The 57,671-nt window shown below is 45.7% G+C and carries 49 protein-coding genes and 2 pseudogenes (2 of these 51 running past the window's edge); 40 read left to right on the top strand and 11 right to left on the bottom strand.

Translation table 11 applies throughout. From position 1 onward, the window contains the following. The 3 genes and pseudogenes from GJB61_RS08865 to GJB61_RS31165 form a co-directional block, all read left to right on the top strand. Positions 1-5,485: the 3' portion of a pullulanase gene (locus GJB61_RS08865; protein WP_154118077.1), read on the top strand. It extends 2,138 nt beyond the left edge of the window; only the last 5,485 of its 7,623 coding nucleotides appear in the window; its start codon lies beyond the left edge, outside the window; the stop codon is at positions 5,483-5,485. Between the two features lie 652 nt (positions 5,486-6,137). After that, entirely contained in the window at positions 6,138-6,452 is a 315-nt protein-coding gene (locus GJB61_RS08860; RefSeq protein ID WP_154118076.1) for a hypothetical protein, read from the top strand. A gap of 212 nt (positions 6,453-6,664) precedes the next feature. Beyond that, a pseudogene (locus tag GJB61_RS31165) lies at positions 6,665-6,880 on the top strand (RNA polymerase subunit sigma-70); the annotation flags it as partial. 221 nt (positions 6,881-7,101) lie between these two features. Here GJB61_RS31165 and GJB61_RS08855 read toward each other — a convergent pair. Together GJB61_RS08855 and GJB61_RS08850 are read right to left on the bottom strand one after the other, a co-directional pair. Further along, entirely contained in the window at positions 7,102-7,893 is a 792-nt protein-coding gene (locus GJB61_RS08855; protein ID WP_154118075.1) for a stalk domain-containing protein, read from the bottom strand. Positions 7,894-8,012: 119 nt separating this feature from the next. Continuing rightward, entirely contained in the window at positions 8,013-9,113 is a 1,101-nt protein-coding gene (locus GJB61_RS08850; protein WP_154118074.1) for a hypothetical protein, read from the bottom strand. A 667-nt stretch (positions 9,114-9,780) separates the two neighbouring features. On the opposite strand from GJB61_RS08850, the gene GJB61_RS08845 reads away from it, so the two are divergent. The 4 genes from GJB61_RS08845 (at position 9,781) to GJB61_RS31595 (ending at position 11,563) form a co-directional block, all read left to right on the top strand. Beyond that, positions 9,781-10,515: a reverse transcriptase domain-containing protein gene (locus GJB61_RS08845; RefSeq protein WP_229521543.1), complete on the top strand. Its 735-nt coding sequence runs from the start codon at positions 9,781-9,783 to the stop codon at positions 10,513-10,515. A 50-nt stretch (positions 10,516-10,565) separates the two neighbouring features. Beyond that, entirely contained in the window at positions 10,566-10,823 is a 258-nt protein-coding gene (locus GJB61_RS08840; RefSeq protein ID WP_195724285.1) for a hypothetical protein, read from the top strand. Positions 10,824-10,840: 17 nt separating this feature from the next. After that, the gene (locus GJB61_RS31600) at positions 10,841-10,993 is read left to right on the top strand and encodes a hypothetical protein (protein WP_229521542.1); all 153 of its coding nucleotides are present in this window, start codon (positions 10,841-10,843) and stop codon (positions 10,991-10,993) included. 201 nt (positions 10,994-11,194) lie between these two features. Beyond that, a complete protein-coding gene (locus GJB61_RS31595) occupies positions 11,195-11,563 on the top strand; it encodes a transposase (protein WP_154118072.1) in 369 nt (122 codons plus the stop codon). A 148-nt stretch (positions 11,564-11,711) separates the two neighbouring features. Here GJB61_RS31595 and GJB61_RS08830 read toward each other — a convergent pair whose 3' ends face one another. Beyond that, positions 11,712-13,457, bottom strand: coding sequence for a glycoside hydrolase family 13 protein (locus GJB61_RS08830; protein WP_154118071.1), 1,746 nt, complete (start codon positions 13,455-13,457; stop codon positions 11,712-11,714). Between the two features lie 758 nt (positions 13,458-14,215). Here GJB61_RS08830 and GJB61_RS08825 point away from each other — a divergent pair. From GJB61_RS08825 to melA, 6 genes are all read left to right on the top strand, one after another. After that, on the top strand, positions 14,216-15,559 hold the full coding sequence (locus tag GJB61_RS08825) for a sugar ABC transporter substrate-binding protein (protein ID WP_154118070.1): 1,344 nt from the start codon (positions 14,216-14,218) through the stop codon (positions 15,557-15,559). A 110-nt stretch (positions 15,560-15,669) separates the two neighbouring features. Further along, positions 15,670-16,983 (top strand): carbohydrate ABC transporter permease, encoded by a 1,314-nt coding sequence (locus GJB61_RS08820; RefSeq protein WP_154118069.1) that lies wholly within the window; start codon positions 15,670-15,672, stop codon positions 16,981-16,983. Further along, positions 16,980-17,825 (top strand): sugar ABC transporter permease, encoded by an 846-nt coding sequence (locus GJB61_RS08815; RefSeq protein ID WP_154118068.1) that lies wholly within the window; start codon positions 16,980-16,982, stop codon positions 17,823-17,825. The genes GJB61_RS08820 and GJB61_RS08815 overlap by 4 nt, the downstream gene beginning before the upstream one ends. 92 nt (positions 17,826-17,917) lie before the next feature. Further along, positions 17,918-19,972 (top strand): methyl-accepting chemotaxis protein, encoded by a 2,055-nt coding sequence (locus GJB61_RS08810; RefSeq protein ID WP_154118067.1) that lies wholly within the window; start codon positions 17,918-17,920, stop codon positions 19,970-19,972. A gap of 159 nt (positions 19,973-20,131) precedes the next feature. Continuing rightward, the gene (locus GJB61_RS08805; protein ID WP_338115729.1) at positions 20,132-21,061 is read left to right on the top strand and encodes an AraC family transcriptional regulator; all 930 of its coding nucleotides are present in this window, start codon (positions 20,132-20,134) and stop codon (positions 21,059-21,061) included. 100 nt (positions 21,062-21,161) lie between these two features. Beyond that, positions 21,162-22,667 carry an alpha-glucosidase/alpha-galactosidase gene (gene melA, locus GJB61_RS08800; RefSeq protein ID WP_154118065.1) on the top strand — a complete coding sequence of 502 codons (1,506 nt, stop codon included), beginning with the start codon at positions 21,162-21,164 and terminating at the stop codon, positions 22,665-22,667. Positions 22,668-22,743: 76 nt separating this feature from the next. Here the strand turns inward: melA and yhbH are convergent, their stop codons facing one another. Further along, positions 22,744-23,904, bottom strand: coding sequence for a sporulation protein YhbH (gene yhbH / locus GJB61_RS08795; protein WP_154118204.1), 1,161 nt, complete (start codon positions 23,902-23,904; stop codon positions 22,744-22,746). A gap of 210 nt (positions 23,905-24,114) precedes the next feature. Here yhbH and GJB61_RS08790 point away from each other — a divergent pair, with 210 nt between their 5' ends. After that, positions 24,115-24,579: a hypothetical protein gene (locus GJB61_RS08790; RefSeq protein WP_154118064.1), complete on the top strand. Its 465-nt coding sequence runs from the start codon at positions 24,115-24,117 to the stop codon at positions 24,577-24,579. An 89-nt stretch (positions 24,580-24,668) separates the two neighbouring features. Here GJB61_RS08790 and GJB61_RS08785 read toward each other — a convergent pair whose 3' ends face one another. Continuing rightward, on the bottom strand, positions 24,669-25,082 hold the full coding sequence (locus tag GJB61_RS08785) for a hypothetical protein (RefSeq protein ID WP_154118063.1): 414 nt from the start codon (positions 25,080-25,082) through the stop codon (positions 24,669-24,671). Positions 25,083-25,252: 170 nt separating this feature from the next. Between GJB61_RS08785 and GJB61_RS08780 the strand changes: the two genes are divergently transcribed. Next, positions 25,253-25,636 carry a DUF423 domain-containing protein gene (locus GJB61_RS08780; protein WP_154118062.1) on the top strand — a complete coding sequence of 128 codons (384 nt, stop codon included), beginning with the start codon at positions 25,253-25,255 and terminating at the stop codon, positions 25,634-25,636. Positions 25,637-25,728: 92 nt separating this feature from the next. Here GJB61_RS08780 and GJB61_RS08775 read toward each other — a convergent pair whose 3' ends face one another. Continuing rightward, positions 25,729-26,232 (bottom strand): hypothetical protein, encoded by a 504-nt coding sequence (locus tag GJB61_RS08775; protein WP_154118061.1) that lies wholly within the window; start codon positions 26,230-26,232, stop codon positions 25,729-25,731. 211 nt (positions 26,233-26,443) lie between these two features. On the opposite strand from GJB61_RS08775, the gene GJB61_RS08770 reads away from it, so the two are divergent. From GJB61_RS08770 to GJB61_RS08725, 10 genes are all read left to right on the top strand, one after another. After that, positions 26,444-26,746: a YunC family protein gene (locus tag GJB61_RS08770; RefSeq protein ID WP_154118060.1), complete on the top strand. Its 303-nt coding sequence runs from the start codon at positions 26,444-26,446 to the stop codon at positions 26,744-26,746. A 250-nt stretch (positions 26,747-26,996) separates the two neighbouring features. Then, on the top strand, positions 26,997-27,458 hold the full coding sequence (locus GJB61_RS08765; protein ID WP_154118059.1) for a Dps family protein: 462 nt from the start codon (positions 26,997-26,999) through the stop codon (positions 27,456-27,458). 163 nt (positions 27,459-27,621) lie between these two features. Beyond that, positions 27,622-28,194 carry a DUF1802 family protein gene (locus GJB61_RS08760; RefSeq protein WP_338115717.1) on the top strand — a complete coding sequence of 191 codons (573 nt, stop codon included), beginning with the start codon at positions 27,622-27,624 and terminating at the stop codon, positions 28,192-28,194. A gap of 230 nt (positions 28,195-28,424) precedes the next feature. Then, positions 28,425-29,207, top strand: a complete 783-nt coding sequence (sufC, locus tag GJB61_RS08755; protein ID WP_154118058.1) for a Fe-S cluster assembly ATPase SufC — start codon at positions 28,425-28,427, stop codon at positions 29,205-29,207. Between the two features lie 27 nt (positions 29,208-29,234). Next, positions 29,235-30,536, top strand: a complete 1,302-nt coding sequence (gene sufD, locus GJB61_RS08750) for a Fe-S cluster assembly protein SufD (RefSeq protein ID WP_154118057.1) — start codon at positions 29,235-29,237, stop codon at positions 30,534-30,536. Then, positions 30,533-31,759 carry a cysteine desulfurase gene (locus GJB61_RS08745; protein ID WP_154118056.1) on the top strand — a complete coding sequence of 409 codons (1,227 nt, stop codon included), beginning with the start codon at positions 30,533-30,535 and terminating at the stop codon, positions 31,757-31,759. Before sufD ends, GJB61_RS08745 begins: the two co-directional genes overlap by 4 nt. Beyond that, the gene (gene sufU / locus GJB61_RS08740; protein WP_154118055.1) at positions 31,746-32,177 is read left to right on the top strand and encodes a Fe-S cluster assembly sulfur transfer protein SufU; all 432 of its coding nucleotides are present in this window, start codon (positions 31,746-31,748) and stop codon (positions 32,175-32,177) included. The genes GJB61_RS08745 and sufU overlap by 14 nt, the downstream gene beginning before the upstream one ends. A 25-nt stretch (positions 32,178-32,202) precedes the next feature. Continuing rightward, positions 32,203-33,600 carry a Fe-S cluster assembly protein SufB gene (gene sufB, locus GJB61_RS08735; RefSeq protein ID WP_154118054.1) on the top strand — a complete coding sequence of 466 codons (1,398 nt, stop codon included), beginning with the start codon at positions 32,203-32,205 and terminating at the stop codon, positions 33,598-33,600. 502 nt (positions 33,601-34,102) lie between these two features. Beyond that, complete coding sequence (locus tag GJB61_RS08730; protein ID WP_154118053.1) at positions 34,103-35,863, top strand: ABC transporter ATP-binding protein; 1,761 nt, start codon at positions 34,103-34,105, stop codon at positions 35,861-35,863. A gap of 6 nt (positions 35,864-35,869) precedes the next feature. Continuing rightward, on the top strand, positions 35,870-37,729 hold the full coding sequence (locus GJB61_RS08725; protein ID WP_154118052.1) for an ABC transporter ATP-binding protein: 1,860 nt from the start codon (positions 35,870-35,872) through the stop codon (positions 37,727-37,729). Positions 37,730-37,826: 97 nt separating this feature from the next. On the opposite strand, the gene GJB61_RS08720 is transcribed toward GJB61_RS08725, so the two are convergent. Continuing rightward, the gene (locus GJB61_RS08720) at positions 37,827-38,075 is read right to left on the bottom strand and encodes a DUF7667 family protein (protein WP_154118051.1); all 249 of its coding nucleotides are present in this window, start codon (positions 38,073-38,075) and stop codon (positions 37,827-37,829) included. A 304-nt stretch (positions 38,076-38,379) separates the two neighbouring features. On the opposite strand from GJB61_RS08720, the gene licT reads away from it, so the two are divergent. The 3 genes from licT (at position 38,380) to GJB61_RS08705 (ending at position 42,805) form a co-directional block, all read left to right on the top strand. Next, positions 38,380-39,222, top strand: a complete 843-nt coding sequence (licT, locus tag GJB61_RS08715; RefSeq protein ID WP_154118050.1) for a BglG family transcription antiterminator LicT — start codon at positions 38,380-38,382, stop codon at positions 39,220-39,222. 207 nt (positions 39,223-39,429) lie between these two features. Further along, positions 39,430-41,289 carry a beta-glucoside-specific PTS transporter subunit IIABC gene (locus GJB61_RS08710; RefSeq protein ID WP_154118049.1) on the top strand — a complete coding sequence of 620 codons (1,860 nt, stop codon included), beginning with the start codon at positions 39,430-39,432 and terminating at the stop codon, positions 41,287-41,289. A 58-nt stretch (positions 41,290-41,347) separates the two neighbouring features. Beyond that, complete coding sequence (locus GJB61_RS08705) at positions 41,348-42,805, top strand: glycoside hydrolase family 1 protein (RefSeq protein ID WP_154118203.1); 1,458 nt, start codon at positions 41,348-41,350, stop codon at positions 42,803-42,805. 263 nt (positions 42,806-43,068) lie between these two features. Here GJB61_RS08705 and GJB61_RS08700 read toward each other — a convergent pair whose 3' ends face one another. Both GJB61_RS08700 and GJB61_RS08695 read right to left on the bottom strand, forming a co-directional pair. Then, positions 43,069-44,109: an HD-GYP domain-containing protein gene (locus GJB61_RS08700; RefSeq protein WP_154118048.1), complete on the bottom strand. Its 1,041-nt coding sequence runs from the start codon at positions 44,107-44,109 to the stop codon at positions 43,069-43,071. Between the two features lie 64 nt (positions 44,110-44,173). After that, the gene (locus GJB61_RS08695; RefSeq protein WP_154118047.1) at positions 44,174-44,902 is read right to left on the bottom strand and encodes a molybdenum cofactor biosynthesis protein; all 729 of its coding nucleotides are present in this window, start codon (positions 44,900-44,902) and stop codon (positions 44,174-44,176) included. Between the two features lie 140 nt (positions 44,903-45,042). Here GJB61_RS08695 and GJB61_RS08690 point away from each other — a divergent pair, with 140 nt between their 5' ends. The 10 genes from GJB61_RS08690 to GJB61_RS08645 all read left to right on the top strand — a co-directional run bounded on the left by GJB61_RS08690 (position 45,043) and on the right by GJB61_RS08645 (position 54,084). After that, positions 45,043-46,479 (top strand): bifunctional metallophosphatase/5'-nucleotidase, encoded by a 1,437-nt coding sequence (locus tag GJB61_RS08690; RefSeq protein ID WP_154118202.1) that lies wholly within the window; start codon positions 45,043-45,045, stop codon positions 46,477-46,479. Positions 46,480-46,555: 76 nt separating this feature from the next. Next, on the top strand, positions 46,556-47,383 hold the full coding sequence (locus tag GJB61_RS08685; protein WP_154118046.1) for an undecaprenyl-diphosphate phosphatase: 828 nt from the start codon (positions 46,556-46,558) through the stop codon (positions 47,381-47,383). Positions 47,384-47,530: 147 nt separating this feature from the next. After that, positions 47,531-48,634 carry an HD-GYP domain-containing protein gene (locus GJB61_RS08680; protein WP_338115716.1) on the top strand — a complete coding sequence of 368 codons (1,104 nt, stop codon included), beginning with the start codon at positions 47,531-47,533 and terminating at the stop codon, positions 48,632-48,634. A 248-nt stretch (positions 48,635-48,882) separates the two neighbouring features. After that, positions 48,883-50,013 (top strand): radical SAM/CxCxxxxC motif protein YfkAB, encoded by a 1,131-nt coding sequence (gene yfkAB, locus GJB61_RS08675; RefSeq protein WP_154118045.1) that lies wholly within the window; start codon positions 48,883-48,885, stop codon positions 50,011-50,013. 18 nt (positions 50,014-50,031) lie between these two features. Continuing rightward, a complete protein-coding gene (locus GJB61_RS08670; RefSeq protein WP_420819732.1) occupies positions 50,032-51,384 on the top strand; it encodes a hemolysin family protein in 1,353 nt (450 codons plus the stop codon). Positions 51,385-51,571: 187 nt separating this feature from the next. Further along, positions 51,572-51,787, top strand: a complete 216-nt coding sequence (locus GJB61_RS08665; RefSeq protein WP_154118044.1) for a spore coat associated protein CotJA — start codon at positions 51,572-51,574, stop codon at positions 51,785-51,787. Positions 51,788-51,790: 3 nt separating this feature from the next. Next, positions 51,791-52,057, top strand: a complete 267-nt coding sequence (locus GJB61_RS08660) for a spore coat protein CotJB (RefSeq protein WP_154118043.1) — start codon at positions 51,791-51,793, stop codon at positions 52,055-52,057. Positions 52,058-52,137: 80 nt separating this feature from the next. Further along, on the top strand, positions 52,138-52,707 hold the full coding sequence (locus GJB61_RS08655; protein ID WP_154118042.1) for a manganese catalase family protein: 570 nt from the start codon (positions 52,138-52,140) through the stop codon (positions 52,705-52,707). 460 nt (positions 52,708-53,167) lie between these two features. Continuing rightward, positions 53,168-53,548 carry a transposase gene (locus tag GJB61_RS08650; protein ID WP_154118041.1) on the top strand — a complete coding sequence of 127 codons (381 nt, stop codon included), beginning with the start codon at positions 53,168-53,170 and terminating at the stop codon, positions 53,546-53,548. 62 nt (positions 53,549-53,610) lie between these two features. Then, the gene (locus GJB61_RS08645; RefSeq protein ID WP_229521541.1) at positions 53,611-54,084 is read left to right on the top strand and encodes a hypothetical protein; all 474 of its coding nucleotides are present in this window, start codon (positions 53,611-53,613) and stop codon (positions 54,082-54,084) included. Between the two features lie 210 nt (positions 54,085-54,294). On the opposite strand, the gene GJB61_RS08640 is transcribed toward GJB61_RS08645, so the two are convergent. After that, a complete protein-coding gene (locus tag GJB61_RS08640) occupies positions 54,295-54,897 on the bottom strand; it encodes a TetR/AcrR family transcriptional regulator (protein ID WP_154118039.1) in 603 nt (200 codons plus the stop codon). Between the two features lie 122 nt (positions 54,898-55,019). Between GJB61_RS08640 and GJB61_RS08635 the strand changes: the two genes are divergently transcribed. Both GJB61_RS08635 and GJB61_RS08630 read left to right on the top strand, forming a co-directional pair. Continuing rightward, a complete protein-coding gene (locus GJB61_RS08635; RefSeq protein WP_154118038.1) occupies positions 55,020-56,225 on the top strand; it encodes an MFS transporter in 1,206 nt (401 codons plus the stop codon). A 64-nt stretch (positions 56,226-56,289) separates the two neighbouring features. Further along, a pseudogene (locus GJB61_RS08630) lies at positions 56,290-56,674 on the top strand (manganese catalase family protein); the annotation flags it as partial. Positions 56,675-56,896: 222 nt separating this feature from the next. Here the strand turns inward: GJB61_RS08630 and GJB61_RS08625 are convergent. Continuing rightward, on the bottom strand, positions 56,897-57,671 hold the 3' portion of the coding sequence (locus GJB61_RS08625; RefSeq protein ID WP_154118037.1) for an alpha/beta hydrolase. The gene runs 143 nt beyond the window's last position; 775 of the gene's 918 nt are visible here — the last part of the coding sequence; the start codon falls outside the window, past its right edge; it ends in the stop codon at positions 56,897-56,899.

Raw genomic sequence — 57,671 nt, 5'->3', positions numbered from 1 at the left:
TGCGGCCGATATAGCAGGTTACGAGAAGCGGGAAGATGCAATCGTTTATGAAGTCCACATCAGAGACTTTACATCAGACCCTACGATCGAGAGCAGTTTGGACGGCGAAAGATGGGGTTCTTATGAGGCTTTTGAGAAAAAACTCGATTATATCAAATCCTTAGGAGTGACCCATATTCAACTGCTGCCTGTGATGGCTTGGTATTATGGGGATGAAACAAAGATGGATGTCAGAGAGATGGATTATTCCGCTAAAGGCAATGAATACAATTGGGGTTATGATCCCCACAGTTATTTCTCGCCGGATGGTGCCTATTCGCAGAAACCTGCTGATCCAGAGCAGCGGATCAAAGAATTAAAAGGCTTAATCGATGCGGTGCATGAAGCTGGTATGGGTGTCATTCTGGACGTCGTCTATACTCATATGGCGAAGAAAGAATTTTTGAATGATATTGTACCGAATTATTATGCTTTCCAGGATGCAAACGGCAACTTTATTGGTGGTTTCGGTAACAATCTGGCTACTAACCACAAGATGGCTGAGAAACTGATGGTAGACTCCGTCAAATACTGGTTCAAGGAATACAAAATAGACGGAATGCGCTGGGACATGATGGGTGATGCGACAGCGGATGCGGTGCAAGCTGCTTATGATGCGGCAGCAGAAATTAATCCACAGGTGCTTTTTATCGGTGAAGGCTGGAAAACGTTCGGTGGAGCAGCAGCTGATCCCTCTCTTGCTGGTCAGGGAGCAGATCAGGACTGGATGGATCAAACGGACAGCGTCGGTGTCTTCTCCGATGAGTTCCGCAATGAATTAAAGTCCGGCTTCGGCTCAGAAGGGGAGCCCAGATTTATTACAGGCGGGGCACGTTCCCTTTCAACGATTCTGAATAACATCAAAGGTCAGCCTTCGAATATTCCGACGGATGATCCAGGGGATATTGTGCCGTATATTGAAGCGCATGACAATATGACTCTGCACGACGTAATTGCCCAATCGATTAAGAAAGATCCGGCTATAGCAGAGAACGAACTCGAAATACAGCAGCGGATCAGACTCGGCAACATGCTGGTGCTTACCTCACAGGGGACGTCTTTCCTGCAAGCAGGACAGGAATATGGGCGCACGAAGCAGTGGAAGGCAGCCGGTGTACCTGAGGAGAAGTATACGCAATTGACAGATAAGGACGGAAATCCGTTTGGCTATTTTATCAACGATTCGTATGATTCTTCGGATGCTATTAATATGTTTGATTGGACTCGAGCAACCGATGAAACGGCGTTCCCCGTACAGAACACGACCAGAAAGTATACATCGGGATTAATAGAACTGAGAAAGTTTACGAACGCGTTCCGTTTGGGTGATAAGAATCTGGTAGACACCAATATTAACCTTATTGCAGCACCGGAGATGAAGGCCAGTGATCTTGTGATCAGCTACAAGAATAAGGCAACGGATGGAACGGGTATCTACTACGTCTTCATCAATGGAGACAGTACCTCAAGAACGCTTACGCTAGCAGAGGATTTGACGGGTGGAAAAGTAATTGTCGACAATGATGAAGCTGGAATTACAGCTATTCCCGTCGAGAAACAGACAGGTTTTAGTTTGACCGCCACTTCCATTACGCTGGAACCGCTGAGTGCTGTAATTATCCAGAAGGATGCCGCCGCTGTTGTTCTGGATGCTTTGGAAACGGATAGTGCAAGCTACTCGCTTCAGGTAAACGGTACGCATCAAACGACAGTGTACGCAAAATACGATGATGGCAGCAAAAGTAATGTTACGAACACTACAGCGTATGTTTCCGATAAACCGGAGGTAGCATCGGTTACGAATAAAGGCCAGGTAAAAGCGCTTAGCGCAGGTACCGCCATCATTACCATCTCCTACGGAGGTAAAATAACTAAGGTTACCGTCAAGGTTACGACCGAACCTGTAGATAACAAGCGGTATGTCCAGTTCAACTATTCCCGGGAAGACCAGAATTATACGGACTGGAATATCTGGGTGTGGAACACTGGGGCAACGAATGATCAAATCAATTTCACGACATTTAAGAATGGTACAGCGAGTGTGCTTATTGAGGTGGCACCAAATGCAACGAGTGTTGGATTCGTGTTGCGTAAAGGAACGGATTGGAACACGGGGAAACAGGATTACCCGGATGACCGCGTTATTCCGTTGAACCCAGGTGAAGCTTTCACCAAGGTCAATGTGACCAGTATGGTCAAGGAGCTTGATATCAAGCCGAGTATTAACGGTCCTATCATGAAAGATGGAACGATCACATTCATGTACCGTGATGAAGCGCTATTCCGCAGTGGGGATATGGCAGCCATAACGGATGCAAAAGTAAAGGTGAACGGCATTGAGTACGCTATGGCATATGATTCAGTTAAGGAATGGTTTAGCTACAAGCTGACCGATGTAGTAGAAGGGACGTATAACTATACTTTCCTGATCACTAAAGAGGGCACGACAAGCGAGATCGTCGATCCAAGCAACAACGTTGACGGTTCGTCATCTGTTGTATATCACATTCCAGCGGTCACGATTACAACCACAGTCCGTCCAGAAGCGATTACCTCCAATCAAAATGCGATTGTAACGGTCAAGGCAACCTCCACAGAGGCTGTAATTTACAGTGATGCTTATATGGATCTGACCGCTCTCGGGGGACCTGCCAAAGTTCAGCTCGATACGGAGCTTATGAAACAAACGATTGCTGTGAAGGATACGGTGACGGCAGGGATAAAGAATATTCCAATTATCCTTGTGGATCAGTTCGGTAACACGCACAAGCAATCAGCCGCAATCGAAGTAAAGGCAAGAACGTATACGGGGGCAAAGCTGGATTTCGATTGGGATGAAGCACGGATTTATTTCGCGCTGACTGACCGATTCAAAGACGGGGATGCAACCAATAACGAGAACGTTGATAAAACTCATCTGGAAGCGTACCACGGCGGAGATTTCAGAGGGATGATCGACAATCTGGACTATTTGCAGGAGCTTGGCATCAACACGCTCTGGATCTCACCGATTGTAGATAATATTGATTTCAACAAAGGTTTAGATTTCAACGGTGAGCAGTATGCTTACCATGGCTACTGGGCCAAGGATTTCACTAAGCTTGACGAACATCTTGGTGATATGGTGACCTTCAAGGAACTTATCGAGAAGGCGCATGACAAGGGCATTAAGATTATGGTGGACGTTGTGCTGAATCATGCCGGTTACGGCTTGAAGCCGGACGATAATAGTCCGACAATTACAGCGGAGGACAAAGACCGTTTTGCCGATATGCTGCGTACGGACGGAGTGTCGGCGGATACAGATCCTATTCGCGGCGAACTTAGCGGTCTGCCAGATTTCAAAACAGAAGATCCTGCTGTGCGGGAGAAAATAATCGCCTGGCAGTCAGGCTGGTTGGACAACGCCAGAAGTGATCGTGGGGATACGATCGACTATTTCCGAGTGGACACCGTTAAGCATGTGGAAGGAACAACGTGGAAAGCCTTTAAGAATGCACTAACAACCATCGATCCAAACTTCAAAATGGTTGGGGAATACTATGGCGGTACCATCGATAATAACGGTGGAATGCTGCAATCCAGCCAGATGGATGGATTGCTTGATTTCGGCTTTAAGGGAGCTGCCCTGAACTTCACAAATGGTAAGATCAATGAGGTGGATTCTTATCTGCAGGAGCGTGAAGCGAAGATTGATAACACCCAGATGATGGCTCAATTCTTAAGCAGCCATGATGAGGACGGCTTCCTGTCACAGTATGTAGGCGGTGATCAAGGCAAGCTGAAGATTGCAGCTGCGTTGCAAATTACAGCTAAAGGACAACCCGTGATTTATTATGGGGAGGAGCTTGGTCGTTCAGGAAGAAATGCAGTGGATATATCCAATGGGCAATTCAGCGAGAATCGCGCGGATATGCCTTGGGATCAGCTGACAGTAGAGCAGGGTCTTCACGATCACTACGAGAAGCTATTGAACATTCGTGCCAAGTATTCCAAAGTGTATTCGAAGGGTACACGCACGAAGCTTGCAGGCTCGGATGAACTGGGATATTTGGCTTTTGACAAGCATTACGGTAACGATGATGTTGTGACAGTTATCAACACGAAGACGGACGGAATCTCCGCTACCCTAACCGTGCCGTTTGCTGCTCATGCTGTTGTAGTAGACGAGTACAGTGGCAAAACCTATACGGTAGCGAATGATCAGTTGGTGACCATTGATCTACCGGGCAGAGACGAGGGTGGAACGGTTATTTTGGCAGCAGTGCCTGAAGTAGCGACACCAACGCCAACTCCAGCACCGATAGCAACACCAACGCCTACAGCTGGCACAATATCGGCTGAGACACAGGTTGTTAGTGTTAACAGCCTGAACAATGCTAGAGATGGTAAGGTTGAGGTCGAGTTGGATCAAGGCAAGACATCATTGCTGTTGCCTATACTGGCTGCCAAGACGCTCGGAACCAACGATCTGGTGGTCAAATCAGGCGATCTGTCGATAACCTTCACCAATGAAGAATTGACTGTAATTCAAGGGATGGTAACCGCAGCTGAAGCGGAAGGCTCCCAAATCCTGTTCGAAGTAAGTCCACTTGAAGAGACAGGAGTGAATGCACTAGTAGCGGGATTAGGTAAGGTGGATACTCAAGTAACCTCTGTATCCAAAGTGTATGAATTCAAACTGCAGATCGTCAAAAAAGACGGCACTCTAATCCCGGTCACTACGTTCAAGGAGCCGCTAGTGATTACCTTTAAGCTTAATGGTAATCCGAACAAGGATTGGACTGGTGTCTACTATCTCGGTGATAACAACGAGATGGGATATGTAGGCGGAACTCTTCAGGGAGGTAGCATGACTGCCCAAATCAGGCATTTTAGTAAATATGCAGTTCTGGAGATCAATAAATCGTTTAAGGATGTACCCGCTGCTTACTGGGCGTCTACGGCGATTAAATCGCTTGCCGCCAAGCAAATCGTAACTGGAGTTACCGATTCTGAGTTTGCTCCGAAGAGCAATGTCAGTCGAGCGGAGTTTACGGCAATGCTGGTTCGCGCACTGGGCATAACGGCGGATGGGCAAGCTGCGTTCACAGATATTAAATCCGAGGTCTGGTATTCCTCTTACGTAGCTACAGCTGCTAAGTTGGGTATTATTAATGGACGAAGCGAGGAAGTGTTTGCTCCGAACGCTACGATCAGCCGCGAGGAAATGGCTGTCATGGTCATCCGGGCGCTGGAGTTTAAGCAAGGGGGCAAGATCGATTTAACAGCTGCAACTATTGCATTCGCAGATGCTTCCCGCATCAGTGCGTGGGCGGGCACCTATGTCAATGCCGCAGCAGCACTGGGCCTGATTCAGGGCAGGGAGAATAAGCAATTTGCTCCAACTGGACAGATGACCCGCGCCGAAAGCGCTCAGGTAATCTACAGGCTGCTGGGCAAGTAAGCATATAACAATAGAAACGGCACTCTTCGCGATGAAGAGTGCCGTTTTTTCTTGGCCTCACAGTTGCACCATCTAGGTGGTGCAAATCCACCCGGTAACTTTACTCTTTAAAGTGCCGTAGCCGAAGGAGACAAATGGCAACCCCAAAAATTGTCGGTGTGGCAGGATGTCTCTCGCGAGGGAGAATCCGTAAGGCTTGCAGGCAAAGTCCAGCACGGAATACAGTGAACTAGAGGTGGCGGCGATTTCGGGTGACTCCTATGAAAACAGGGGAATCTATACGGAATCGTATAGATTACAGGAATACAAACAAAGAAATATGACCTGTAAGCCTCATTGACGTGATTAGGGTCAGTATGGATGGAATAGAAGATGCAGATGTGCTTCGTCAAAGACTGTGAGTATTCGTGAGTGGAGATCGTAAACGTCTTAAACCAGCGAGCGTTTGACCGAGAGGGAGTGGTCCCGCCGAGAGCGAAAGAACGCTTGGGGAGGAGGCGAAATGGCGGCCTGAGTACATCCAAGGCAGCAGGAGCGATTGAATTTTTTTTCTAACACGCAGCTGTTCGGATGGATCAAGTAAGGAATCGATCCTCTGTAGCAAAAACAAGACCAGCTTGGTGAGTAGCATTAAAGGTGGTGAAACACCAACATGAAATCGAAACGACGACAATACTATTCCCTCATCGATAAAGTGTACGAGATGAATAACCTGCAAGAAGCTTGGCTGTCCATCAAGAAGGATCAGGGAAGCGGCAGTGTGGATGGCGTAAGCATCGGGATGTACGAGAAGAAGGTGAGCACGAACGTAAGGGAACTCCAAAGGTTATTGCAACAGGGACGGACAAACCCGATCCGGTACGGAGGCATTACATCGAGAAGGAGAATGGAAAGCTCAGACCACTCGGCATTCCCACGATCCGAGATCGAGTATGTCGGCAAGTCATACGGCAAATCATCGAGCTGATCTTCGAGCAGGACTTCTACTCTTACAGCTTTGGTTTTCGACGATGCGGTCATCCGGAGAAAACGAAGGGTGTCCACTTTAACGAAGGATTCCGATTTTTAGGATTCGACCACAGGAAGGATTATTTGCTCCTGTGCGGGAAATCCGCATGCACGATTTGACGGTAAGACCGAGGGAGTAATCCCCCGGTCTTACCCTATTGTGTCGCCAAGTTGTCAGGAATCATAAGCACGATTGCGCTGTTGATCAAAGAACTGATACTGTTGGTATCTTACGTAAGGGATAATGCTTTTCCACAGCCGCTCACGGAGCAGGAGGAGAGTAAATACTCAGGGATAATGACTGAGGCTAAGGCGCGGAATTTGCTGGTTGAACATAACTTGAGATTATTCGCCCATAACCTCAAGAAGTTGTGGACAAACTCCGGCGTGAAATCTTTATTTTCGGAGTAGGTTTTGCTAAAAAGCAGGTAAACAGAACCATTAGTAATGTCCGGTAATACATAGCTTATTATAGGGAAAAGGAGCACTGATAGTTTCATTTTATTTGCACAAAAATAGACCACCTCTTTGTATGAGACGGTCTATTTTTGCCGGAGGGACTTAATACAGTATTAGCCAAATAAGTGTACAGTTTTTTCTTTGGGAATTTATTGAATGGTTCTTCCTTCAATTAAAATATACTGAAGGCTTTGATTCATTGTTCTTTCCCATTGACGTGTGAATATTTCATCTTTTTTAATTGCAGGACGTTTTCGGTCAAGGGTTTCCAAAGTAACACCGCTACTAATGAAATAGGTAGGATGGAGATCTTCCTGTCCTTCAGGAATAGCGTGTCCAGATATGTTTTTGGCTTTAACAGACAGTTTCATTTTATTATGACCATTGGAAGCGCCCGTTTCTAAAGTGAAGGAGAGAGGTAGGAAGGTATCCTCTGAAATAATTGATACCTTATCAAATTCGGAAGCTAATTGAAATAACTCTAGGTTCTTCACACTTTCCTCTTGGATATTTAATATTTTTGTTTGCTGATCCCACTTACCATTGAGACCTAATCCTTCAATCAATATCTGTACAGGCACATAAATGCTCTGTTGCCGGATTTGGGGTTTTAGCTCAGTGTCAATGACCTTTCCGTTGTATGCTATTTTTTGTGTTAGCATATTAATAACAAGCTTATTTAGTTTAAATGAAATATCTGCCGTTTTGGAGTCAGAGACATAACCAACCTGTGCGCCCAACAATTCGCTCACCGAACGGAGAGGTAAATATAAGCGACCATTGTCAATATAGGGAGATGTAGGCGTTGTATAAAGGACATAATACTGATTCAATCTAATATTAATTGATGCAGTCGTCGTCTTTGCCGCTGCGTTACTGACAAATGGGAAAGCGAATATAAAAATGCATAAGAGCAGTATAGATTTATTTAAAATTTTCACATTTATTTTCCTTTCTATGGATGTTTTTCTTTTATTTTAATTATAACTTAAATTAAAAGCAGGAACAAACAACCTTCATTTTTAATGTTGTTTGAATTTTAAATATTGAGATTGGGAGTTTAAGATCCTGGCAAAATACTAACTGTTTCATTACTGGCATTGGTTTTATTCAACCCTATTCTATTACCGTAACTTTGGAATTGCCAGGTATCAGAATCGGCCCAAACATGATAACTGGAAGTACTTGCTCCGATTCTGGCATTCGACCATACTGCACCTCTTAAATAGGTTTTTGTGGTCAGATACTCTGTCTTTTGCCCCATAGTAGTCATACGCTTCATAATATTGGCACCATTTTGTTTAAAGCCAGGAGCGTAAACACTAACATTTATACTTCTTGAAACGCCAGTTGTATCCTTATATTCTGCATGCATAATGAAATTACCATTTGTTCCGACATAGGTCTCTAAATAAGCTGTCTGGCCTGAAGCAACTCGTGGTGTAAAGCCATAAGGAGTACCATCAATTTGCATCATAGGGCTATAAGTATTATCAAGTGAATTATGTTTAAAACCTGCATCTACTGCATTAGATGCTTCTCCCCAACCACCCATATAAAGATAACCAGTGTCATAGTAGGGAGCTGTTGAATCATTGTCACTTACGTCATTGGTCAGGTAAATATTTGCTGATGCCCAAGAGTAACTGTTATATGATTCCACTCTTCTATAGGGCCCACTACCACCGGTGGCGGGTACTTGTGAAACTAATGGTTGTATTAATTCAGCATTTCCCTCAATTGCTAGTGTGTTAGATGATTGTTGTCCCTTTTCGTCAACTTTAACTTCTGTACTAAAACTATTTAGAGGACTTTGAAGTTGAATCTGTTCAGGTCGATCTTGTTTAGGTGGAAAGATTTTATTACCATCTGAATCCTCAAAAACACCTTCCTTATTTTTGGTATATTCTATAACTTCTTTCTTTAACTCAGGCTTGTTGGTATAGATTTGACCATCAGATGCAATAACAATAAGATCTCCACGCTGTGATTCAGGAATATCCTGTAACACCGAGGTAACGATACTTCTTTCTTTACCCACAATATTTGAATCAACAAATGCATCTAGATTTGATTGAGCATGTACAACTCCACCACTAAGTGAACTTACTGTTACAAACGATAAACTTAATAATGTTTTAAAGAGAGTAATACTTTTCATGCCTTACAACATCTCCGGATTTGTAATATGTAACATATTGGAACAATTCAATTATATATATTATTTAACAAATATAGCAAATGAAAGACAGCATAGATTTCGAGAGTTATATGATCATTATCTCGGAATAATGGGTGATTATGTAATATGTTGATTGATTGTATCTTATTTATTAACTCAACTTTCGGTGCGACCAAGCTTAGGTTGTGAAGTTTAGCAGGTGGAAATCCTGCTTGGAAAGGCTAAAGCCAAGCCAGCAATAGCGAGTCTTGGACGAGTGATTTCAGACGTTAAGCGTAGACAGCCAGATAGCAGGCCTGAATGTGATTGAGCCTCGAAATGAGTAAATCGGAGAGGTCGACGTTTTCGAAAGTACGGAAGACTATATTCATTCATACGTTAAAGGCAAGTATGAATGAACTCTCCCTGGGTCGAAGAGCCAGGCATGTTATACAATGACCTCACAGCAACTTGGGAGAACCTATTCATTCTCCCTCATGAGAGTATGACAAACAACCGATCACAAGGAAGAATGTCAAATATTGAACAGGGAGTCGGATCACTGCGTATTACCAGAGAAATCGTGTAATGTCGATTGAGGGAAGGCAGTGACATATCATCGGTCTTGTTAAGGAAACATTTTCTGCACACTGGGGTAGATTACAAAATGCAAACAAAACTAGCAAGAATAGCAGAGATTGCAAAAGAAAATTCAGAAGAGCAATTCACATCCCTGTATCACCTCCTGAACGAGGAACTGCTGACACAATGCTATCGGGATTTGGATGGCAATAAAGCAACAGGTGTCGACCAAATAACCAAGGTGATTTATGAAGGGGATCTGGAATCAAACTTCAAGGACCTGGTAGAGCGGCTAAAGAGGAAGAGTTACCGACCACAGCCCGTAAGGAAAACGTATATACCCAAAGATGAAAAGAGCAAAAGACCGCTGGGTATTCCTTCTTACGAGGACAAAATTGTGCAGTTGGGACTAAACAAGATATTACAGGCCATCTATGAGCAGGATTTTCTAAAACCATCCTACGGATTTCGACCGGGAAGAAGTTGTCACGACGCGCTGAAAGCACTGAATTGCAGCATCGAATATGGTAGAACGAGCTACATCGTGGATGCTGACATTCGCAGTTTCTTCACAAATGTCAACCATGAATGGCTTATGAAGTTCCTTGGAACGAGAGTAGCAGACCCTAATATTCAAAGACTATTGAAGAAGTTCCTGAAAGCTGGGACCATGGAATTGGGCACATGGGAACTTACTGAATCCGGGACTCCTCAAGGTTATCACCGTGAAGATCTTCTCAAGATCTACCTTTACTGCTACATGAACGGCATCCGTTCCTCCTGCAAGATAGAACCGAAACGAAAAGAAACATTGAACTGATGTGGTTAATTGGCAAGCTTCAGCGGGACCACGGCACGCTATCTGCTTTCATGAAAAATAACCAATCAGCCATAAAGAAGCTGTGTAGAGAGTTCACCTTAATGTTAAGAGGTTTCGGATTGACTGATGGTCAACTTGTCGCCATCGATGGCACAAAAATAAAGGCGAATTGTTCTAAAAAGAAACACTTTAATGCCACTATTATCGATAAGAAACTAGAGCATATCAATGAAAAAATAGATGCATATTTGCATGAATTTTTAACGGAGGACAATCGCCAAAAAAGCAGGAAATCACTGAAAGGTTAGAGGTCTATCAGAAGAGAATGCATGAGTTGCAGGTAATTAAAGAAGAACTTAAGGAAATAGGTGAAAACCAGCTTTGTGTTACTGATCCGGATGCCAAATCAATGAAAAACAACGGAAAGATGAAATTTATTTCAATGTTCAAACTGCAGTGGACAGCAAATATAAACTAATCGTGGACTGCGATACGGTCAATGATGTCAATGACCAAGGGCAGTTGGCTAATATGGCGCATAAAACAAAGCAGGTTTTTTTGTGATCAAAAAACTATAATTGTGGCCGATCCAGGCTATTATAGTTACCTTGAAATCATCAACGTTATTGACGAAAGCACAGAACTCTTAATCAAGCCGCAATAGGGAAAGCAAAACAAGGTGGAAAGTGGATTTGATAAAGCGAACTTTAAATATGATTCCATAACCGATAGATATATTTGCCCGTTGGGCTATGAATTACCTTTCAATTGGAATGGAAAACATAGTGACGAAGAAGTGATCGAACAGATTACCGAAAACATGCGTAAACAAAGTAATATTTATAAGCAAAGAGGACACATTGTTGAGCACCCTTTCGGGACGATAAAACGTCACTGGGGCTATACATATTTTTTAACACGAGGGTTGGCATCAGTAGGTACTGAGACCAATTTGATTTGTCTTGTCTTTAATTTAAAGAGAATGATCAAAATAATAGGTGTGAAGGAGCTCATACGTCTCTTAAGAGGCCGAACTCCTTTAATATAGGGATAACCTTTATTTGAGCAAAATAGCATGAATCCACGTTTTAAAGAGTATTTATCTATCAGTTGTTAGACAGTCTGACTGACGTACGGTGGTGTGAGAGGTCGGGGGCTTACCGCCCCCTCCTACTCGATTGGAATCATGTTATTTTTTAAATGATTGCCTTAAGTACGGCAGATCCGTAACCCGGAAGTTTAACGGCCAGTTTACCGCGCTCCGTACGCAAAGAGTCGCCTGTGAACACATTTTCCCAGTGTACTTCTTCGACGTCAATGCGGAACGTTTGGGCTGTTTCTTCAGTGTTGATGAGCACCACTACAACATCATCGCCCAGGCGACGTTCGTAAGCCAGCTTGCTGCCTTGCTGTCCTGCTTCTAGGAAGTTGAATGTGCCAGTGCGTAGCGCCGGGTGACTGTTGCGGATAGCGATCAGCCTGCGGTAGTAGCTGAAGAGGTCACGATCCTGCTTCTCTGGGTCCCACTCCATGCATTTGCGGCAGCCAGGGTCTCCGTCTCCATCCATGCCGATTTCATCGCCATAATAGATGCAGGGTGTGCCCATGAAAGTGAACTGGAATAACGCAGCCAGCTTCAGCTTATTCTTATCCCCTTTGGCCAGAGTTAATAAACGCGGAGTATCATGGCTATCAAGCAGATTGAAGGCAACTTCACTCGCTTGCAGCGGATAGCGTGATAGCTGCTTGCCAATGGAATTCGCAAACCCTTCAGCGTCGATTGTGCCATAGACAAAGAAGTCGAGCACTGCGTCAGTAAACGGATAGTTCATCACCGCATCGAACTTGTCTCCCTCCAGCCAAGGAGCTGAATCATGCCAGATTTCACCCAGAATATAAGCTTCTGGATTCACACGTTTCACCACTCTGCGGAATTCCCGCCAGAACTCATGATCCACTTCATTGGCCACGTCCAGACGCCAGCCATCAATGCCGATTTCCTTAATCCAGTACTCGGCTACTTCCAGCAAATATTGTTTGACCTCTGGGCGTTCCGTGTTCAGCTTTGGCATTAGCGGTTCAAAAGCAAAGGCATCGTAAGTCGGGATGCCGTCTATAACCTCTAGTGGGAGCTTGCGGATATGGAACCAGTCCTTATAGAGTGAAGCATCGCCCTTTTCCTGAACATCCACAAATGGTGCAAAGGTTTTGCCGGAATGGTTGAATACAGCGTCCAGCAGCACGCGGATACCACGTTCGTGGCAGGCGTCGACAAGCCTTTTTAACGTTTTTGCATCACCGAAGTGTGGGTCTACGGCCATGTAGTCTTCCGTATCATATTTGTGATTAGTCGTAGCAGTAAACACGGGTGTGAAATAGATACCTGTGATGCCTAGCTCGCTAAGGTGATCCAAATGGTCAATGACTCCCTGCAGGTCGCCACCAAAGAAATTGTCTGGCGTAGGCGTCCCACCCCAAGGAAGCACATTTTCGGGGTTGAGGCTCGGATCGCCATTTGCAAAGCGTTCAGGGAAAATTTGATAAAAAATAGCATCCTTTACCCATGCCGGTGGAGTGAATACATCCCCGCGGTTAATATAAGGGAACTCAAACAGCCGATACGGATTCTCCGGACGGTTGGGCTGGAAGTCACTTTCGGTCATCCAGATGCGTTCGTTGTCCTTTTGCAGCAGGAAACCATATTTCAGGCGACGGTGTAAAGGGACCGACTCACATTCCCAATAGTCAAACATCGCATCTGAGGTAAAGAGGGTCATAGGAATCAGCTCTTTAGTAGCATCCCAGGCGTATTTGTCTCCAGCCCAGGCGAATACTTCGGTCAAATCTCCCTTTTTAGCACGCAGGCGCAGATGAATCGTACTTTCATTGTAAGCATAAGACCAATTTAAGCGTGGGCGATGATATACAGCTTCTAGTAACATGGCAATTCCTCCTGTTTTGTGAGCATACATTTGAGCTTTCAGTGCGCTATTTTCGATCATGCACCGAATTTTATGCTCTGTTGCACAAAATACGATGCAACGGTTACAATCAAATCTTTGAATAAATGAGGCAGTGAAATCTTTAACTCAATATCTACCCACAGCAAAAAGGCACAACTGCAGCTATGAAGCGGGCCGAGGTTGTACCTGTCATAAGTAACATTGCCTTTTAGTTGTATGAAGCAGAGGCTGAGTTGTCAGTGTGCTGTATAGGTGTAAACCTTGACGATTTGGATTATAGCATGGAATATTAGCAGGTTCAATAGTTTTGTACAAACAGTTGCGCAAATTTGGACATAGTCTAAGGTGCGAATTGTGTATCCGAAAGGCGAGTAATTCCATTACTTAGCGCTTTTTGGACTAAAAAGAGACTTATAAAGCGCTTACTTTTGGCGGCGATCATGAAAAGTACGCGTAAATTAGAAATATCCTGTGAAATAACGAGATAATGGACTATATTGACGATATATTTAGGTAATATGACCGAATACACTATGTGCAAACGTTTTTACAATCAAAGAGTACTGTTGTATGATGTATTCATGAATGAAGCGCTTTCTAGAACTTGTTGAAGCGATTATGGAAGTGAACAAAGGTGAAATGAATATTTTTTTGATCTCTCCTGAAATCGTTTGCGCAAGTCTCTGTATGGCAGTGCTACATAATATTTGTTTGTCAAATTAGGAGGGGTTAAATTAATGAAGTTGAAAAAACTCATGGTTCTCACCGCAGCGTTCTCTATGGCTCTGTCCATTACGGCATGCGGCTCCAACAACAATGCGAATAACAACGGGGGTAACGCAGCAAACGCAACTAATGCACCTGCAGACAATGCAACAACAGACAATGCAGGCACCAACAACGTTAGTTCCACAGCAGCGGATGAAATTGTACCAGAAGACGGCGCAACGCTGACCATCTGGGAAAGTAAAGAGGAAAGACCTTTTGCTGAAGAAATCTCCAAGCAATTTACCGCAAAATATAACGTTCCAGTAAAGATCGAAGAAGTAGCACCACCGGATCAAGTGACTAAGCTTTCTCAGGATGGTCCTTCGGGCTTGGCTGCAGACGTTGTTCTTATTCCGCATGATAACTTGGGTAAAGCTGCAAGTGCAAGCTTGCTTCTTCCAAATGATATCTTCGGTGAAGAGACGAAAGCTGACAACACTGAAGCCTCTATCGTAGGTTCTTCTTATGATGGTGAATTATACGGTTACCCTAGAGCGGCCGAAACTTATGCCCTGTACTACAATAAATCTTTAGTAAAAGAAGCTCCGAAATCCTTCGATGACGTTATTGCTTTCAGCAAAACGTTCACTGATAAATCCAAGAATAGATACGGAATTATGTGGGAAGTCGGCAACATGTACTACGACTATCCTTTCATCGCTACTGGTGGCGGATATCTCTTCGGGGACAACGGCACGAACAAGGATGATATCGGTTTGACATCGGATGGTGCTATTCAAGGATTGAAAACTTTTGTCAAGTTGAAAGAAGTATTGCCGATCAAGAGCGGTGATATCAATGCTGATATCAAACGTAGTTTGTTCAACACTGGTGATGTAGCCATGGATATTACAGGTCCTTGGGAGTTGGCAGGATACAAAGAAGCACTGGGCGACAATCTCGGTATTGCTCCAATCCCAACAATTGACGGTAAAACGGCAATTACTTTCTCGGGTATCAAAATCTTTGGTGTTAATGCTTATTCTCAATACCCGAATGCAGCTAAATTATATGCACATTTTGCTTCCAGCAAAGATGCTCAGCTTGTGTTAAACAAATTGATCGGATCGGTTCCAACCAATAACGAAGCCCTTCAAGATGCACAAATTACAGGTGATCCGTTCGTATCGGCTTTTGCAGAGCAAGCGAAGAACTCTCAGCCGATGCCATCCATTCCTGAAATGGGCAATGTTTGGAGTCCTGTAAATGCAGCACTTCCAGAAATTTGGGATAACAATGCTGACCCTAAAGCCGCAATGGAAAAAGCGGTTGAACAAATCAAGGATTTGAATAACGGAGCAGCGGCTCAATAACAGTGTTCGATCAATGCACTAACAGCATAAAGTGAGATCACAATCGCCCGCCGCATGGTTAGCGGCAGGCGGTTTTTATGGTTTCGCGTGGAGAGGAGAACGGAAGGGAAATGCAACAACACCGTACGAGAGCCGCAATACTGTCAACGTTGTTTATGGGATTGGGACAAATATATAACCGCCAATTCATCAAAGGTTTAATTTTTCTAGCCGTAGAAGCTATAGCGCTTTTTTATTTTATCGAAAATCTAGGTAGAGCAGTATGGGGAACGCTATCTCTTGGAGATACACCCAGCCGTCTGAAGAAAGTAAATGGTATCGCCAAAATGGTTACCGGTGATCACTCCATTTACATACTGATTCAAAGCTTGATCACCATTCTTATTCTTATTCTAGTCCTGATCGCTTGGTATATGAACATTAAAGATGCTTACAAGATTGGTGCAGAACGCGAAGCCGGTCTTCAAGCGAATTCGTTCCCCAAAACGGTTCGTTATATTCTGGATTATAAATTCGCCCAAACCTTCTTGATCCTGCCGGGTATCGGAATATTGTTCTTTACCGTGATGCCGATCATTTTCATGATCATGCTGGCATTTACGAACTATTCTGCGCCGGATCATATGCCTCCAGCTAAGCTGGTGGATTGGGTCGGGTTTGAGACCTTCCGCAATTTACTTGTGCTCAAGACGTGGAGTCACACCTTCTATGGAGTACTAACCTGGACCATCGTCTGGGCCGTTTTATCTACGATTACTACTTATTTTGGTGGTTTACTTGTTGCACTACTGATCAGCCAGAAGGGGATTCGGTTCAAAGGTGTATGGAGAGCGATTCTGATTGTGCCTTATGCCATACCCCAACTGATCTCCCTTCTGCTCATGCGCAATTTGTTTAACGGTCAATTCGGACCGATTAACCAGTATCTGGGGTATTTCGGACTGGGAGGGCTGCCTTGGCTGACTGATCCGATGTGGGCAAAGGTTACGGTTATTGTCGTCAACATGTGGGTAGGGATTCCGGTCTCTATGCTACTTATTATGGGTGTGCTCACTACAATTCCCCGGGATATGTATGAGGCAGCCGAGGTGGATGGAGCTACTGCTTACCAAAAGTTCAAAATTGTAACCTTGCCGCTGGTGCTATTCTCAACGGCCCCAACCCTAATCACTCAGTTTGCCGGCAATATTAACAATTTTAACGCCATCTTCCTCTTGACCGCAGGTAATCCGGTAAATGGTGATTACCAATATGCAGGTTCAACGGACCTGTTGGTAACCTGGCTGTATAAATTGACACTGGATCAGAATAAATACAGTATGGCTTCGGCCATAGGGATCATTATTTTCGTGATCATCGCTTCATTCTCCCTGTACAATTACCGCCGGACCAAATCATTTAAAGAGGAGGACATGATCCAATGAGTGGACGCAAAATCGCTAACCTGCTTCGTTTATCGGTCAGTTATATTGTATTAATAGGACTGGCAATAACAGCGCTGTACCCGGCTTTATGGATCCTTTTGGCGTCCTTCCGGCCTGGTAAATCCTTGTACAGTAAGACCCTGATTCCTGAACATTTCACCTTCGCTCATTACACAGAACTGTTTACCTCGCCGGTCTATATGTTTGGAACCTGGTATGCCAATACACTGAAGATCGCCATCTGCTCGATGCTTATCGGTGTGGTGCTGACACTGCTGACAAGTTATGCAGTATCCAGATTCCGCTTTAAGGCACGTAAAACGGCGCTCTCAACCGTCCTGATTCTCGGGATGTTCCCGGGCTTTATGAGCATGATTGCGATATATTTACTGCTAAAAGAATTTCATCTGCTGGATACGCATTTGGCCCTGATCATCGTATATGCAGCGGGTGCGCCGCTGGGGGGGACCTTTATCGCTAAAGGCTTTCTCGATACGATTCCCCGTTCGCTGGATGAGGCTGCCCGGATAGATGGAGCGAGTAATTTTGGCATATTCATGCGTATTATACTTCCTTTGTCACGTCCGATGATCACCTATATGGCACTGACCCAGTTTGTCGGCCCATGGGTAGACTTCATCTTTGCCCGACTCATTTTGCGTTCCAAAGAAAATTGGACCGTCGCTGTTGGCATGTGGGATATGGTTAATGGTAATCAGAACACCAACTTTACACTCTTTGCGGCAGGTGCCGTACTGATTGCCGTGCCGATTATGATTCTGTTCATTTTCCTGCAACGTCTCCTCGTAGACGGCTTGACTGCAGGTGCCAGCAAAGGGTAATTTTCACCTACACGCTAGACAGCTTAAACTGGGTACAGCCTTACGCATTATGGGAGGGGCTGTACCCTTATTTTGTATGAGGAGATAGAATAATGAGACGGTTACGGAATTACCATTTCAGATCAGTTGGTGTAAAGCTGTTCGTTATTTTGTTCTGTACCATAGTGCTGCTAACCTCCGTATTGGGTTTGACTTCATATTATGCAGCCAAAGGAATTATTACGGATGAGGTAGCCACTGCATCCTCACAATCTGCGCTGCAGGCGGCAGATAAACTTGATTTTCTACTTGCTGAATATGAGGCACTTTCCAGGCAATTTGCAGTAGATCCCGTATTGAAGGCCGATATGGAGGCTGTTAATAGTTCTGGAGCTACTACGGTGGCGAAGACAGCGGCCGAAGATCGGATACGCAGAAAGCTGGATTCGGTAAAAGGTTCGGATGAGCGCCTGTTCGGCATCCGGCTGGTAGCCAAGAGTCTGGTCGATGCCGAGTCTTATAAATCAACAGGCACGAGTTCGGTGCGCAGTGATGAGGGCGTTCTCGATAGAATGAAGCAAATTACAGCTGCCAAGGGGAATCCGGTTTGGTTCCCGGTCCGCCCCAAGGGCTTCTTTGATGCGTATAGCGAATCCTCGCTCACCATGGGCAGACTGTTGCGGAATATCCAGCATCCTGATGCGGAGTATTATATGCTGATCGAGATCAAAGGGAAGGCGCTGACCGATGTGCTGTCCAATTTGCATATTGGACTTGCGGGTGAGATTCGTATTCTTTCTCCCGACGGAGATATCGTCTATGGAGATGATGATGCTCTGCTCGGCCAGTCCTCATTTATCCAGATTGGAGCAGAGCAGTCCAAGCAGGAGAATCATTCCTTCACAGCCACTGATGAGCATGGCGACTCTCAGCTCGTAGTGTATCAGCCGCTGTCAATTGCGAAATGGACATTGATGGGTTATGCTCCGGTCAGTGATTTCACTGCAGCTGCAGGGAAACTTCTGTACATAACGTTATCGGTGGTGCTTGCGGCAGCCGTAATAGCGGTATTTATCGGGTACATGCTGGTGCGCTTAATCGGCCGTCCGCTCGGCAAGTTGGCTGAATTGATGGAAGAGGGAGAGAAGGGCAATCTTCAGGTACGTACCCGCTTCAAAAGCCAGGATGAGATCGGGCGGCTCGGCCAGAGCTTTAACAATATGATGGAGCAGATCTCACGGCTTGCTGCACAGAGCAACAGTTCAGCGGAAGAGGTGCTGGCTACTTCAGAGCAATTGGTTGCTGCCTCGGGGACAACCTCACTGCATGCCAGAGAGGTTGCAATGGCCACTGGCGAGATTGCCCAGGGAGCAGTCACTTTGGCAGCAGAGGCAGAGAATAGCAACCGTAATGTGGAAATTATGGGTGGCAAGATGAATGAAGTTGCCGAAATGAATACAGTGCTGGATTCCTCGGCAGAGTCGGTCATAACTGTCAGTAATCAAGGCACTGAGTTAATGAAGCTATTGGTGAAGCAAAGTGAGTCTACGATGGATATGATGAACCTTATTCAAGAGAATTCCACCAAGCTGCGAGAAAGTACGCATCTAATTCGCAGCATTCTGCACCCGATGATTGCCGTGAACAAGCAGACAAACATCCTAGCGCTTAATGCTTCAATCGAAGCGGTTAGAGCAGGTGTGGCCGGCAGAGGGTTTATTGTGATTGCTGATGAAATCCGCCAGCTTGCCAACCAATCCAATCAGTCCATCGAGTCCGTTTCCAAGATTACAGAGGAGATCGGCCGGAATATTGAAGATACAGCCAAGGTTGTTAATGAGGCAGCACCGCTGTTCCGCGAGCAAATCTCCTCCGTACGGGAGTCTTCAACGATATTTGAAAGTGTCAAAAAGGAGATGGAGCTTTTCATCGGACACATTGGACACTCCTCTGCTTCGATACTTGAACTGATAGAGTTCCAGCAGCGTTTGGGTGAATCGATGGCCAGCGTCAGTTCAGTTGTGCAACAAACCAATGCTTCAACGCAGGAAGTAGCCTCTATGTCCTCACAGCAATTTATTGTCAGCGAGGAACTGGTAGTCCTATCCGCTAAGTTGGAAGGTTTGGCTGAAGACCTGAAGCAATCTCTCATATCTTTTCATGTGTAAAATACAGTTAACTGCTGGGCCTTCGCACTCCGTAGGGAAATCACGGAATGCGGAGGCCTGTTTGTGCTTTTTACAATCATGTTCCCTTGTCTGGCTCTCTCTTGAAGGCTACACTTGAGTTAATACAAGCTAGGAAAGGGGGAGAGGAGCTTGCCAAACATTAGCGGAAGCCTCTTTCAGCAGGCATTGCTGGATGCAGATTACAGTCCGCATTTTTTTGCCTACTACTATAAGCAATGGAATAATTACACGATGTCTTACCATCAGCACAACTCGACGGAAATTATGTATCTCATCTCAGGGAGCTGCGTCGTTGAAGTCAGATCAAACGTAGGGCATGAGCAGAACTACCGGCTGAAGCGAGGTGAGCTGATCATTCTGGATGCTAATGTCCCGCATAGGCTAATCGTGGAAGAGGGGATTCCCTGCCGGATGCTCAATGTGGAATTTGGATTTACGAAATATAAAGGGGTCGCTCCGTCCATCGGCAAGTTGGCCCAAGAAGAAAGAATGCTAGCCGAACTGCTGCAGACTCCCTTTACCAGTCTGGTGTTGACTGATCCAGAGGAGATCTATCACGTTCTGAAGGGACTGGTGCTTGAACTAGATCAGCGCGGGACTGACGGGGGAAGTATGGTTCATCTGTTGTTCTGTGAGCTACTGTTGCGGTTATCCAGACAGCGCTCGGAACAGCTGCATATGAGCCAACAGCCAACGCAGCTCTATGTGCGGCGAAGCATCGAATTTCTGCATCAGAATTATGATCAAAATATTCAGGTGAAGGATATCGCTGCAGCAGTCAACCTGCATTCCGGGTACTTGCACCGAATTTTCAAGACACATACCGGACGGACCCTGACCGATTATTTAACAATGCTGCGGATGGAGAAGGCTAAGATGCTGTTGGGCCAAAGTGATATCCCGATTGCCGAGATTGCTGATTATGTGGGCATTAATAGCCGACAATATTTCCATCTTCTTTTTAAAAAGTACACCGATTGCACTCCTGTAGAATACCGTCATTCCATCGAACGCCATTCCTGGAGTTACAGCCAGCAGGATATTCAAAAAGATAGTGAGGATATTTGACACGATTAATCCAAACTGGTCATGATATTGGTTACGCTTCCCCAAGCTCCCTTGCTACAATGGATGAGTACAATCCATTCATGACCGGAGGATGATATCGATGTCTTTTAAAGTAGTTTTTATCGGGGCGGGCAGCATTGGCTTTACGCGTGGATTGCTGCGTGACCTGCTGACAGTAAAGGAATTCCAAGAGATTGAAGTCTCGTTTATGGACATTAACAGCCATAATCTGGAGATGGTCACTGAGCTATGCCAGCGGGATATTCAAGAGAATGGCCTAAATATAAAGATTCAGCCGACAACTAACCGCAGAGAAGCGCTGAAGGATGCCAAGTACGTATTTTGTACCATCCGTCTGGGCGGACTTGAGGCTTTCGCTACTGATGTGGACATTCCGCTGAAGTATGGTGTGGATCAGTGTGTAGGCGACACCCTTTGTGCCGGAGGCATTATGTACGGGCAGCGCGGAATTGCCGAGATGCTGGACATTTGTCGTGACATTAGAGAGATGGCTTCGCCTGATGTATTGCTGCTTAATTATTCGAATCCGATGGCTATGCTGACCTGGGCTTGCAATAAATATGGCGGTGTGCGGACGATTGGACTCTGTCATGGAGTCCAGCATGGGCATCAGCAGATTGCCGATGTCTATGGATTGAACAAAGCCGAAGTGGATATTATCTGTGCGGGGATTAATCATCAGACCTGGTATATTTCAGCGAAGCATCAGGGCAAGGATCTGACGGCAGGCTTGCTCGAAGCTTTTGAGAAGCACCCCGAATTCAGTCGTACGGAAAAGGTGCGCATCGATATGCTGCGTCGTTTTGGGTATTACAGCACAGAATCGAACGGTCATCTAAGCGAATATGTACCATGGTACCGCAAACGCAGCGCCGAGATTATGGACTGGATTGACCTGGGAAGCTGGATTAACGGAGAAACGGGTGGGTATTTACGGGTTTGTACAGAAGGCCGTAATTGGTTCGAGACCGATTTTCCGAACTGGATGCAAGACCCGGCGCTGGAGTATACTGCGGAGAATCGTGGTGAAGAACACGGCTCTTTTATTATAGAAGGTTTAGAAACAGGCAGAGTCTACAGAGGCCATTTTAACGTGGTGAACAATGGTGTAATTGCCAACCTGCCGGATGATGCGATTATTGAAGCTCCGGGTTATGTGGACCATAATGGGATTTCCATGGCACTCGTGGGAGAACTGCCGCTTGGGCTGGCCGCTGTGTGCAACGTTAGCATTTCTGTACAGCGCTTAGCCGTCGAGGCTGCTGTACATGGAGATGACTTACTGCTGCGCCAGGCCTTTATGATGGATCCACTCGTGGGTGCGGTATGTAATCCTAAGGAAATTTGGCAGATGGTTGACGAGATGCTCGTTGCCGGAGAGCATTGGCTGCCTCAATACGGGAAGGCAATTGCAGCAGCGAAAGTGCGGCTGGCCTCAGGGGAGCTTGTTCCGACCCTGACTAATAACGAAGGTGCAGCCCGTCTGAAGGTCAAGACGGTTGATGAAATGAAGCAGGACCGTGATGCAGCGAATAAAAATGCCGGAGAATCCGACAAGGGCAAGGACCGCGAAAAGGTTCAATAGGTATTGAATGTGCATTTGTCACAAAGTTTTATCGCAAAGAACCTCCACACCCTGCTGGGATGTGGAGGTTTTGCGTTTACGCTGTACCACTTTTTGCCGCGAAGAAGGTTTTGAGCGCCTGATATACTTCCTTTTTATCCTTGATGACATAATGCATGAACTGTTCATGCTTCAGATGGCGGTAGGCGGACATCAGAGTGCTGCTGCGGTTGTATTGGTTCACTTCGCCATAGCCGAACATGTTGCTTACTTTCAGCAGTTCTCCAATCAACTTGACGCAGCGTTCGTTGTCAGAAGTTAGGTTATCGCCATCGGAGAAGTGGAAAGGGTAGATGTTATACTGGGCAGGCGGATAGCGAGCGTCGATAATGTCCAATGCTTTCTGGTACGCCGAGGAGCAGATGGTGCCGCCGCTCTCGCCGCGGGTGAAGAAATCATGCTCACTGACCTCCTTGGCCTCCGTATGATGGGCAAGAAAAACAATCTCTACCTTCTCATACTGGCGGCGCAGAAAGCGGGTCATCCAGAAAAAGAAGCTGCGGGCGCAGTATTTTTCAAAAGATCCCATGGAGCCTGAAGTATCCATCATCGCAATAATAACGGCGTTGGAATGAGGAATGGTAATGTCATCCCATGTTTTGTAGCGCAAATCGTCGGGGCTGATGCTGTGAATGCCAGGCGTACCTTTACTAGAATTGCGCCGTAGATTTTCCAGCAAGGTACGCTTTTTGTCGATGTTGGACATCATGCCTTTTTTGCGAATATCGTTGAAGGTAATGGATTTGACCTCAATTTGTTCTTTATCCTTGGGTTTTAGATGAGGCAACTCCATATCCTGAAACAGAATGTCTTCCAGATCTTCCAGGTCAACTTCTGCTTCGACTGTATCCTGTCCGGGTTGATCACCGGCCTTATCTCCTTTGCCCGGTTGTGCTGATTGCGAATCCCGCCCGAGCACATCGCCAACCTGGCTGTCACCGTCTCCCTGACCCACATGCTTTTGTTTACGGTAGTTGTAAATGATCCGGTACTCATCCAGACTGCGAATCGGCACCTTGACGATTTGTTTGCCGTCAGACATGATAATGTTCTCTTCAGTAACCAAGTCAGGCAAATTATCCTTGATGGCTTCTCTGACCTTCTGCTGATGACGTTCCTGATCCTGATGGCCTTTGCGGTGAAGGGACCAGTCTTCTTTTGATACGACGAAGGAAAAAGGACCGGATGATTGCGACAGGATGACCACCTCCTATGGAATATAAATCGGTAGTTGTAACTAAAGTATATTCATGGGGAGGGGGGATATGTGAGAATGGAAGAAAGTATAAACTCCCTGAATGAATGTCCCCAAGTAATTCTTTTGCAACCTCATGCGTGGTTTAAACGTTTATAAGGATAAGCCAGTACGTTCTGAAAGTACCGTACCCCATTGGAGGAGGCAGTCAACATGAAACACCAACGTTCTTTATCTGCAATAGCAGCAGTCGCTGTATTTGGGCTGGTTTTGACCGCTTGCGGCGGGAACACTCCGGCAGCAGCACCCATAACAGCCACTGCTTCAGCTACTGCTACTAGTTCTCCGGCCCCTACAGAGAGTGCTATTATTGTATCTCCTTCTCCTGTAGCTACGGAGCCCCCTATTTCCGTCACGGCAGCGCCAAGCCTGTCCCCGAAAGACGAAGAGAAGGTAATAAAAGGTACAGGCAATTACGTGGGCCAAATTGATAATCATTCCGTCGAAATCAAAACTGCCGAAGGTGCAACTACCTTTGAGCTGGGAGCAGGTACTGAGAGCGCACTGGATTCCTTGAATACGGATGACCCCGTAACTTTTGAATATGTGGAAAAATCCGTGCCAGGCGATGCAACTGTCAAGCAACGGGTGCTCTCGAAGCTTATTCTTAACCGATAATAGTACAACATAAATAACCTCTCACTTTGTAAAATGGCAGCAGTATCAACCATTTATCAAAGGAGAGGTTATTTGTGGATTAGATTGTCTTAAACTGCCCCGGCGTTCACCAATACTGCAGCAACAAGCAGCATAAAGAGTAAAATAATAAGCCCGTTGATGATTGTGCCGATAATTCCAAATACTTTGCGACGCTTCCGCAGGGAAATACCGATAATACCGATGACTACCCCGATTACATTAAGGGCAGCAAGGACCAGAACGGATAGTCCCAAGAACATAAGACTTTGCGATGAATCGGTTGATAAATTACCTGCCTCATTCATGATGGAAGATGCCATTCCGCCTACAAGTAAGAAGGAAACAGCGTAGCCAAGAATCGTTACTACGCTGATGACGAAAGAAGCAATGCCTGGTCCTGAATGTTTAAAGTTCTGCTTCATCTCTTCATAGACGTAGGGTGGTTCGGGTGAATCTGATTTCGACAAAGAATCGTAGTCCATAAGCAGCACTCCTTGAGAGTAGAATGAATAGTTAATATTCACTTTTTCATATTGAGACTGTAAATGCAAGCTTTAGCCGGAAGAATTTGCAATTTATTACCCGGTCTGCTGGAAATAAGACCTGCCGATACGTTAAGATAGGAAAAGTCCAACATGAGGAGCTGTATAACATGCAACGAACATTTATGGCTTGGGGAGCATTACTGGCTATGCTGGGTGTAGCTATTGGTGCCTTTGGTGCACATATGCTGAAATCGATCATCAGTGAGGATTACATGCAGGTGTATGAGACTGGCGTGCATTATCAGATGATCCATGCGCTGGGACTGATTCTGATTGCACTTGTGGTGGGGCAGTGGGGAGAAAGCACACGATTGCGCTGGGCGGGTTGGCTTCTGTGCAGTGGTATCGTACTATTTTCTGGAAGCTTATATGTTCTGAGCATTACTGGTGTTAAGGTACTGGGAGCGATCACGCCGCTTGGGGGAGTATGCTTTATTGCCGGCTGGATTTTTCTGGTCGTGGAGGCATTCTCACGCAGAGCCGAGACCTAAGCCGGATATTGCACTTGTGAATAACTGCCCGAAAAAGAACAAGCACCCTATCCTTGGAATAAAAAGGAGGGTGCTTGTTTGCTTGTGTTCGCTTACAGAAATTCGTCGATCTCATTCAAGTTGAAGGTATAGACCTGTTTCTCATCCACATGATAAACACTCAGCGAGTTGGCAGCTTCATCAAAATTCAAAATACGGCAGGGCATGGACACTTGCTTGCCATGACGATTTGTTCTGAGGCGAACTAGTTGTTTATTTTGAATATATTCACGGATCTTACCATAGGCATCGGCTGGTGTTTCTATTACGCGCTGTGTTGGAGGTTGTTCTGCTTGCTGTTTGGAGTCTTTCATTGGTATTTTTAATGGATGGGCAGAAGCGGCTTCTTGCTTAATGACCAATTTGGCAGAGCGTAGAAGATTATCAATGGTTCTACCCAATTCAATACCTGAATTAATGTTGAAATCAGTTGTTTTGTCATTGCTGTTCAACATTTCAAGCAAATATTGCAATGCAAGCGGGTTGGTACGGGCATTAATCAGGATGTCGACGTTAAAGAGATAGTTGCCGTCTATGTTTTGTAGTTTTTTGTCCATAAATCCCCCAGCTTTTCGTTATAAACGACATTACAGATGTAAGAAAGTAGATAAACTATATCATTAAATTGGAAATAATCATATACCTGTAAATAAGCTATTAGTACTTGGGAACCATTTATCCTCGTAGGTATAGGTTTATAGTCCACACATTACCAGGAGGAGACGCATACACATACATCGAGAATCACGAAATTGGGAGGTGCTGGTATTGGTTACCATAGAACCTATTAAGGTAGGTGATCATACTCTGGTCGGTGTTGAGGTTAAGTTGCCGAAAACAACGCTGCTTACCATAAGCACAAGCCGCGGGTATATTATGTGTGGTGCATTGGATGTAGGACTGCTTAATGAGCAGCTCAGTGACCGACATATCATAGCTGCACGTGCTGTGGGGGTGCGTACATTGTCGCAGCTGCTGGCTGCCCCGATGGAGTCTGTTACTATAGAAGCGGAATGTCTTGGAATTGTCCCGGGTATGAGCGGCGTAGACGCGCTGCTTCGAATGCTGTAATTAGAAAAATTCAATATTTTGTAAAATGTAAGAGGCCTAAGGGCCTCTTTTTCATGAATATAAGAAAGCATAGGTGTAACAATATAATTTTTTGAACAGAGCATAATGCAGGGTATCTTAGTAGAAACTAGGATTGCCAACTTTTTGTTTCGTCTTAGTTCATGGAGGGTAAAATGAGTATAGACAACTCTAAGGCCGAACTGATAATAATACAGCCGGCTAAATTAAGGATAAGGAAGGGATAATTATTATGACTAAGGCATCTAACAAAGTAAATACTGCTTCTCTGGAGCAAGTTCTGAATCGTCAGGTCGCAAACTTGAATGTATTGTATGTTAAGATTCATAATTTCCACTGGTACGTTAAAGGTGAGCAATTCTTCTCCCTTCACGTAAAATTCGAAAATTTGTATGATGAAGTTACAGTCAAAATGGACGAGGTAGCCGAACGGCTGTTAAGCATCAAAGGCAGCCCCGCAGCCACTATGAAAGAATATTTGGAACTTTCCACGATTCAAGAAGCTACTGGTAAAGAAGACGCAAGGGGAATGGTTCAGAGTCTTATTGAAGACTTTGCAACGATCTCCGAGGAGTTGACCGAAGGCATTGAGCTTGCGGAACAAGTAACGGATCAGCCTACAGCAGATCTGTTCATCAAGACCCGTAGCGATTTCGAGAAACATCAATGGATGCTGCGTTCATTCTTGGGCTGAATAAATATTTTTCATGCAATAGCACTATATGTAGTCAATAAAGCCTCCCTAATACGGAGGCTTTATTTTTCTTTTTTCGTAAATTTCGCGTAAGATTGCCGCAGGAGATATAATCCTAATTAATTATCTTAATACGATATGCAATGGAGAGGAGTGCTTCCCTGTGATTACTAATCCTGTAGCTTTAAAAGAGTGGGCATCGGCCATAGATGCACTTATAGAAGGAAAACAAATTATGGTGCTTCGTAAAGGCGGAATTGAGGAGGAGACACGGCGGTTTGAGCTTAAGAGCCATTCTTTCTACTTATATCCAACCTTTGAGCATCAGCGCTCTGATCTGGTGAAGGAACAAGACCGCCACTATGTCGAACAATCTCTCGTCGCTTACCAACCCAATGCAGCAAAGATCAGACTGAACGCTTATGCCGAGGCTGTTGCAGATTTGGAAGTCCGTACTTTGGAGCAATTGGAGCTGCTCTACCCTTATCATATGTGGAGTCAAGGCTTGGCTAGCGAAAGATTACGCTGGAAAGCCACAGAACCATTGCATGTTCTGCTGCTTAGGGTCTATATATTGGAAGAGCCGCTGGAGATTAAGGTGCTTCCAGAATATTCTGGCTGCCGCTCATGGATAGAATTAACCTCTCTACCTGATGCTGGGGGATTTCGTCCGGTTCTCAGTGATGAAGAGTTCGAACGGCAAACTAATATTATAAAGTCTGCATTAGCAGAATAATCAGCCTGATAAAAGGATTTTATCGCTCTTGAAGTATTGAAATCTGCAAATAGATGTTTGTAAAAAAACATTGTTTGTTATAAAATTAGTGAGAATCATTGATAATCAACGAGTTTCAATTTATAATAATTACAATGTGATATAGAATCTAATTATGCTGGCATCAGGGACACCCTGTTAAAATACAGCTTTCTGATTTCGCAAATCGATCAATGGAGGGAATATTAATTATGGCCGCAGAATTTATCATTGAGGGACTGAAAGCATCGATTGAAGGAAAAGAAATTTTGAAGGGGATTAACCTTCAAATGAAAGGTGGCGAAGTTCACGCCATCATGGGACCAAACGGTACAGGTAAGAGTACTTTGGCTTCTGCCCTAATGGGCCATCCGAAGTATGAAGTTACGGAAGGTACAGCTACGCTGGAAGGCGAAAATCTACTGGAGATGGCTGTTGACGAACGTGCACGTGCGGGTCTTTTTCTGGCGATGCAATATCCAAGTGAAATTTCCGGGGTCACGAACTCCGACTTCCTGCGCAGTGCTATTAATTCCCGCCGTGAAGAGGGAAGCGAAATTTCGCTGATCCGCTTTATCCGACAGATGGAAGCCAAGATGAAGGAACTTGATATGAACCCTGAGTTCCTGCACCGTTACTTAAATGAAGGTTTCTCCGGCGGAGAGAAGAAGCGTAATGAGATTCTACAAATGATGATGCTGGACCCCAAAATCGTTATTTTGGACGAGATTGACTCCGGCCTTGATATTGATGCATTAAAGATTGTTGCTGAGGGTGTCAACTCTATGCGTAGTGAAGGTCGCGGTTTCTTGGTGATTACCCATTACCAACGCCTTTTGAACTATGTTACCCCTGATTTTGTACATGTCATGATGCAGGGCAGAATCGTGAAATCCGGTGGTCCAGAGCTTGCACAGCGTCTGGAAGCAGATGGCTACGAGTGGATTAAAGAGGAACTCGGAATCGAAGACGAAACTGTAGGACAGGAAGCATAGAGACGCCAGGGAAGGAGGAGACCACTTATGACGACACAAACCATTCTTCCAGTGGACGCTGAGCACTTAAGCGAATTATCGCAGAGAAGCGGCGAACCGGGCTGGCTGAAAGAAAGTCGCTTGAAAGCACTGGAATTGGCAGCTAGCCTTACACTGCCTCGACTAGAAAAGACGAAACTTGATCGTTGGAATTTAAATACCTATGGAACCTACAAGGCAAGTCAGGCCTTCACAGCACTGAATGAAGCACCTGCTTCCATTGCTGCTCTAATTAAGGATCAAGAGGCAGGAAGCTTAATTATTCAACGTAACTCGGAAGTTGTATATACAAGATTAGCCCCTGAGCTTGCAGAGCAAGGCGTTATTTTCACGGATTTGCAGACTGCGGTTAAAAAGCATGGTGATCTGGTGCGGCGTTATTTGCATAAGGCTGTACAGCCGGATGAGCATTCTATTGCAGCACTTCATGCTGCATTGTGGAGTGGGGGAGTCTTCCTCTACGTTCCGAAGAATGTCATTGTCAGCACACCAATACAGGCAGTTCTGTTAACAGACGATGCAGAAGCCGTATTTGTTCCACATATTCTAATTGTTGCAGAAGCGAATAGCTCTGTAACTTATGTTGACAACTATGTATCCGACAAAACAGAAGCCGGGCTGCACAATGGTGCGGTAGAAGTTTTTGTAGGGGCTGGTGCCAAAGTTCAATTCGCTTCCGTACATCAGCTGGGTGAGGACACGACAGACGTGACTTACCGCCGTGCAGTTGTGGAGAACGATGGAATGATCGACTGGATTGTCGGTGAGATGAACTACGGCAATACAGCGAGTGATACGAAGTCAGTGCTTAAAGGCAACGGTTCTTCTTCCAATGCCAAAGTAATCGCAGTTGGTTCTGGAGCACAGAAGCTTAATTACACTACACAGGCGCAGCATTTTGGCAGAAATACACCAAGTAATATGATCACACGTGCGGTTATGCGTGATTCCGCTACTTCCATTATCAACGGCATCACCAAAATCGAGAAAGGCGCAACCCGTGCAGACGGCCAGCAGACTGAAAAAGTACTCATGCTGAGTCCAAAAGCTCGCGGAGATGCTAATCCGATTCTGCTTATTGACGAAGATGATGTTACAGCAGGCCACGCTGCTTCCGTAGGGCAGGTCAATCCTGAGCAAGTCTATTACTTGATGTCACGAGGAATTTCCAAGCATGATGCGGAAACACTTGTCATTTACGGCTTCCTGGCTCCCGTTGTGTCACAAATTCCACTTGAGGGACTGCGCAAACAGCTCCAATCTCTGGTGGAAAGGAAGTTAGGCCAATGATCAGCAGTTCTATCCGGGAGCAATTTCCCATATTGAATCAGAATATCAACGGACATCCGCTGGTCTATCTGGATAATGCCGCTACTTCGCAGAAGCCGCGGCAGGTGATTGAGGCTGTTAAGTCGTATTACGAGTGGGATAACGCTAATGTACACCGTGGTGTTCATACGCTGGGCAGCCGGGCAACGGATGCTTATGAGGGAGCACGGGAGAAGCTGGCTAAGTTCATAAACGCCCGCAGTACTCAGGAAATCATTTTTACGCGTGGGACAACAACCGCTTTGAATATTGTAGCTTCTTCTTACGGCCCTTCAGTGGTCGGTGAGGGCGACGAGATCGTCATTACACAGATGGAGCATCACAGCAATCTTATTCCGTGGCAGCAGCTAGCCAAGAAGACTGGCGCGACCTTGAAATATATACCTCTTCAACCGGACGGAACGATCCTACTAGTGGATGCCGAGAAGACGATTACGGATCAAACCAAAATCGTGGCTATTGCTTATGTATCGAATGTAATGGGAGTCACTCATCCAGTTAAGGAACTTGCTGCTATTGCTCATCGTCATGGGGCAATCATCGTTGTGGATGGCGCACAAAGCACCCCACATATGAAGGTGGATGTGCAGGACCTTGATTGTGACTTCTATGCACTATCGGGACATAAGATGCTCGCTCCAACCGGTATTGGCGCTCTCTACGGCAAGAAGGCGTTGCTTGAGGCTATGGAACCTGTAGAGTTCGGCGGAGAGATGATTGACGATGTCGGTCTCTATGAGTCTACCTGGAAAGAGCTTCCCTGGAAATTCGAGGGAGGTACACCCATTATTGCTGGTGCTGTCGGACTCGGAGCAGCTATTGATTTCCTGCAGGAGATTGGATTGGATGAAATTCATCGTCACGAGACCAAACTTGCAGCATACGCTGAGCACCGACTATCTGAAATCAGTGGACTGAGCCTTTATGGTCCACGTAACCGTGAAGTTGGCGTAATAACCTTCAATTTGGGTGATGTTCATCCCCATGATGTGGCTACGGTATTGGATGCTGAAGGCATTGCGATCCGTGCCGGTCATCATTGCTGTCAGCCACTGATGCGCTGGCTGGAAGTAAGCTCAACGGCGCGGGCCAGCTTTTATCTGTATAACAACGAGAGTGAAATAGATCTGCTGGTCGCTGCCTTAATCAAGACAAAGGAGTATTTCGCTTATGAACTTGGATGATTTGTATAGACGCGTAATTATGGATCATTATAAAAATCCCCGGAATCGTGGTTCATTCGACGATGATGCCCTGAAGATCGAACTGAATAACCCGACCTGTGGCGATCGCATTACGCTGCAGCTCAAAGTAGAGGATGGAATCGTCAAGGATGCCCGTTATAGCGGTGAAGGCTGCTCGATCAGCATGTCGTCGGCTTCCATGATGACAGAAGCAGTCAAAGGCAAAACCGTAAAGGAAGCACTTGACTTTGCTGAGCATTTCTCTTCTATGATGAAGGGTGAGACTGTAGACTTCGGAGATTATGAGGATATTGAGGCTCTTTCCGGTGTTAATAAATTTCCGGCGCGGATCAAATGTGCCACACTGGCATGGAACGCGCTTCGTAAAGGAATAGATATAGAACAGCAACACAAATAACATCAGAAACAAGGAGGCTGACACCATGGCTAAGAAAGCGCCTGAAATGGAGGAATACCAATACGGGTTCCGTGATGAGCACAAGTCGATATTCCAGTCTGGTAAAGGATTGACGGCCGAAATTGTTAGAGAAATTTCTGCAATCAAGAACGAACCTCAGTGGATGCTGGATTTCCGTCTGAAATCCCTGGAGCAGTTCCGGAAGATGCCGATGCCTAATTGGGGCGGCAACATGGACGATCTGGATTTCGAGGACATTCAGTATTATGTGCGAGCATCCGAGAAACAAGGAAAAACTTGGGAAGAAGTACCTTCCGAGATCAAGGAAACGTTTGATAAACTGGGTATCCCTGAGGCGGAACAGAAGTTCCTAGCTGGCGTCTCGGCTCAATATGAGTCCGAGGTTGTATACCACAGCATGCAAAAGTCTCTGGAAGATCAAGGGGTTATCTTCACGGATACAGATACTGCACTGCGTGAATATCCGGAATTGTTCCGCAAATATTTTGCAACCATCATCCCTCCGGCTGATAATAAATTTGCTGCATTGAACAGCGCGGTCTGGTCAGGCGGAAGCTTCATATACGTTCCTAAGGGTGTTAAATGTGAGGTGCCTTTGCAGGCTTACTTCCGTATCAACTCCGAGAACATGGGCCAATTCGAGCGTACCCTGATTCTTGCTGACGAAGATAGCTTCGTACATTATGTAGAGGGCTGTACAGCTCCAATCTACAGCACGAATTCCCTGCATAGTGCAGTTGTTGAGATCCTGTGTATGAAGAACGCGCGTGTACGTTATACTACGATTCAGAACTGGGCACCAAACATCTACAACCTCGTTACCAAACGTGCAGTTGCCGAAGAGAACGCAACGATGGAATGGGTCGATGGCAACATTGGCTCCAAGCTGACCATGAAGTACCCGGCAGTTGTGCTTAAGGGCCGTGGAGCTAAGGGATCAGTGCTTTCCATCGCGGTAGCAGGTAAAGGCCAGCATCAGGATGCGGGTGCTAAGATGATTCATCTGGCTCCTGATACCACTTCTACAATTGTGTCGAAGTCGATCAGCAAACATGGTGGTAAAGTTACTTACCGTGGACTTGCTTCCTTTGGCCGCAATGCGGATGGTGCCAAGTCGAATATTAAATGCGATACGCTCATTATGGATAATCTATCCACTTCGGATACGATCCCTTACAATGAGATCATGAACGATAACATTACGCTTGAGCATGAAGCAACGGTCTCCAAGGTTTCTGAAGAGCAGTTGTTTTATCTGATGAGCCGTGGCCTGACAGATGCCGAAGCAACGCAAATGATCGTAATGGGCTTCATTGAACCCTTCACCAAAGAGCTGCCGATGGAATACGCAGTAGAAATGAATCGTCTGATCAAGATGGAGATGGAAGGTAGTATCGGTTAATCATATACAAATAATACCTATAAAAGCGTGTCCGAATTCTGGATACGCTTTTTGTTTTGCTATTTTCCAAAATAAAAAGATCGTTAAATAGAATATTATAGGAATAAATCCGTAAAAAGGGCAGATTTAGCTTGGGGAGATATCAGCAAATTAGTACCTAAGTATAATTCATCAGCATTTACGAGTAATAAGGAGCAATTAAAGATATATACGTCTATTTCCCCTGCCTTAAGTGGGCTTTTTCCGATAAACCGATGAAAATGGTCCATTCTCCGCTTTGCCGCATTAAATTATGGATGATAAACTGCTTAAAGTCACTAAAATGAAAGCGCTAAAAAGGATAGCTTACGATGTAAGCTATGCTGTATCAGACGAGATCAATGCTTGCGAAGCTAGCCCTTCGTAAAGCTTAAGTCAATGCTTACGAAGCGAGTCCTTCGTAAAGCTTAAGTCAATGCTTACGAAGTGAGCTTTACTTCGTAAAGCTTATAGGAGGAGAGATATGGAAGTTCTCAGGCAACTGCGGGGCTTTTACCGGGAAAAGCTGCATTTTTTGATTCTTTCAATTGTATGCTTGGCCGCGGCAACTGCAGTGGGGCTGATTACCCCGAACTTGTTAAGAAGGTTGATCGATGATGTGATTGTACCCATGAAGTTCACAGAGGTGCCAGTATTGGCACTCAGTGTACTGGCTGTAGTATTCGTAAAAGCGTGTCTGCAATTTGCACACGGATTTTTTGGCGGGCGGCTAGGCAACTTTCTCGCCTACCGGTTGCGCAATGCCTGCTATGAGAAGTTGCAGTTTCTGTCTTTCCGTTATTATGATACGGCCAAGACAGGTGACTTGATGTCCCGGCTGACCGGGGATCTGGAAGCGATTCGTTTATTTATTGGTTTTGGCTTTGCCCAGCTACTGAACGTATTTTTTATGGTGTTCTTTGGTTCTATCATGATGTTCACGATCAATTGGAAGCTAACACTGGTGACTTTGATAACCATGCCATTTTTGGCGGCTGTAGCTTTTCGATTCGAGTCCAAGATTCATCCGGCCTTTCAGGAGATGCGGCTTGCACTGAGCTCGCTCACCACGGCTGTTCAGGAGAATGTAACCGGTGTACGGACCGTCAAATCGTTCGCCAGAGAGGCCTACGAGGTAGAAAAGTTCTCACACCGTAACGAACGCTATAAGAATAACCAAATTTTTGCCGCTGAGCTATGGAGTAAATATTTCCCGGTCATGGAGCTGTTGGCTTCAGTCAGTGTGGCGATTCTGCTGGGGGTAGGCGGAACGCTGGTCATTAATCATGAAATGTCGCTTGGTGAACTGGTTGCCTTCTTCAGCTTGATCTGGTATATTATCGGGCCCGTATGGGGCCTCGGCTTCCATATTAATAACTACACACAGTCCAAGGCTTCAGGTGAACGTGTGCTTCAGGTGCTTAACCAGCAGATTGATGTGAAGGATCAAGAAACTGCCCGTGAACTTATCGCTTCAGAAGTCAAAGGAGATGTGGTATTTAATCACGTAACCTTCGCTTATGGCAACAAAATGCCAGCGGTTACAGATATTCATTTTGAAGCAGCCTCAGGTGCAGTCATCGGGTTCCTCGGGGGAACAGGTTCCGGTAAGTCAACGATTACACAGCTGATGATGCGCGCCTATGACGTTAATGAAGGGAGTATCTCGCTGGATGGTGTTGATATCAGGGAATACAATGTTCGCAGCCTGCGTTCGCAAATTGCAACTGTGTTTCAGGAAACCTTTCTGTTCTCTTCCTCTATCCGCAATAATATATCCTACGGTCTGAAGAATGTGACGATGGAAGAGATCATCCGAGCTGCAGAATTAGCAAAAGCACATGAGTTCATTATGGAGATGCCGGAGGGGTACGAAACAGTTGTAGGCGAACGCGGAATGGGTCTTTCCGGCGGACAGAAGCAGCGGATTGCGATCGCTAGAGCTCTGCTGAAGAACCCGCGGATTCTTATTCTCGATGATGCGACCAGCGCTGTTGATATGGAGACGGAGCATGAGATTCAAGCGGGCTTTCAAGAGGTTATGCGAGGACGCACAACACTTATTATTGCCCACCGGATCTCCTCGTTGCGTCATGCCGATCTGATTATTGTTATGAATGAAGGACGGATGATTCAGCGAGGTACACATAAAGAGCTTATCGAGGTGCACGGTCCCTATCAAGATGTCTACCGGATTCAATACGCTGATTATTTGGCAAGAGATACCGGAAGAAAGGGGGAGTGAGGCCGTATGAAACTTGAAGCTAATCAAAATATAGCCAGGGGTTCAAAGAAGAAGAAGACGCAAGCAGAAATTCTTGATGAGCGTTTTGTATATAAAGATGACGATCTGATTGACAAGGCGTTTGACTGGAAGCAGTTCACCAGATTATTCGGATATATGAAGCCATATGCGAGGCAGATGCTTCCGCTCGTATCGATCATGATGATTCTCGGGACGATTACTAAGCTGACTGTTCCCTTCCTGACGAGTCTCGCCATAGACAAGGCGATTGCTCCCAAGGACGGACACCCAAGTCTGACCCTTCTTTACACGCTTACGGCTAGTGTCGTTGTTTTATATTTAATTCAATGGATCGCTGGTGTTTACCGGATTAAGTATACCAATGTGATCGGACAAAGAGTCATTTATGATCTGCGCTCGGACTTGTTCAGACATATTCAGAAGCTGTCGTTCAACTTCTTCGATAAACGTCCGGCAGGCTCAGTATTAGTACGGGTAACGAATGATATCAACTCTCTGCAGGATCTGTTTACGAACGGGGTCGTCAATTTGATGATCGACTGTGTCCAGCTGCTTGGAATTATGGTTATTTTGCTGCTGATTAACTGGAAGTTGGGCCTTGCCGTGATGATTACCGTACCGGTCATGTTCCTAGTCTCGACTAAGCTGCGCCAGAAGATCCGGCTGGCCTGGCAGGATGTGCGGATGAAGAATTCCAGAATCAATTCACATCTAAATGAATCGATTCAGGGGATTAGAGTTACGCAGGCGTATACGCAGGAACAGGAAAATATGAATTATTTCGATGCAATGAATACAGATAGCCGGAAATCCTGGAATAAGGCTTCAGCGATGAACCAAGCGTTTGGTCCAATTATTGAGATCACAGGCGGCTTCGGAACCATGATTCTGTTCTGGTATGGAGCTCATCTTATTGAATCAGGTGAACTCACCATAGGCTTTCTCGTCGCTTTCAGTACGTATGTCAGTAATTTCTGGGACCCTATTAACCGTTTGGGGCAGATGTATAATCAGCTGCTGGTAGCAATGGCTTCCTCGGAACGGATCTTTGAGTATTTGGATGAGCAGCCATCAGTTCAAGATAAGCCTGGAGCCAAACCACTGCCAACGATTCGCGGCGACATCAATTTTGATCAGGTTGTGTTCGAATATGAAAAGGGGCGTGCAGCTTTAAAGGGTATTAGTCTGGACGTCAAGGCGGGGCAATCGATCGCGCTTGTCGGTCATACGGGTTCCGGAAAAAGTACTATCATTAACCTGATTAGTCGATTTTATGATATTACGGCCGGACGAATTACCATTGATGGCATTGATATCCGTGAGGTGACGTTGGAAAGTCTGCGCACGCAAGTCAGTATCGTTTTGCAGGATACCTTTATTTTCTCGGGAACGATTCGGGATAATATCCGTTTTGGGCGACTCGATGCCACCGACAAGGAAGTGGAGGAAGCCGCTAAAGCGGTGGACGCACATGACTTCATCACCAAACTTCCCGGAGGTTATGAGACGGAGGTTGAAGAGCGCGGCAGTGCGTTGTCCATGGGACAACGGCAGCTTCTCTCCTTTGCCCGGGCACTGCTGGCCAATCCACGGATTCTGATCCTGGATGAAGCGACAGCGAGTATTGATACGGAGACGGAGCTGAAGATTCAGGATGCGCTCAAAATCTTGCTGCAAGGACGAACTTCATTTATCGTCGCTCACCGACTATCAACCATTCGGCATGCCGACAAAATTGTTGTTCTGGATCATGGTGAGATCAAAGAAGAAGGAACCCATCGTGAACTGACCTCCCATGACGGTGTGTATAACGGTCTGATTGAAGCGCAGTTCAGGTTTCTATAATGAATAGGTAGTTCAAACGCAGTAGCCCCTTCCCTTTGCAAAAGCAATAGTGGAAGCGGGCTGCTGTTATTTCATTTCAAGCAACTAAGGAGCTTCTTTACTTGCGGCGTCTGGACACTCTGCCTGTTGCGCGTAATTCAAACAGCTGTGCATCAATATCGAGCTGCCATTCGGCATCTTCAGTGCGAACGGCCAGAAGCAATTCATTATTTAGGCGTGCCAGCTCCCAGCAATACATGGCATTTACCTGCAAACACTGCTGCTGCTCGACTTCTTCGGTTGTAGTAAGCTGGCGTTGGCGGCTTAGGATAAATAGTTCAGCAAGACGCTCATGAACGGGTAGCATAGGGATCAGCCTCTTTTTTCGATAATGTACAGCTGGGCTGTTGTTGATTTCATGCACTGATCAGTCTATCCCAATGTTCAAGAGGTTAAACCTTGGAAAGATCAAAAACGTTTATATCAAGTAATCCTTCATCGGCGAATAAAAATATTGTAATCGCTTAATTTTATGCTACAATAATATTAATACAGGATTGTGACCGCTAACGTGGGCAATGCCTAAGCTGATTCGAGTATCATTTTCTAAATGATATTGGGATCAACTTAGGCTTTTTTTGTACAAAGTATGATGCAGGAGGTGAATATAGATGATTATCGAGAAGGTCCTCAATAACAATGTCTTGTTGACCAAGAACCAAAAGGGTAAGGAAGTCATTGTCATGGGGAGAGGGATATCCTTTAACAAGGTAGTGGGCGACTACGTCGATCCAGACAAGGTAGATAAAATTTTTCTGCTGAATGAGAACGAGTTCACGGCCAAGCTAACCGAGCTTTTGAATGATATCCCTGTGGCCCATTTGGAATTGGCGAATGAAATTGTTACTTATGCAAATGATGTTCTAGGGACTGAGTTAAGTGATAATATTTATTTGACCTTGACCGACCATATCCATTTTGCTGTTCAACGTTACGAAAAAGGCATCGTGCTCAAAAATGCGATGTTGTTCGAAATTAAACGCTTCTATCGGAAAGAATTCTCTATTGGGATGGATGCGCTCAAATTTATCCAGAACACTACGGGGCTTTCGCTCGGAGAAGATGAGGCTGGCTTTATTGCGCTGCATCTGGTAAATGCCAGGATGGACGGCAATGAAATGAAATCCACCGTAAAAATGACGGAAATTGTCCAGAACATTTTAAACATTGTAACTTATCATTACAGTGTGGTTTTGGATGAGAGTACGCTTAACTATTCACGCTTTTTGACCCATTTGCAGTACTTTGCCATGAGAGTGCTGCACAAGGAGAGCAATAATAGCGGTGAGGAGTTTCTCTATAATCAAGTGAAGATTACCTATGTAAAAGCGTATGAATGTGCGAAGAAGATCAATGAGTATCTAGAGAAATCCTATGGACAGTCCTTAAGCAAGGATGAGTATGTCTATCTCACTATTCATATCCAGCGGGTGACCGAACGCAACTCCATATAACAGCATATTTTCATCAATCTACAGGGTGTTACTGGTAAGGCAGGCAAAACCTGAACTGATGGCAAAATCGACGTTACTTGACGTTCATTTTACCGTGAGTTCAGGTTTTTCTTGAAATATAAGGGCAGTGTAGTTGAATGCTAGCGCATCTTATAACTGCTGCAACCTATTCACAGCTTTCAATGAATGTAGAGGAGAGACATAAATATGAGCAGCAAAGAACTATCGAAGGAAATTATCTCGCTGGTTGGTGGTGAAGATAATGTTAAATCAGTCTTTCATTGTGCGACCCGCTTAAGATTTAGATTAAAGGATACCAGCAAGGCAAATAAAATAGCGTTAGAGAAAACCCCTGGGGTAATAACTGTCGTAGAGAACAGCGGCCAGTTTCAAGTCGTTATTGGAAATAATGTAGGATCAGTATTTGACCAAATTATGAAAGAGACCAACTTGCAGGATGCCGACAAAGACAATGATAAAGCAGATGCTTCGGATAGTACGAACTTTTTAGGCAAAGCAGTTGATATTATTTCCAGCATATTCTCGCCAATTCTAGGTGCATTAGCAGGTGCAGGAGTACTCAAAGGATTGTTAGCTTTGTGCCTGTCTCTGAATTGGATTGCGGGTACTAGCGGAACTTACCTGATCTTAAATGCAGCATCAGACAGTGTGTTCTACTTTCTACCTGTTCTGTTGGCGATTACAGCGGCCCGGAAATTCCAGACTAATCAATTTGTATCCGTTGCGGTAGCGGGGGCGTTAATCTATCCGTCGATTATTGCTGCAGTTGGCAGTACAGATTCATTGGGCTTTCTCGGGATACCTATTATTCTTGTGAATTATTCCTCTAGTGTAATCCCGATCATCTTGGCGGTTTGGGTGCAATCCTATATTGAGAAATGGTTTCGTTCCTTTATTCATGAATCGGTTAGAAATATACTTGTGCCCATGTTCGCGTTGCTGATTGTTATTCCTTTGACATTCCTGGCCTTCGGTCCTGTAGGTTCCCTGATTAGTGATGGTTTGGCCTCAGGCTATACCTGGTTATATAATCTTAGTCCGCTGGTGGCGGGTGCAATTGCAGGGGCGTTCTGGCAGGTTTTTGTAATCTTTGGCGTTCATTGGGGTTTTGTCCCGATCATGCTGAGCAATATAGCCAGTCTGGGCTACGATACGATGCTGCCTATCCTGTCCGCAGCAGTTATTGCTCAAGCGGGTGCAGTATTCGGGGTATTCTTGAAATCGAAAAACCCACAAATGAAAGCTTTAGCAGGTTCATCAACCCTGGCGGCGGTGTTTGGTATCACAGAGCCAACGATTTATGGAGTAACGCTTAAATTGAAAAAACCATTTATCTATGCCTGTGTTTCTGGCGCAATAGGAGGCGCTATTATAGCTGTTGGCGGAGCAAGAGCTTTGGCGTTCTCCCTGCCAGGTCTGCTGGCCTTGCCGACTTATTTCGGAACCGGATTTGTGTGGGTGGTGGTCGGTTTAGTCGTGGCCTTTGTACTTGCACTTCTGCTTGTGTTTGTCTTGGGTTTTGATGATCCGACTGTTGCCAGTCCAGAGCAAACCCCTGAAGTTCCAACTTATACAGCAGACAGTTTAATTGAAAAAGAAGTAATTGTTAGCCCCTTGACGGGCATCCTTCAATCGCTAGAGTCTTTGCCAGATGAAGCCTTTGCCTCAGGGGCAATGGGTAAAGGGATTGTGATTGAACCCTCTTCCGGCAGATTGACTTCACCCGTAAACGGAACTATTACGACGATCTTTCCAACAGGACATGCAATCGGTATCACTTCCGATGAAGGGGCTGAACTCTTAATCCACGTTGGCGTCAATACTGTGAAGCTAAAGGGTAAGTTCTTCGAGAAACGGGTAAAAGAAGGAGATCAGGTGAAGCAAGGACAGTTGCTGTTGGAATTTGATGTAGAAGCGATCAAGGCAGCAGGATTCGTAACGGCTACGCCTATTATAGTAACCAATTCGGCTAATTATTTGGATGTCCTCAAAAGTGCTAAGACGAATGTGGAAAATGGGGAATACCTATTAACAGTGGTTAATTAGTTAGCTAAGGATACATCAATCACATAAAAAGGGAGTACACCCGATCATGAGCAACAATATGAATAAGAGTATCAAAGGATTTCCAACCGATTTCTTATGGGGAGGCGCCACGGCAGCCAATCAATTAGAAGGCGCATTTGATGCTGACGGCAAGGGTTTGTCCAGTGCAGATATGGTTGCTTATATCCCAAAGGCAGAACGGACTAACGACCACGCTATTGAAATCAACTCGGAGCGTATTGAGCAAATACTGTCGGGAGAGTTCGAGGCCCGTTTTCCGAAACGGGAAGGCATCGATTTCTACCACCGCTATAAAGAGGATATTGCCTTGTTTGCCGAAATGGGCTTTAAAGTATTCCGCCTGTCCATTAACTGGGCGCGTATTTTCCCGAATGGTGATGATGCTAAACCAAATGAAGCTGGATTGCAATTCTATGATAATGTCTTTGACGAATTGCATAAATACGGAATTGAACCGCTGGTGACGCTGGCTCATTATGAAACTCCGCTTGGGCTAACGCAGAAATATAATGGCTGGGCCAGCCGCGAAGTCGTTGAATGTTTTACCACCTACGCACAAACCGTCTTCACACGCTATAAAGCTAAAGTGAAATATTGGATTACCTTTAACGAAATTAACATGATGACACTTAGTCCGTTTACCGGTGGCGGCGTTGTGATCGACCGTTCCGAGAACAAACTGCAAACGATCTATCAGGCCTTGCACCATCAATTTGTAGCTAGCGCCTTAGCGACTAAACTAGTTCATGAGATCATTCCTGGTTCACAAATGGGATGTATGCTGGCCCGCATGGAAAGCTATGCGAATACCTGTAATCCCGAGGATGTGCGGCTGAATCAACATGAGAACCAGCTGAATCTGTATTTTACAGATGTGCACTCTCGTGGCGAATATCCGCGATACATGGATCGCTACTTTGCGGACAATGATATCGTTATTCAGAAAGAGTTGGGTGACGATGAGATTTTGCGGGAGAATACAGTTGATTATGTGGCTTTCAGCTATTACATGACTTTAACGGTGTCCACAAACCCAGAGGGGGAACGAGCTCAAGGCAACCTGTTTGGTGGAGTGAAGAATCCGTACCTGAATGCTTCCGAATGGGGTTGGCAGATTGACCCAGTTGGTCTGCGCATTATGCTGAACACCATGTATGATCGTTACCGCAAACCGCTATTTATTGTGGAAAATGGTCTGGGTGCGTATGACAAAGTCGAAGCGGATGGTTCCATTCATGACACTTATCGGATTGACTACCATCGCCAACACATCAATCAGATGAAAGAGGCCATCATGGATGGGGTTGAGCTGATAGGCTACACTAGTTGGGGACCTATCGACCTAGTGAGCATGTCCACCTCCGAAATGTCCAAACGTTACGGGTTCATCTACGTTGATCTGGATGATGACGGCAATGGGACGCTGGCGCGTTCCAAGAAGGATTCTTTTGAGTGGTATAAAAAGGTTATCGCTAGCAATGGCGAGGAGCTGTAAACGATAAAGCTAGAGTATCCCTCTAGAAAAAGGGTAACCCACAGTCATTAAATCACATGACTGTTAGGTTACCCTTATTTAATGTAGCTTTGAGCCACCCGCCCTTTGCGCAGCAAAGCAGGGAGGCTCAAGGCGAGCTGATGATCCGTAGTCCCATTCGTCCACAATAACCGCGATGTTCCGCCAAGCTTCCATGTGTCCAGAGGGCGGAGCCCTTCTAGGCCCTCCCTTGGAAGGGAGGGTTTGGGAGGGATCGAAAGGGGTTATTCCATATAAATCTCCACCACTGCGATATTTCGGTCACGGGACAGGTCGAGGAACTTCCCACCGCTTTGCACTAGTGGACGGAACACATCGATTGGGTTGTTCAGCACAATTACACCCATGTCCCCGGTGCTCAATAATACGCGCTTGCCAATGAAGTTGGGCATTAAATGCTGGATAAAGGCCTGTACTGATTTTCCGTTAAGCTTGCCGAAGCTGAGATTGTGGATTTCACGCAGAACTGAAATCAGCTCCTGCTTGGACTGATAAACTCGCGGTGTTGTCATTGCACTGTATATATCAGCTATAGCAGCAATCTGGGCGTAAGGGTGGATCTCGGATGCAGTCAGTTTACCGGGGTAGCCGGAACCATCTTCACGTTCATGGTGCTGAAGGGCAACTAGAGCCGTATGTTTGTCATCCATGGAATTGCGGATAATCTCGTAACCGTATGTAGTATGGAGTTTAACTTCCTCAAACTCAAGTGAAGTTAACTTTCCTGGCTTGTTGAGTAGAGCGGGTGAAATTCGGCATTTACCAATGTCTATCAGATATCCGGATCGGCCAATTTCGTAGCATTCTCGTTTAGAATATCCGAGCCAAGTCGCTATATAATAAGAAAGCATGCCTACCTGCAAGGAGTGATTATAAGTATAATTATCCTCACGGTCAAGCAGCAACAACAAAGTGACGACATCTTTATGTTTGTCTAGTGATAGCAGTGTGGGCTGAAGCACGTCATCAACCAGCGATTGATTAAAGCGTCCTTCAGTCAACGCCTCCATATATACAGATTCAAAACCGTCGATCATCGTGTCAAAATTCCCGGTCACGGCTTTAATGATAGATGCTCTTCTTGTGGGGGGAGGTTCTTCAGTGACTACCTCGATATCAACATAGTCTACGCTGTGTTGCATCAACTTGGCAATTTCTTCTATCCGAAGCTTTGTACCTTTAGCTAATACGTGAAGTCCTCTGGAACTAAAGGTATCTTCTCCCAAGAAATGACCGGGTTTTAGATCCGTGACGTGTACTCTCAATGCCTATGCCACCTTATCTATCGATTTTTTTCAGCATAGCAACAAAGCTGGAATTATTCAATGATCAAAGAGTAGTTGATGATATATTTTCGAAAGCAGCAGCCAACGGATCAGAGCCTAACCATTGTTGCTCCGATTCATTAATGTCCTTTTTCCAGACGGGGACGGCCTGTTTCAGCATTTCAATCGCCAACCGACTAGCTTCATAACAAAGTTCGCGATGAGCAGCAGATACAGCAATGATAACGCTAGCTTCCTTTAGTCCCACATAGCCTATGCGATGAGAAATCGCACAATGAGCGTTCCAGCGCTTCTGAACTTCGTTGCCGATCTCCTGAAGTTTGCTCAGGGCCATGGGAATATAAGCTTCATAAAAGAGTGCGGTTGTACGCCGTCCTTCCGTCATCTCACGTGTCGTTCCAACAAATAGTAGTGAGGCTCCGTGATCAGCATCTAGTACTTTATCCAGAAGCTTCTCAGCGACTAAAGGTTGATCCGTAATCATGTAAAGACCGTTGGGTGTACTCTCGGTTACAGAACCGGTTTCGCCCCCGGAAACGGGAGGGATAAGCGCAACTTCTGCTGCTGCGGAGATGGGTGAATCATCTGGGGCGTATTCCCGATCAATGGCAACCAAAGAAACCGCAATTTGGGGGGCTGCATCCGGATAGGAGGCTGAGAGAAGTTCCTTTAATTTACCCGCCGTTAGAGTATCCTCCGCTACATCAAACGACAGTGAAGAGGAACCGATAACTTCGGCCAATCCAGCGAATAGACGGATTGTAATTTGCATACTTATTCACCTCGCAATTAATATAATAATGATTCCAATATACCATATTAAGCTTGAAAATGTTATGCTAGGCTTTATAAGATCACGTGCCAGCTGCTTCAATAATGAGTGGCCTTACTGGTGGGAGGGATGTTGCTATGATGCCCGTGCCGCAAAGATTAACCATACTTCATACCAATGATATACATAGCCATTTTGAAATGATGAGCCCTTTGGCAGCAGTGATTGCCGCACAGAAGGCCGTAGCGGGAGAAGAGCCCTTGCTGCTGCTGGATGTGGGTGACCATATGGATCGGGCTGCAGTAGAGACAGAAGGTACCATGGGTCAGGCGAATATCGATGTGATGAACCTGACAGGGTATGATGCCGTCACTATCGGGAATAACGAAGGACTAACCTTCTCTCCGGAGATACTGAGTGCTATCTTCACAGGTTTGCAATGCCCTGTAGTTTGTTGTAATTTTGTGGAGAGTTCAACAGGAGAACCTCCATCTTGGATGAAACGTCATGCTATTCTGGAGAAGGATGGACTTCGAATTGGAGTGACCGGAGCCACAGCAGCATTCACAGCGTTCTATTCACTCTTGGGATGGGATGCCTTGGACCCTGAGACTGCACTCCGTGAACAATGTCTTCTGCTGGCTCCGCAGGTGGACGTTCTGATTATTTTATCTCATCTTGGGCTTCCAGCAGACCAACTGCTGGCTGAGAGACTAGATGGGGTGCATGCTATACTCGGGGGTCATACTCATCATTTGCTGGAGGAACCGTTAATGATTAACGGTACAGCTGTATGTGGTGCCGGGAAATTCGGACGATATGTCGGCCGGCTTGTTTTTGAACGATCGGGAGACGAAGCGGGCTTTAAGCTGATAACAGGTGAATGTATTCCTATTGATCCCACACTTTCCGAAGTGAGCATTGGTCCTGCTGTTGATGTTCATCTGAAGCATGCCCAAGAAGTATTGCGGGAGACAGTTGCAATAACCGACCGGGAGCTGCCGATAAATCTGCAAGGAGAATCACCCTTTGGCAATTTGTTGGCACAGGCAGTACGCCGCTTTACAGGAAGCTCGCTGTCTCTGGTGAATACAGGTCAGTTATTAGGTTCATTGCCAGCAGGAGAGATCACTTCCGGGATGCTGCATGCTCTATGTCCTTCGCCGATTAACTCATGTGTAGTAAAGCTGGCGGGACGAGATATTCGTACAGCTCTGGAACAAAGCCTTACCGAAGAATTTCGCAATAAGGCAATTTATGGATATGGTTTTCGAGGTCATCAGCTGGGCAGTTTGGCAGTAGATGGCATGAAAATATTGTACGATCCCTTAAAAATGCCGTATGATAGCGGTATTGCATTTTTTGTCGAAGGAGAGCTTCTGGATGACAATCGCGAGTATAATGTCGGGACGCTAGACATGTTCACTTTTGGCGCTGGATATGAGACGATTATGAATGGAAAGGATGCCTTGTTTTTGTTACCCCATTTCCTACGCGATCTGTTGCAGATGGAACTGCAACGTCCTGGAAGTCTAGACGAATGCGTGATCACCCGCTGGGAGAGCAACTTCCCATAAGCAACGTATTTATCTCTAAGTGTACATTTGAGAATCAGCTTGCCGCATTTTAATTCCCACAGATCAGGAGGATTTTATGGACACTATTACAGCAATAATTCTGGCGATTGTTGAAGGTATCACCGAGTTTATCCCGGTTTCTTCCACAGGACATATGATTTTAACGGCCCAACTCTTAGGTTTTTCAGATCAGACACCGATAATGAAGACTTATGAAATTGTAATTCAACTGGGTGCGATTCTAGCCATTGCACTAGTCTACCGCCAGCGTATACTCAATTTACTCGGTATAGGACGAAACCGCCAGGTCAGAGGTGGTGTAATGCCGACTTCCCGCTTGAATCTGATCCATGTGATTCTCGGGATAGCCCCAGCACTTCTGGTAGCCTTCTTCGCTCGTGATTTTATTAAAAGTCTTTTTGGGGCTACTACAGTACTTTGGGCTCTTGTTGCCGGCGGGATATTAATGATCATCGCTGAATGGGTAAACAAACGCAAGATTCGTGTCACTGCGCATGAGCTTGACGATTTATCCTATGGGCAGGCGCTGGCTATCGGCTTTTATCAGATTATTTCAGTGTTATGGCCTGGATTCTCACGTTCAGGATCTACAATCTCAGGCGGTATGCTGAGCGGAGTCAGCTATAAGGCTTCAGCGGATTTTTCCTTTCTCATCGCGATTCCGATTATGTGTGCTGCTTCGGGTTATGAGCTGCTGGATTCCTACCGTTACTTCACGAGTGAGACCATTACATACTTTGTAATTGGATTTCTGGTTTCTTTTGTAGTAGCCTATATTGTGGTGATTTTATTTATGAAATGGATTCAAAAAATCAGACTGACCCATTTCGCAATTTATCGATTTATTCTAGCGGCTCTGTTCTGGTTGTTAGTTATGCGTTAATACCATTTAGTGATAATGGCACGGAATCAGAGTTGTTCTTGAGGAGAGCTTGCCTGTTCTCTTGAGGTAACGGTATAGACAAAGTGTGTAACCCAGGGAGTTCAAGACAGAATAGCAATTTACCGTTAAAGGCAGGAGTGAGCCAAGGTGCGATTAGTATCCGTGAATCGGCTTCAGGCGGGAATGAAGCTGGGCAAAAAAATATATAATGATGAAGGATTGATTCTGCTCGCAGATGGTGTGGAGCTGAGTGATCCGCTGATCAAACGTTTGGCTAAGCTCGATATCGGCTACATCTACATTGAGGATTCGTTCACGGAAGACGTTATTATTTCTGGAATGCTGCAGGACGAAACGCGCAACCAGGCGCTTAAAGTGATCAGAAACCAGTTTCAGCAAATGTCCGGTGCTTCCGGCATTACTAAGGGTTTTTATCATTTGGATAAAAAGTTCTCCAAGCTTATGGACAATATATTGGATGATATGTCTTTACAGGAAGATCCGATGATAATGCTGCTAGATATGCATACGACGGACAACTATCTGTATGTTCATTCACTGAATGTATGTCTGTATACACTTGTGCTGGCCATAGCTCACGGCTACAGCAAAGAGGAACTCAGAGTGATAGGATTGGGCGCTCTGCTGCATGATATTGGTAAAACGCAGATTCCGATCAAAATCGTACAGAAGCCGGGACTGCTCAGCGAAGAGGAATTTCGTCACATGCAGGCTCATACGGAGATCGGCTACCGGATTCTCAAGGAGGAACCCAATATCCCACTGCTCGCTGCGCATTGCGCCTTCCAGCATCATGAGCGCATTGACGGCTCCGGCTATCCACGCGGCCTGACCGGGCCGCAAATTCATGAATATGCCAAGTGGCTTGGAGTGGCAGACTCTTATGACGCTATGACCTCGAACCGAATATACAAAAAAGCGATGCTGCCACATCAGGCAGTAGAGGCGCTTTATGTAGGATCTGGAACGCTTTATGAGCAAAAGCAGCTTGAACTATTTAGAGATCGCGTGGCGATCTATCCATTAGGTCTTACAGTGACTCTTAGTACTGGAGAGAGTGGAGTTGTGGTCAAGATAGATCCCAGTACACCACACCGACCAGTTGTGCGTATCTTTAAAGGTGCTGAAGGTGAGGAAGTTGTTCCGTTCGAGCGGGATCTGAGCAAGGCGCTTTCCGTTGTCATCGTTGATGTGGCAGATCAAGGAGAACCTGTTCATAATCCGACATGAATATCATTATTGCAGCACGCAGCGTGGAGAGACAATCAGGTGAACCGCTATTATCGCGGGACTTGATTTCATTCGCGCTGTTTTCTGTTTTTTGCAGAAATAAGAATCAGAGTTGTCCTGAACACATAGAAATGCAGTTTTTTGGCTTGACGTGGTATGATATAGGGTAAGTCAACGTTCGTTCAGGACTATTTTGGGTTAATAATAAGGAATGAGTTAAGGAATAAGCTTTGAAGGAGTAATTACTAATGAATGTATTTAGATCATCACCAATAAAGGAGCTGTCGCCAAGCTACGATCCATGGGATCCGATTACTTCTCTCCGCGAGCAAGGGAGACATGTACTGACAAGTGTGGAGATGACAGTTACAAATTTATGTAATATGCGGTGTGAGCACTGTGCTGTAGGTGATGCTCTGACTGCTAAAGAAGGAGAAATGCTGCCGCTTAAGCAAATGCTTGACCGCTTGGAGGAAGTGGAGCATCTTCAGACGATTAGTATCACAGGCGGAGAGCCGATGTTCCGGGCTGAAACCGTGAAGAATATGATAGTTCCGCTGTTGAAATACGCCAAGGAGCGCGGTGTGAAATCACAGATTAACTCCAATTTGACGATGCCATATTCTCGCTACGAGTTGCTGCTTCCCTATCTGGACGTTATGCATATCTCATTCAATTATGTGAACGGTGACGATTTTCATGAGGTAGGCTTTGCCAACAGCGGTCATCCAGTGTCTAAGCCCGCTGCGTACCGATTGTATGACACCATGATCGAGAATTCCCGTCGCTTAAGTAGCGATGGAATGTTCATTTCTGCCGAAACCATGATTAACTATCGTACGCATACCAAACTGCCGGAGATTCACCAACTGATTCGTAACATGGGAGCCAAGCGGCATGAGGTACATCCGATGTATGCTACCAGCTTTGCTTCGGCACTGCCGGTGCTCTCGTTATCGGAAATGGCTGCCGCCATTCATAATCTGCTGGATAACCGTGATCCGGAAATGTGGATGCTGTTCGGAACGCTTCCTTTCTTTGCCTGCAGCTCATTAGAAGAGGATCAGTCGCTGCTGCGCAGATTACGGACCGAGCAGAACGTTACGCTTCGCAATGATCCAGATGGTCGGAACCGAGTGAACGTAAACCTGTTTACAGGGGATGTCTTTGTTACAGATTTTGCTGATATTGCCGCTTTTGGTAACATTGCAAGCCGTAAGCTGGATGACATATTTGTAGAGTGGCAGACTAAACATCCCCTTAATCAGAAGGTGAATTGTCACTGTGACGCAGCTAGCTGTTGTGGGCCTAATCTTTTGGTGGCAGATATGTATTACCCGAATGTTGATTTTAAAGCAAGAAAAGCGATCACTCTGTAGAAATGGGGCGTTATTATAGTGCATACGGAATTTGAAGTAGGAAGATTGCTGCTTAATCTTTTGCTGGTTCTGGTGCTCGTGTTATTGAACGGTATCTTTGTGGCGGCGGAGTTCTCTTTGGTTAAGGTTAGGCAGTCTCGGTTGACACAATTGGTCAGCGAAGGCAACAAAATGGCTGGTTACGCATTAAAGGTAAATAAAAGATTGGATTCTTATTTATCTGCTACACAGTTTGGGATTACCTTGGCTTCACTTGGACTGGGCTGGGTTGGGGAGCCCGCCATTTCGGAGCTGCTGGTTGAACCGTTAATGTACAATTTTGGGGTCACCGACTCTACAGTGATTGCGACTGTATCTGTTATTATCGGATTTTCGATTATTACTTTTCTACATATAGTGCTGGGGGAGCTTGCACCGAAGTCCCTGGCTATTCAAAAAACTGAAGGCACCGCGCTGGTGTTATCCGCACCGCTGATGTTCTTCTATAATGTGTTTATGCCTTTTATCTGGGTACTTAACGCATCGGCGAACGCACTGTTGCGACTGGTAGGTGTCGAGCCTGCGAATGAAGCCGAAGCGGCTCACTCTGAGGAAGAAATCCGTATTTTGATGAATCAGAGCGCCAAGAGCGGGGTCATCGACAAAGATGAAATGAAGCTCATGGACAATATTTTTGAATTCTCCGATCTGCTGGCCCGGGAAGTCATGCTTCCGCGTACGGATATGGACGTGTTATACAGTAACCTTACGTTGGAAGAGAATATGAATATCATCATCGAAACAAAGCATTCTCGCTATCCGGTTGCTCTGGAGGATAAGGACCGGATTATCGGCTTTATTCATATTACAGACCTGTTATTTGCGCCACCTGAGCAACAGAATGATCTAAAGACACTCGTTCGCCCTATTCTCAATGTGCCGGAGTCCATGGAGATTAGCCATGTGCTGCGGTTAATGCAGAAGAATAAAGCCCAGCTCACTCTTGTTGTAGATGAATATGGCGGTACCGCCGGCCTGCTGACAGTGGAAGAAATCATGGAAGAGATTGTTGGCGATTTGCATGATGAATTCGAGAATGAACGACCAAGCGTGGAACGTAATGGTGAATACATTTCTGTGGAAGGCCGTATGCTGATTGAGGATGTCAACAATATCACAGGTGTAGTTATTGAGGATGAGGAAGTAGATTCGATCGGTGGCTGGCTGTTCAAGGAGTTGGAGGGCAATCCTGCCAAAGGAAAACGAGTTATCGTTGGAAATGTTATTTTTGAAGTAGAAGAATCAACAAGACTACGGATTACGAGAATTAATATTCATCGTGAGCCACCTGTCCGGGTAGAAGATAACTCTTCAGAGACGGATGAGGATTAAGATTGCATATAGGTTTTACACGAATCAACCTTACCTTAGGAGAGCGAGTGTCGCTCTTGCAGGGTAAGGTTTTTTTTGCGTCATCCGTCTTAATCTTTGGGCACCCATCATAAATTAGTTATAAAGGATAAGGTTCAGAATAACGGCTACCGAAGCAGTTATCTTGAACCACTAGGAGGATGTAACTTTGAATTCACAAGAACGTGTGTACACACCGTATAGGGGGCCGTTTGATCCCTGCCCGCCTGTACCGTTCAAGACGTTTGTTGTACCCCCTAATCAATTCATCACTTTTCAGCCGCCCGATCTGCAGCAGTTTAGTTTACCTGAAGCATTGAGAGCGGGTACGCTCTGGCCGGCGCTGTTCAGTCCGTATGAGTCCAAGTGTAGAGGAGAGAACTAGGTTATGGAGGCAAACCCTTGCGAGCCCCGTTATTATGAGATGCTGGAACAGCTGCAGATTCTAGACTTCGCCCTAGTTGAGCTCAATCTGTACCTGAATACTCATCCAGAGGATTTAAGAAGTATTCAACAGTTCAACCAACTAACCCAGGAGCGCACTCGCTTAGCGAAGCAGTTTCAAGAGCTGTACGGACCCCTGCAGAACTTCGGCCGAGCGTATTCCAAATGTCCGTGGGAATGGAACCAGAGTCCTTGGCCCTGGCAGGTGTGAAAAAGCTATATTGTTGAACGTTAATCGTTTACCGGTGAGTATTGCCCACTACTTAAGATCTGAGGAGGGGAAGTTCCTGAATGTGGATATATGAGAAAAAGCTGCAATATCCGGTGCGTGTCAGCAAATGCGATGTCCGGATGGCGCGTTATTTGATGGAGCAATATGGAGGTGCGGACGGCGAACTGGCAGCCGCGCTGCGCTATATGAACCAGAGATATAGTATACCGGACAAGGTGATCGGTGTATTAAATGATATCTCAACTGAGGAGTTCGCCCATCTTGAGATGATTGCGACCATGATCTATAAGTTGACCAAGGACGCCACGATTGAGCAACTGGAGGCCGCAGGACTCGGCCCGAATTATGCGACGCGCGATCATGCACTGTTCTATAACAACGCCGCTGGGGTTCCGTTTACAGCTACCTATATCGCAGCCAAAGGCGATCCGCTGGCTGATTTATATGAGGACATCGCCGCAGAGGAGAAGGCCCGGGCTACATATCAGTGGTTGATTGACATGACGGATGACGTAGATCTGCAGGACAGCCTGAAGTTCCTGCGGGAGCGGGAGATTATTCATGCGATTCGGTTTAAAGAGTCGGTGCAGATTTTGATTGAGGATCGGGAGAAGAAGAAGGTATTCTGAGGAAAGCTCCTAAATAAAAAAGAGCAGCCAACCGGGCAATGTCATTAAGTTAAAGCGCAGGGCCAAAATTCAAAAAAAAGAGCAGGTTATCGAAAAGATAACCCGCTCTTTTTTCGCACGAAAAAATAGAACTTGACATGCAGATGGAAGCGTGTGTGGCGAAGCCCCTTGAAAAACTAGGAGTTTACACGCGAATGAATGAGTACGCGAATTCGCTAAAAGAAACGCTGACATCCCCTCATACGAGAGATGTCAGCCGCACCCGCACCTTTTGTCAAGAATCCTGAAAGAGATTTTACCCGAAAAAAAAAGCTGCCCTCTGAAACGGTCATGCAACTCCTGATTTCCATGGGAGGAAACAGCCTATACAAGGAACTCTTGGAATCGCAGGGGTATGACGTAAACACCGCAACCACTTCTGCTTTTGTTCAGCAGAGGAATAAAATCCTGCCGCCCTGCCATGGAGTTCTTGTTTCACAAATTTACGCAATCTTATACGGATATCAGGGGCTACCGAGGCTATCGATTACTTGCTATTGACGGTTCGGATTTACATATCGCAACGGACCGTGCGGACACGGACACCTATTTTCAAAGTCAAGCGAACATGAAAGGCTACAACCTGCTACATTTGAATGCAGCCTATGACTTATGCAACAGACTTTACGTGGATGCCATTGTTCAGCCACGAAGGTTGTGCAACGAGGGAAAGGCGCTGGCTGCTATGGTTGACCGTTCCCCGATCCAAGGCAAAACCATTGTTATAGCCGATCGGGGTTATGAAAGTTACAACAATTTCGCGCATATGGAACGCAAAGGGTGGAACTACGCATTCGGGTAAAGGATTTGGATTCCAGTGGTATTCTTTCGGGCTTACGTTTGCCCTCTAGCGGAGCGTTTGATATGGACGTTCATCTGACACTCACCAAAAAACAAACCAAAGAGGTCAAGGCTTACCCCGAGATTTACAAGTTCATCTCTTCTAAGGCTACCTTTGATTTTTTGGATTTACATGAATACGTGTTTTACCCGATTTCCTTTCGGGTTGTTCGTTTCGTCCTGCCGGGCGGCACTTATGAAACGGTCATCACGACAAAAAGACGAGAGTCCATCACCCAAGAGATTTTCGCAAGAATGCTCATGTACAATTTCGCTGAAATGATGACCTCGCACGTCGTCATTTCCCAAATGGATAAACGGCACCCCTACCAAGTCAACTTCACGGTTGCCGTTCATGTTTGTAGACATTTCCTGCGCTCACGGGATGATGAACCCCCGCCCGATGTAGAAGCACTGATCCGCAAAAACATTTTGCCGATTCGACCCATTCGCCCAAGGCAACAGAATATGCGCAAAATCCGGGAAATCAGCCGTTAGCTTCGTCTACAGAGTAGCATAATTCAGTTCATATGAACATTTTTTTAAGCGGATATTCCATCCGCTTGGTTTGCTGTACACTTTTTTCCATGTTTGCACCAAAAAAACAAACGGCACAGGGCTTTTCCACAAGCCGTTTCGAATTCATTTTTATTCCCAGTCTTGTCTTGAGCTTATCTTAATGAGAATGGCCAACCGGGCTGCTCTTTTTTATTTAGAGGCATCCCAAACCTCCATCAATTTAGTAACGGCTGCATTAATGACCTCAAACGGGATTCCATCCCGGGCTTCTGTTGATATCCCTTCAAGGAATGTATTGAAGAATGTGGTTAACATAGTTTTATCTGTAGTTTCGCTGAGTTCTCCATCCCTTACAGCGCGCTCAATACAAGCGTGAATTTTCTCCCTTGTCGAAGTCCTTTCCTTGGTCAATAGATCACGAATATGGGCGTTATCCGGAGAACAGGTGCTGGCAGACAGAACGACTAGACAACCCAAGGGATGCGACTCTCCGGTCTGCATTTTTGCTGAACTTCTTAAGGTTAATTCTATGGCTGTCCGTGGTGGAAGAGAGAGATTCGTCAGATTTGCCGATACTTGTCCAAAGGTAGCTAAATATCGTGCCAGCACTTCTTTGAACAGTGCATCTTTAGATTCAAACGCCGCATAAAAGCTGGCAGAGGAAATTCCGCCCATCGCTTTTTTCAGCTCCGATAAAGAGGTAGAGTCAAATCCGTATTCCCAAAATAACATCATTGCTGAAGCGACTGCTTCTTCACGATTAAATTGGCGTGGCCGTCCTGTTCTAACCATAGAGTAAGCTCCTTTCATTCTTTAATTATATACTAATCGATCCATAAGTCGTTGACAAGAGCGGCACGAATGTATAATATATGGAATGATCGATCCGCAAATATAATTAAGGAGTTGAATAAATGTCTAGTATTGAGCTTTCTAATAAAGAAAACAATCCTGCTGCAGTCTCTTCTGAGGCTTTTCCATGGCTGGGATTGCTCGCTTTAGCCATGACAGGATTTATCTGTATTATGACGGAGACGATTCCTGCCGGCTTGCTTCCGCAGATAAGCCGGGGGTTGCAAATTTCAGAAGCTATGGCCGGTCAGCTTGTCACTGTGTATGCTATTGGTTCCCTGGTGGCCGCCATTCCTGTTGCTATTGTTACTGGCGGGTGGCGTAGGCGGCCGCTGCTGCTGCTCGCTATCGCAGGTTTTTTGGTGTTTAACAGCATCACAGCCTTTTCGTCCAGCTATCCGGTTACTTTAGCAGCCCGGCTGTTCGCAGGCATATCGGCTGGAGTCCTATGGGGCATGATCGGGGGCTATGCGCTTCGTATGGTCCCAAGTAAACTAAGTGGGCGGGGGATGGCTGTTGCTATGGTTGGAACACCTATCGCATTAGCCATAGGCGTCCCTGCGGGAACCTTTCTCGGAAGCCTCATGGGCTGGCGTTCCGTTTTTGGAATCATGTCAGCGTTGACTGTGATCCTGATTGCATGGGTGCTATGGAAGATTCCAGATTATCCCGGACAGTCCAGTGATAAAAAAATCTCAGTTTATGGGGTGCTGACTACACCTGGAGTTATCCCCATACTTTTTGTAGTACTAGCCTGGATGACAGCTCATAATATTTTATATACTTACATTGCTCCATTTTTGGCTGCGAATGGACTTGGCGGCAGTGTCGGGACGGCATTGGCTTTCTTCGGCTTTGCAGCATTGGCGGGAATCTGGGTAACGGGGATGCTTATCGACCGCTGGCTGCGGAAGCTGGTTCTAATCAGCCTTGCGGCTTTTGCTGTTATTGCTATTGTACTGGGTTATAGCAGCAACCATTCTCATACGATCTATCTGATGGTGACGGTATGGGGGCTAACCTTCGGTGGAGCAGCAACACTTCTGCAGACAGCGCTTGCCAGGGCTTCCGGGGAGAGCAAAGTAGATATGGTAATGCCAATTAACACTACAGTCTGGAATTTGGCTATCGCTGCTGGCGGCACGGTTGGCGGCGTTTTACTCGATAAATTGGGTACAGGATCTTTTTCGTGGACATTATTTATTCTCTTATTCTTAGCACTTATCATTGCCTGGAGGGCCAAGAAACACGCATTTCCTCCGAAGTAACGCAGAACTTGAGGCGGCTTGTGGTGAGATTTTTACAGATAGCGACTGATAACCTCAATGCGCGGAGGAGTTCGCCCATCTTGAGATGATTGCGACCATGATCTATAAGCTGACTAAGGACGCCACGATTGAGCAGTTAGAGGCCGCTGGACTCGGTCCGAATTATGCGACACGCGATCATGCACTGTTCTATAACAACGCCGTAGGGGTTCCGTTTACCGCTACCTATATCGCCGGCCAAAGGCGATCCGCTGGCTGACTTATATGAGGATATTGCCGCCGAGGAGAAGGCCCGGGCTACATATCAGTGGCTGATTGATATGACGGATGACGTAGATCTGCAGGACAGTCTGAAGTTCCTGTGGGAGCGGGAGATTATTCATGCGATTCGGTTTAAGGAGTCGGTGCAGATATTGATTGAGGATCGGGATAAGAAGAAGGTATTCTAATTTCGTAGAGTGAGGTCAAACTGACTTCTTTATGCGATATCTACTTTCAGTTTCTAGGACATTTTGATTACAGCATATTCAAATTCTGCCCCTACCGTTAGGTGGGGCTATTTGATATTCGCGATGATGTTAGGCGACATAAAGCCTCGGATTTTCCTGGTCGTTTATAGACCCTGGTTTGTCCGAGGCTATTCGATAATTGGATCAGTGGCAGCGAAGCTACTAAAGATTTTCTTTGAAGAAAGCTTTTAGTTTTTCAACAGCTTTACTTACGGGCTCTGGCTTATCATACAAATCATAGTGGCTTGCTCCATCAACAATAAATAAATCTTTTTTCTTAGAGGCTGCTCGGCTATATAGATCGTGGCCGTCACGGTATGAACCAAATACTCCTTGTACGCCACCTACAATAATCTGTAAAGGCTGAGTCAGTAAAATGTCTGCCAAATGAAAGGCATCAAAGGCGATGATGGAGTCTACGCTTGTGAATTTCAATTTGTTCGGAGAGTTAGGGTGCTGGCCTCTTGGTGTTCTGTAGTAATCAACAGCTTCTACAAGGTCAAGCTCAGTCATGCCTGCTGCTTCTCTTTCGGTGTGACTGCCAGGCACCCACTCTGTAATAAGTGGCGCGGCTCCACGTGCTTCGGCAGTGCGTTGTTGGGCAACTTGTTCTAACATTTGGATCGGATCGTATTCACGATATCCACGTCCAATATTCGCGACAGAAACCGCACCAACGGCTTGGATGCGCCGCTCTGTCATTGCAGCATTTACAGCATATCCGCCTCCTGCGCAAACCCCTAATACGCCAATACGATGTGCGTCTACGCAATCTAGCGTAGTCAGGTAATCCACCGCAGAGCGAACATCTTCAACCCGTGCAGCGGGGTATTCGGCGTGAAGAGGTTCACCTTCGCTCTCTCCTTGATAAGATGCATCGAATACAATGGTAACATACCCTAGCTCAGCAAGTTTTTTTGCATAAATGCCTGCCGTT

Source organism: Paenibacillus monticola (genome assembly GCF_009664975.1).
In the GTDB taxonomy this organism is placed as follows: domain Bacteria; phylum Bacillota; class Bacilli; order Paenibacillales; family Paenibacillaceae; genus Paenibacillus_AQ; species Paenibacillus_AQ monticola.
This window is presented reverse-complemented; position numbering and strand designations above follow the sequence as displayed.

Coding starts and splice junctions, on each gene's coding strand:
- GJB61_RS08820 (WP_154118069.1), top strand. CDS start 15,670: ATGCAACAACACCGTACGAGAGCCGCAATACTGTCAACGTTGTTTATG.
- GJB61_RS08785 (WP_154118063.1), bottom strand. CDS start 25,082: ATGGACTACGATTCTTTGTCGAAATCAGATTCACCCGAACCACCCTAC.
- GJB61_RS08655 (WP_154118042.1), top strand. CDS start 52,138: ATGTGGATATATGAGAAAAAGCTGCAATATCCGGTGCGTGTCAGCAAA.
- GJB61_RS08850 (WP_154118074.1), bottom strand. CDS start 9,113: ATGAAAAGTATTACTCTCTTTAAAACATTATTAAGTTTATCGTTTGTA.
- GJB61_RS08635 (WP_154118038.1), top strand. CDS start 55,020: ATGTCTAGTATTGAGCTTTCTAATAAAGAAAACAATCCTGCTGCAGTC.
- GJB61_RS08765 (WP_154118059.1), top strand. CDS start 26,997: ATGACTAAGGCATCTAACAAAGTAAATACTGCTTCTCTGGAGCAAGTT.
- GJB61_RS08695 (WP_154118047.1), bottom strand. CDS start 44,902: ATGCAAATTACAATCCGTCTATTCGCTGGATTGGCCGAAGTTATCGGT.
- GJB61_RS08790 (WP_154118064.1), top strand. CDS start 24,115: ATGAAACACCAACGTTCTTTATCTGCAATAGCAGCAGTCGCTGTATTT.
- GJB61_RS31600 (WP_229521542.1), top strand. CDS start 10,841: ATGCATGAGTTGCAGGTAATTAAAGAAGAACTTAAGGAAATAGGTGAA.
- sufD (WP_154118057.1), top strand. CDS start 29,235: ATGACGACACAAACCATTCTTCCAGTGGACGCTGAGCACTTAAGCGAA.
- sufB (WP_154118054.1), top strand. CDS start 32,203: ATGGCTAAGAAAGCGCCTGAAATGGAGGAATACCAATACGGGTTCCGT.
- GJB61_RS08815 (WP_154118068.1), top strand. CDS start 16,980: ATGAGTGGACGCAAAATCGCTAACCTGCTTCGTTTATCGGTCAGTTAT.
- GJB61_RS08745 (WP_154118056.1), top strand. CDS start 30,533: ATGATCAGCAGTTCTATCCGGGAGCAATTTCCCATATTGAATCAGAAT.
- GJB61_RS08685 (WP_154118046.1), top strand. CDS start 46,556: ATGGACACTATTACAGCAATAATTCTGGCGATTGTTGAAGGTATCACC.
- GJB61_RS08845 (WP_229521543.1), top strand. CDS start 9,781: ATGCAAACAAAACTAGCAAGAATAGCAGAGATTGCAAAAGAAAATTCA.
- GJB61_RS08705 (WP_154118203.1), top strand. CDS start 41,348: ATGAATAAGAGTATCAAAGGATTTCCAACCGATTTCTTATGGGGAGGC.
- yfkAB (WP_154118045.1), top strand. CDS start 48,883: ATGAATGTATTTAGATCATCACCAATAAAGGAGCTGTCGCCAAGCTAC.
- melA (WP_154118065.1), top strand. CDS start 21,162: ATGTCTTTTAAAGTAGTTTTTATCGGGGCGGGCAGCATTGGCTTTACG.
- sufU (WP_154118055.1), top strand. CDS start 31,746: ATGAACTTGGATGATTTGTATAGACGCGTAATTATGGATCATTATAAA.
- GJB61_RS08640 (WP_154118039.1), bottom strand. CDS start 54,897: ATGGTTAGAACAGGACGGCCACGCCAATTTAATCGTGAAGAAGCAGTC.
- GJB61_RS08650 (WP_154118041.1), top strand. CDS start 53,168: ATGGAGTTCTTGTTTCACAAATTTACGCAATCTTATACGGATATCAGG.
- GJB61_RS08730 (WP_154118053.1), top strand. CDS start 34,103: ATGGAAGTTCTCAGGCAACTGCGGGGCTTTTACCGGGAAAAGCTGCAT.
- GJB61_RS08710 (WP_154118049.1), top strand. CDS start 39,430: ATGAGCAGCAAAGAACTATCGAAGGAAATTATCTCGCTGGTTGGTGGT.
- GJB61_RS08860 (WP_154118076.1), top strand. CDS start 6,138: ATGAAATCGAAACGACGACAATACTATTCCCTCATCGATAAAGTGTAC.
- GJB61_RS08725 (WP_154118052.1), top strand. CDS start 35,870: ATGAAACTTGAAGCTAATCAAAATATAGCCAGGGGTTCAAAGAAGAAG.
- GJB61_RS08775 (WP_154118061.1), bottom strand. CDS start 26,232: ATGGACAAAAAACTACAAAACATAGACGGCAACTATCTCTTTAACGTC.
- licT (WP_154118050.1), top strand. CDS start 38,380: ATGATTATCGAGAAGGTCCTCAATAACAATGTCTTGTTGACCAAGAAC.
- sufC (WP_154118058.1), top strand. CDS start 28,425: ATGGCCGCAGAATTTATCATTGAGGGACTGAAAGCATCGATTGAAGGA.
- GJB61_RS08690 (WP_154118202.1), top strand. CDS start 45,043: ATGCCCGTGCCGCAAAGATTAACCATACTTCATACCAATGATATACAT.
- GJB61_RS08825 (WP_154118070.1), top strand. CDS start 14,216: ATGAAGTTGAAAAAACTCATGGTTCTCACCGCAGCGTTCTCTATGGCT.
- GJB61_RS08720 (WP_154118051.1), bottom strand. CDS start 38,075: ATGCTACCCGTTCATGAGCGTCTTGCTGAACTATTTATCCTAAGCCGC.
- GJB61_RS08840 (WP_195724285.1), top strand. CDS start 10,566: ATGAAAAATAACCAATCAGCCATAAAGAAGCTGTGTAGAGAGTTCACC.
- GJB61_RS08645 (WP_229521541.1), top strand. CDS start 53,611: ATGGACGTTCATCTGACACTCACCAAAAAACAAACCAAAGAGGTCAAG.
- GJB61_RS08780 (WP_154118062.1), top strand. CDS start 25,253: ATGCAACGAACATTTATGGCTTGGGGAGCATTACTGGCTATGCTGGGT.
- GJB61_RS08660 (WP_154118043.1), top strand. CDS start 51,791: ATGGAGGCAAACCCTTGCGAGCCCCGTTATTATGAGATGCTGGAACAG.
- GJB61_RS08810 (WP_154118067.1), top strand. CDS start 17,918: ATGAGACGGTTACGGAATTACCATTTCAGATCAGTTGGTGTAAAGCTG.
- GJB61_RS08830 (WP_154118071.1), bottom strand. CDS start 13,457: ATGTTACTAGAAGCTGTATATCATCGCCCACGCTTAAATTGGTCTTAT.